The organism is Nannocystis exedens, assembly GCF_002343915.1.
Classification (GTDB): Bacteria; Myxococcota_A; Polyangia; order Nannocystales; family Nannocystaceae; genus Nannocystis; species Nannocystis exedens.
Genome location: NZ_NETK01000001.1, coordinates 10019215 through 10076885, shown reverse-complemented (window position 1 = coordinate 10076885; position 57671 = coordinate 10019215). Strand labels below are relative to the sequence as shown.

General features: G+C 72.7%; 49 protein-coding genes (1 of these 49 running past the window's edge). 30 read left to right on the top strand and 19 right to left on the bottom strand.

The annotated features are described in order from the left end of the window. Positions 1-314, bottom strand: the start of a protein-coding gene (locus NAEX_RS39260; RefSeq protein ID WP_143140994.1) for a hypothetical protein. 1162 nt of this gene lie to the left of the window's left edge; the window shows 314 of its 1476 coding nt (coding positions 1-314); its start codon is at positions 312-314; its stop codon lies beyond the left edge, outside the window. A gap of 307 nt (positions 315-621) precedes the next feature. On the opposite strand from NAEX_RS39260, the gene NAEX_RS39255 reads away from it, so the two are divergent. From NAEX_RS39255 to NAEX_RS39240, 4 genes are all read left to right on the top strand, one after another. Then, positions 622-1590, top strand: coding sequence for an STAS domain-containing protein (locus tag NAEX_RS39255; protein WP_170136388.1), 969 nt, complete (start codon positions 622-624; stop codon positions 1588-1590). Between the two features lie 15 nt (positions 1591-1605). Continuing rightward, positions 1606-2106, top strand: coding sequence for a hypothetical protein (locus tag NAEX_RS39250; RefSeq protein ID WP_096332588.1), 501 nt, complete (start codon positions 1606-1608; stop codon positions 2104-2106). Between the two features lie 263 nt (positions 2107-2369). Continuing rightward, positions 2370-6845, top strand: a complete 4476-nt coding sequence (locus tag NAEX_RS39245) for an Lhr family helicase (protein ID WP_096332587.1) — start codon at positions 2370-2372, stop codon at positions 6843-6845. Positions 6846-6848: 3 nt separating this feature from the next. Further along, the gene (locus NAEX_RS39240; protein WP_096332586.1) at positions 6849-7685 is read left to right on the top strand and encodes an Fpg/Nei family DNA glycosylase; all 837 of its coding nucleotides are present in this window, start codon (positions 6849-6851) and stop codon (positions 7683-7685) included. Here NAEX_RS39240 and NAEX_RS39235 read toward each other — a convergent pair. Further along, the gene (locus NAEX_RS39235) at positions 7604-8776 is read right to left on the bottom strand and encodes an alpha/beta fold hydrolase (protein WP_096332585.1); all 1173 of its coding nucleotides are present in this window, start codon (positions 8774-8776) and stop codon (positions 7604-7606) included. The genes NAEX_RS39240 and NAEX_RS39235 overlap by 82 nt on opposite strands. Before the next feature lie 62 nt (positions 8777-8838). Between NAEX_RS39235 and NAEX_RS39230 the strand changes: the two genes are divergently transcribed. Further along, the gene (locus NAEX_RS39230) at positions 8839-9621 is read left to right on the top strand and encodes a TetR/AcrR family transcriptional regulator (RefSeq protein WP_096332584.1); all 783 of its coding nucleotides are present in this window, start codon (positions 8839-8841) and stop codon (positions 9619-9621) included. A 67-nt stretch (positions 9622-9688) separates the two neighbouring features. Here NAEX_RS39230 and maiA read toward each other — a convergent pair whose 3' ends face one another. Then, entirely contained in the window at positions 9689-10321 is a 633-nt protein-coding gene (gene maiA, locus NAEX_RS39225; RefSeq protein ID WP_096333876.1) for a maleylacetoacetate isomerase, read from the bottom strand. A gap of 551 nt (positions 10322-10872) precedes the next feature. Here maiA and NAEX_RS51440 point away from each other — a divergent pair. Together NAEX_RS51440 and NAEX_RS39220 are read left to right on the top strand one after the other, a co-directional pair. Next, the gene (locus tag NAEX_RS51440) at positions 10873-11013 is read left to right on the top strand and encodes a hypothetical protein (protein ID WP_170136387.1); all 141 of its coding nucleotides are present in this window, start codon (positions 10873-10875) and stop codon (positions 11011-11013) included. A gap of 250 nt (positions 11014-11263) precedes the next feature. Continuing rightward, positions 11264-12946 carry a hypothetical protein gene (locus tag NAEX_RS39220; protein ID WP_096332583.1) on the top strand — a complete coding sequence of 561 codons (1683 nt, stop codon included), beginning with the start codon at positions 11264-11266 and terminating at the stop codon, positions 12944-12946. Between the two features lie 269 nt (positions 12947-13215). Here NAEX_RS39220 and NAEX_RS39215 read toward each other — a convergent pair whose 3' ends face one another. Then, a complete protein-coding gene (locus NAEX_RS39215) occupies positions 13216-13569 on the bottom strand; it encodes a hypothetical protein (protein WP_096332582.1) in 354 nt (117 codons plus the stop codon). A 100-nt stretch (positions 13570-13669) separates the two neighbouring features. After that, complete coding sequence (locus NAEX_RS39210; protein ID WP_143140995.1) at positions 13670-14188, bottom strand: hypothetical protein; 519 nt, start codon at positions 14186-14188, stop codon at positions 13670-13672. 787 nt (positions 14189-14975) lie between these two features. Between NAEX_RS39210 and NAEX_RS39205 the strand changes: the two genes are divergently transcribed. From NAEX_RS39205 to NAEX_RS39195, 3 genes are all read left to right on the top strand, one after another. After that, a complete protein-coding gene (locus tag NAEX_RS39205) occupies positions 14976-15794 on the top strand; it encodes a TetR/AcrR family transcriptional regulator (RefSeq protein ID WP_096332580.1) in 819 nt (272 codons plus the stop codon). 2 nt (positions 15795-15796) lie between these two features. Beyond that, positions 15797-16297, top strand: coding sequence for a methyltransferase family protein (locus NAEX_RS39200; protein ID WP_096332579.1), 501 nt, complete (start codon positions 15797-15799; stop codon positions 16295-16297). Positions 16298-16451: 154 nt separating this feature from the next. Continuing rightward, complete coding sequence (locus tag NAEX_RS39195; protein WP_211302552.1) at positions 16452-17255, top strand: SDR family NAD(P)-dependent oxidoreductase; 804 nt, start codon at positions 16452-16454, stop codon at positions 17253-17255. 170 nt (positions 17256-17425) lie between these two features. On the opposite strand, the gene NAEX_RS39190 is transcribed toward NAEX_RS39195, so the two are convergent. Together NAEX_RS39190 and NAEX_RS39185 are read right to left on the bottom strand one after the other, a co-directional pair. Continuing rightward, a complete protein-coding gene (locus NAEX_RS39190) occupies positions 17426-18187 on the bottom strand; it encodes an ATP-dependent Clp protease adaptor ClpS (RefSeq protein WP_177325992.1) in 762 nt (253 codons plus the stop codon). Next, positions 18188-19258, bottom strand: a complete 1071-nt coding sequence (locus NAEX_RS39185; protein ID WP_096332577.1) for a phosphatidylethanolamine N-methyltransferase family domain-containing protein — start codon at positions 19256-19258, stop codon at positions 18188-18190. 83 nt (positions 19259-19341) lie between these two features. Between NAEX_RS39185 and NAEX_RS39180 the strand changes: the two genes are divergently transcribed. Both NAEX_RS39180 and NAEX_RS39175 read left to right on the top strand, forming a co-directional pair. Then, positions 19342-19848: a hypothetical protein gene (locus tag NAEX_RS39180; RefSeq protein WP_096332576.1), complete on the top strand. Its 507-nt coding sequence runs from the start codon at positions 19342-19344 to the stop codon at positions 19846-19848. A 53-nt stretch (positions 19849-19901) separates the two neighbouring features. Further along, entirely contained in the window at positions 19902-21176 is a 1275-nt protein-coding gene (locus tag NAEX_RS39175; protein ID WP_096332575.1) for a site-specific DNA-methyltransferase, read from the top strand. Positions 21177-21210: 34 nt separating this feature from the next. On the opposite strand, the gene NAEX_RS39170 is transcribed toward NAEX_RS39175, so the two are convergent. Continuing rightward, positions 21211-21798, bottom strand: a complete 588-nt coding sequence (locus NAEX_RS39170) for a hypothetical protein (protein WP_143140996.1) — start codon at positions 21796-21798, stop codon at positions 21211-21213. Positions 21799-22031: 233 nt separating this feature from the next. Here NAEX_RS39170 and NAEX_RS39165 point away from each other — a divergent pair, with 233 nt between their 5' ends. From NAEX_RS39165 to NAEX_RS39155, 3 genes are all read left to right on the top strand, one after another. Further along, entirely contained in the window at positions 22032-23972 is a 1941-nt protein-coding gene (locus NAEX_RS39165) for a PQQ-dependent sugar dehydrogenase (RefSeq protein WP_170136386.1), read from the top strand. Between the two features lie 97 nt (positions 23973-24069). Continuing rightward, positions 24070-24450, top strand: coding sequence for a GFA family protein (locus NAEX_RS39160; RefSeq protein ID WP_096332572.1), 381 nt, complete (start codon positions 24070-24072; stop codon positions 24448-24450). Between the two features lie 333 nt (positions 24451-24783). After that, on the top strand, positions 24784-25728 hold the full coding sequence (locus tag NAEX_RS39155) for a hypothetical protein (protein WP_096332571.1): 945 nt from the start codon (positions 24784-24786) through the stop codon (positions 25726-25728). Between the two features lie 66 nt (positions 25729-25794). Here NAEX_RS39155 and rpiA read toward each other — a convergent pair whose 3' ends face one another. Together rpiA and NAEX_RS52485 are read right to left on the bottom strand one after the other, a co-directional pair. Further along, complete coding sequence (gene rpiA / locus NAEX_RS39150; protein ID WP_218163363.1) at positions 25795-26439, bottom strand: ribose-5-phosphate isomerase RpiA; 645 nt, start codon at positions 26437-26439, stop codon at positions 25795-25797. Positions 26440-26443: 4 nt separating this feature from the next. Next, positions 26444-27532: a hypothetical protein gene (locus tag NAEX_RS52485; protein WP_177325993.1), complete on the bottom strand. Its 1089-nt coding sequence runs from the start codon at positions 27530-27532 to the stop codon at positions 26444-26446. Between the two features lie 295 nt (positions 27533-27827). On the opposite strand from NAEX_RS52485, the gene NAEX_RS39135 reads away from it, so the two are divergent. Next, positions 27828-28700 (top strand): acyl-CoA desaturase, encoded by an 873-nt coding sequence (locus NAEX_RS39135; protein WP_211302551.1) that lies wholly within the window; start codon positions 27828-27830, stop codon positions 28698-28700. A 112-nt stretch (positions 28701-28812) separates the two neighbouring features. Further along, complete coding sequence (locus tag NAEX_RS39130) at positions 28813-30915, top strand: TolB family protein (protein ID WP_143140997.1); 2103 nt, start codon at positions 28813-28815, stop codon at positions 30913-30915. A 261-nt stretch (positions 30916-31176) separates the two neighbouring features. Here NAEX_RS39130 and NAEX_RS39125 read toward each other — a convergent pair whose 3' ends face one another. Continuing rightward, entirely contained in the window at positions 31177-34275 is a 3099-nt protein-coding gene (locus tag NAEX_RS39125) for a protein kinase domain-containing protein (RefSeq protein WP_170136385.1), read from the bottom strand. Between the two features lie 407 nt (positions 34276-34682). On the opposite strand from NAEX_RS39125, the gene NAEX_RS39120 reads away from it, so the two are divergent. The 3 genes from NAEX_RS39120 (at position 34683) to NAEX_RS51435 (ending at position 37914) form a co-directional block, all read left to right on the top strand. Next, a complete protein-coding gene (locus NAEX_RS39120; protein ID WP_143140998.1) occupies positions 34683-35690 on the top strand; it encodes an ADYC domain-containing protein in 1008 nt (335 codons plus the stop codon). A gap of 452 nt (positions 35691-36142) precedes the next feature. After that, positions 36143-37468, top strand: coding sequence for an MFS family transporter (locus tag NAEX_RS39115; RefSeq protein ID WP_096332564.1), 1326 nt, complete (start codon positions 36143-36145; stop codon positions 37466-37468). 302 nt (positions 37469-37770) lie between these two features. Beyond that, positions 37771-37914, top strand: a complete 144-nt coding sequence (locus NAEX_RS51435; protein ID WP_170136384.1) for a hypothetical protein — start codon at positions 37771-37773, stop codon at positions 37912-37914. Positions 37915-37923: 9 nt separating this feature from the next. Here NAEX_RS51435 and NAEX_RS39110 read toward each other — a convergent pair whose 3' ends face one another. After that, the gene (locus NAEX_RS39110; RefSeq protein WP_170136383.1) at positions 37924-39060 is read right to left on the bottom strand and encodes a M28 family metallopeptidase; all 1137 of its coding nucleotides are present in this window, start codon (positions 39058-39060) and stop codon (positions 37924-37926) included. Positions 39061-39130: 70 nt separating this feature from the next. On the opposite strand from NAEX_RS39110, the gene NAEX_RS51430 reads away from it, so the two are divergent. Then, a complete protein-coding gene (locus NAEX_RS51430) occupies positions 39131-39580 on the top strand; it encodes a DUF1579 family protein (RefSeq protein WP_170136382.1) in 450 nt (149 codons plus the stop codon). A 159-nt stretch (positions 39581-39739) separates the two neighbouring features. Here NAEX_RS51430 and NAEX_RS39100 read toward each other — a convergent pair whose 3' ends face one another. Next, positions 39740-40504, bottom strand: a complete 765-nt coding sequence (locus tag NAEX_RS39100) for a CAP domain-containing protein (protein WP_143140999.1) — start codon at positions 40502-40504, stop codon at positions 39740-39742. Here NAEX_RS39100 and NAEX_RS48920 point away from each other — a divergent pair. Further along, a complete protein-coding gene (locus tag NAEX_RS48920; RefSeq protein ID WP_143141000.1) occupies positions 40503-40859 on the top strand; it encodes a hypothetical protein in 357 nt (118 codons plus the stop codon). The two genes, NAEX_RS39100 and NAEX_RS48920, sit on opposite strands and share 2 nt — an antisense overlap. 268 nt (positions 40860-41127) lie before the next feature. Here the strand turns inward: NAEX_RS48920 and NAEX_RS39090 are convergent, their stop codons facing one another. Together NAEX_RS39090 and NAEX_RS39085 are read right to left on the bottom strand one after the other, a co-directional pair. After that, positions 41128-43410, bottom strand: coding sequence for a TAXI family TRAP transporter solute-binding subunit (locus tag NAEX_RS39090; protein ID WP_170136381.1), 2283 nt, complete (start codon positions 43408-43410; stop codon positions 41128-41130). A gap of 71 nt (positions 43411-43481) precedes the next feature. After that, complete coding sequence (locus NAEX_RS39085) at positions 43482-44270, bottom strand: potassium channel family protein (RefSeq protein WP_096332559.1); 789 nt, start codon at positions 44268-44270, stop codon at positions 43482-43484. 407 nt (positions 44271-44677) lie between these two features. Here NAEX_RS39085 and NAEX_RS39080 point away from each other — a divergent pair, with 407 nt between their 5' ends. From NAEX_RS39080 to NAEX_RS39055, 6 genes are all read left to right on the top strand, one after another. Next, entirely contained in the window at positions 44678-45469 is a 792-nt protein-coding gene (locus NAEX_RS39080; protein WP_096332558.1) for a TSUP family transporter, read from the top strand. A 43-nt stretch (positions 45470-45512) separates the two neighbouring features. Further along, on the top strand, positions 45513-47318 hold the full coding sequence (locus NAEX_RS39075) for an IucA/IucC family protein (protein WP_096332557.1): 1806 nt from the start codon (positions 45513-45515) through the stop codon (positions 47316-47318). Beyond that, positions 47315-48262, top strand: a complete 948-nt coding sequence (locus NAEX_RS39070) for a ribose-phosphate diphosphokinase (protein ID WP_096332556.1) — start codon at positions 47315-47317, stop codon at positions 48260-48262. Before NAEX_RS39075 ends, NAEX_RS39070 begins: the two co-directional genes overlap by 4 nt. A gap of 22 nt (positions 48263-48284) precedes the next feature. Then, positions 48285-50264: an NAD(+) synthase gene (nadE, locus tag NAEX_RS39065; protein WP_096332555.1), complete on the top strand. Its 1980-nt coding sequence runs from the start codon at positions 48285-48287 to the stop codon at positions 50262-50264. A gap of 495 nt (positions 50265-50759) precedes the next feature. Next, complete coding sequence (locus NAEX_RS39060; protein WP_096332554.1) at positions 50760-51461, top strand: protein-L-isoaspartate(D-aspartate) O-methyltransferase; 702 nt, start codon at positions 50760-50762, stop codon at positions 51459-51461. 156 nt (positions 51462-51617) lie between these two features. Next, the gene (locus tag NAEX_RS39055) at positions 51618-52517 is read left to right on the top strand and encodes a hypothetical protein (protein WP_096332553.1); all 900 of its coding nucleotides are present in this window, start codon (positions 51618-51620) and stop codon (positions 52515-52517) included. 48 nt (positions 52518-52565) lie between these two features. Here the strand turns inward: NAEX_RS39055 and NAEX_RS39050 are convergent, their stop codons facing one another. The 3 genes from NAEX_RS39050 to NAEX_RS39040 all read right to left on the bottom strand — a co-directional run bounded on the left by NAEX_RS39050 (position 52566) and on the right by NAEX_RS39040 (position 54268). Next, on the bottom strand, positions 52566-53042 hold the full coding sequence (locus tag NAEX_RS39050) for an SRPBCC family protein (protein WP_096332552.1): 477 nt from the start codon (positions 53040-53042) through the stop codon (positions 52566-52568). Then, complete coding sequence (locus NAEX_RS39045; protein ID WP_096332551.1) at positions 53020-53355, bottom strand: ArsR/SmtB family transcription factor; 336 nt, start codon at positions 53353-53355, stop codon at positions 53020-53022. Before NAEX_RS39045 ends, NAEX_RS39050 begins: the two co-directional genes overlap by 23 nt. A gap of 268 nt (positions 53356-53623) precedes the next feature. Then, positions 53624-54268: a carbonic anhydrase gene (locus NAEX_RS39040; RefSeq protein WP_096332550.1), complete on the bottom strand. Its 645-nt coding sequence runs from the start codon at positions 54266-54268 to the stop codon at positions 53624-53626. A gap of 317 nt (positions 54269-54585) precedes the next feature. Here NAEX_RS39040 and NAEX_RS39035 point away from each other — a divergent pair, with 317 nt between their 5' ends. After that, on the top strand, positions 54586-55311 hold the full coding sequence (locus NAEX_RS39035; RefSeq protein ID WP_211302550.1) for a bestrophin family protein: 726 nt from the start codon (positions 54586-54588) through the stop codon (positions 55309-55311). On the opposite strand, the gene NAEX_RS39030 is transcribed toward NAEX_RS39035, so the two are convergent. Next, positions 55271-56356: a hypothetical protein gene (locus NAEX_RS39030; RefSeq protein WP_096332548.1), complete on the bottom strand. Its 1086-nt coding sequence runs from the start codon at positions 56354-56356 to the stop codon at positions 55271-55273. The genes NAEX_RS39035 and NAEX_RS39030 overlap by 41 nt on opposite strands. Before the next feature lie 131 nt (positions 56357-56487). On the opposite strand from NAEX_RS39030, the gene gcvT reads away from it, so the two are divergent. Then, positions 56488-57609: a glycine cleavage system aminomethyltransferase GcvT gene (gene gcvT, locus NAEX_RS39025; protein ID WP_096332547.1), complete on the top strand. Its 1122-nt coding sequence runs from the start codon at positions 56488-56490 to the stop codon at positions 57607-57609. Positions 57610-57671 lie beyond the last annotated feature (62 nt).

Below are 57671 nucleotides of genomic sequence, written 5' to 3'. Positions count from 1 at the left end.
CTCGCGGACAGGCCGTCGATGCAGCGCTTCGCGGCGTCGGCGAGTAGCGTCACCCCGTGCTGGAGGTACGTCGCCTCCTGCGCCGCGCAGCCGGAAGCGGCGACGCAAGCGTCGATCTCGGTGGCGGCGTTGTAGACGAAGACCCGGCAGGCCACCTGGCGCTCGCAGCCGGCGCGGACCACATCGCACAGGGAGACGGACCGCGCCGCGGCGGACTCGGGCCGCGGCTCGCAGGCCGCGAGCGCGAGCCCGGTCATGAGGAGGACGAGGCCGCGGAGCGACGGTCGTCCGGCCGTACGGTGAATGCTCGTCATGATGGCGCGAAAATCATGGCACCGCCTGTCCCGACGCCCGGTGACTTCGACGACGAGGGCGTCGGCGGACGCGTCGCCGCGTCGCACGCGCGGCCATGCGGAGATGACGCCTCCGGTCCGAGGCGGCGGATCCTGCGCCGAAAGCAGCGCCCGAGCGCGGACGAGCCTCACCTGCTCGAAGAGCCAGATCGTGGACGTCATCACCGCACGACGTCGACTTCGTCACCTCGGAATGATCCCATGGCGCCCGCCCGCACTCGTCGATCTACTCGCGACGACAGCGCTCGAGTATCGTCGCCCTCCCACCATGGAAGACCCGATGCTCGCCGACCTGCGCGCCGAAAACCAGCGACTCCGCGAGGCGATCGTCCGCCTCGAGCGCGACGCCGCCGAGGCGGAGCGAGCGGTCGAGGACCGGCTCAAGCTAGCGACGGCGCTCGAAAACATCTACCGCGCTGTGCCGGACCTATTCTTCCAGATCCGCGTCGACGGCACGGTCACGAACTACCTCGCCAGTCCGACCAGCCCGCTCTACGTCCCGCCCGATGCGTTCCTCGGCAAGCGCATGCAGGACGTGGTGCCGCCCGACGTCGGCGCACTCACCGTAGAGGCGCTCGCGGAGGCGATGGGCCCGGCCGGCAGAGCCCGGATCGAATACTCGCTCGACATCGGCAGCTCGGTCGAATGGTACGAGGCGCGGCTGATCCGGATCAGCGCCGACGAGATGGTCATCGTCGTCCGCAACATCAGCGAGCAGCGCCGCGACCGCGAGACGGTGCTGCGGCTCAACCGCGAGCTCGAGGCACGGGTGCAGGAGCGGACCGTCGCGCTCGAGGTCGCCGCGGCCGAGAGCGCCGCGCTGCAGCAGCAAGTCATCGAGGCCCAGCGCGCGACGCTGCAGGCGCTGTCGACCCCGCTGGTGCCGATCGCTCGCCACGTCGTCGCCGTCCCGCTGATCGGCGACGTGGACGCCGACCGCGCCGGCCGCTTGCTCGAGGCCATCCTGGCCGGCGTCCAGGCTCGGCGGGCCGCGTTCGTGCTGCTCGACGTCACCGGCGTGCCGCAGGTCGACACCGTTGCGGCGCGGGCGCTCGCCGACGTCGCCCGCGCGGTCAAGCTGCTCGGCGCGGAGCTGGTGCTCACGGGCATCGGCCCCGATGTTGCGCGCACGCTCGTCGATCTCGGGGCCGAGCTCGGCGGCGCGCGCATCTTGCCGAGCCTCGACCAGGGCATCGCTTACGCGATGCGGTCGGCGCCGCCGACCCGCCGCGACTGAGCGCGCGAAAGCCCGATGCACCGCGTCGCCGGCGGCCCCGGCTCGCATTACGGCCTGTCGGTCGCGGTCGACACCGGCGGCCGGATCGCCTTCGGCGGCCTGTTCGGCGAGGAGGTCGACGTCGGTGACGACCACTTCGTCAATCCCAACCCCGAGTCCTGCTCCTTCGATGCCGTCCTCGCCGGCTTCGACGCCGCGGGCGAGAACCTGGGGTCGAAGCAGAACGGGTCCGCGTCCACCGACGCCCACCTCACCGAGCTGCACTTCGATCCGGCCGACGCGCTGTTCGTGACCGTGTACCTCGACGACGCCCTCTCCGTGAGGCTGTACGCCGGCGGGGAGCAGACCTGGGAATGGAAGACCGACCAGCTCGCGCTCGGCCGCGGCGCCCTCGCCGGGGTGGACGCCGTGCTCGTCGGCGCCTGGCCGGGCAAGGACGTGATGATCGACTTCGGCGGCGGTCCTCTCGTCGGTCGCGGCGACGGCGACTTCTTCCTGGCGAAGATCCGCCGCTGAACCGCCCGCGGCCGACCTCGGCGGCGTCTTCGGCGCCGCCCCGGCGTCCAGTCGCGTCGCGCGACTTCACGGCGGCCGCTGCGGGCCGTGATCGCTCACCCCACCGTGTCGCCCGCGTGAGCTGCAGCGCCGGATCGCGCGAGTGAGGAAATCGACGGTTCCGAGCCCGCGCGACGCGACCTCGAGCCGCTCACCCCATTTCTCGCCGCTGGGCTCGCTGGCGACGCTGCTTGCATGTACAGCAACCTCGGCCATCTTCAGGCGTGACCGGCGATCCGCTCGCGTTCCTCCACCCGGCCGCCCGCGCGTGGTTCGAGGCCTGCTTCGACGCGCCGACGTCCGCGCAGGTCGCGGGCTGGCCGGCGATCGAGGCGGGCGAATCGACGCTGCTGCTGGCGCCCACCGGCTCGGGCAAGACGCTGGCGGCGTTCCTCGGCGCCATCAACCGCGTCATGTTCGCGCCGGTGCCGCCGCCGGCCGAGCGCTGCCGCGTCGTCTACGTCTCGCCGATCAAGGCGCTCGGCGTCGACATCGAGCAGAACCTGCGCTCGCCGCTGGCCGGCATCGCCGCGACCGCCGATCGGCTCGGGATGTCGGTCCACACCCCGACGGTGGCGATTCGCAGCGGCGACACCCCGCAAAAGGCGCGCGCGCACATGCAGCGCCACCCGCCCGACATCCTCATCACCACCCCCGAATCGCTGTACATGCTGCTGACCAGCGAATCGCGGGCCATGCTGCGATCGGTCGACACCGTCATCGTCGACGAGATCCACAGCCTCGTCGGCAGCAAGCGCGGCACCCACCTCGCGCTCTCGCTCGAGCGGCTCGAGTGGCTCCGCGCCGGCGCGCGGCCGCTGCAGCGGATCGGCCTGTCCGCGACCCAGCGCCCGCTGACCGAGGTCGCGCGCTTCCTCGGCGGCTCGGTCGTCGACGGCGACGCGGTCACGCCGCGGCCGGTCACGATCGTCGACGCCGGGCAGGTCAAGCAGCTCGACCTGCGGATCGAGCTGCCCGTCGAGGAGCCCGGCGCGAGCATCGAGGACGTCCCGCCGGCCGCGAACGAGGGCCCGACCGCGATCTCGGGCCTCCCGCGCTCCAACCTCACCGCCCTGCATCCGCGCCTCGTCGAGCTGATCCGCGCCCACCGCTCGACCATGCTGTTCGTCAACAGCCGCCGCCTCGCCGAGCGCCTGGCCGCCGCGCTCAACGAGGTCGCCGGCGAGCCGCTGGCGCTCGCGCACCACGGCTCGATGGCCAAGGACGTGCGCGCCGGCGTCGAGGAGCAGCTCAAGCGCGGCACCTTGCCGGCGATCGTCGCCACATCTTCGCTCGAGCTCGGCATCGACATGGGCGCGGTCGACCTCGTGATCCAGCTGGCCTCGCCGCCGTCGATCGCCGCCGGCATGCAACGCGTCGGCCGGGCCAACCACCACGTCGGCGGGCGCTCGCGCGGCGTCATCATCCCCAAGTTCCGCGGCGACCTCTTGCCGTGCGCCGCCGCGGCGCGGGCCATGCTCGCCGGCGAGGTCGAGTCGTCGCGATACCCGCGCAACCCGCTCGACATCCTCGCCCAGCAGGTCGTCGCCGCGGTGGCGATGGACGACTGGGCCGCCGAGGCGCTGTACGACAAGATCCGCGCCGCCGCCCCCTACGCCGAGTTGCCGCGCGACGCCTTCGAGGGCGTGCTCGACATGCTCAGCGGCCGTTACCCGAGCGAGGACTTCGCCGACCTGCGCCCGCGCGTCAACTACGACCGCGTCACCGGCCAGCTGTCGGCGCGTCACGGCGCCCGGCGGGTCGCGATCGGCAACGCCGGCAGCATCCCCGACCGCGGCCTGTTCGGCGTCTTCCTCGCCGGCAGCGGCGAGGGCGGCCGCCGCGTCGGCGAGCTCGACGAGGAGATGGTGTTCGAGTCGCGGATCGGCGACGTGTTCGTGCTCGGCGCCTCGTCGTGGCGGATCGAAGAGATCACCCACGATCGCGTGCTCGTCTCGCCGGCCCCGGGCGAGCCCGGCAAGCTGCCGTTCTGGCGCGGCGACGGCCCTGGGCGCCCGCTCGAGTTCGGCCAGGCGATCGGCGCGCTCGTCCGCGAGCTCGGCGCGTTGTCCGACGCCGACGCCGAGGCCCGGCTCGTCGACCAGCACCGCCTCGATCCGGCCGCCGCCCGCAGCCTCCTGCAATACGTGCGCGAGGAGCAGGAGGCCGCGAAGGCCCTGCCCACCGATCGCACGATCGTCGTCGAGCGCTTCCGCGACGAGATCGGCGACTGGCGGGTCTGCATCCTCTCGCCGTTCGGCGCCGCCGTGCACGCCCCGTGGGCCATGGCGGTGCGCAGCGCCCTGCTCGAGCGCTACGCCGCCGAGCTCGACGTCGTCTGGTCCGACGACGGCATCGTCTTCCGCCTGCCCGAGGCCGAGCGCGCGCCCGACCCGACGCAGTTCTTCCCCCGCGCCGACGAGCTCGAGGACCGCGTGGTCGCGCGATTGGCCGAGACCTCGCTGTTCGCCACCCGCTTCCGCGAGAACGCCGGCCGCGCGCTGCTGCTGGTCAAGCGTCGGCCGGGCCAGCGCAGCCCGCTGTGGGCGATGCGGCGCAAGTCGGCCGACCTGCTGGCCGCCGCCTCGCGCTTCCGCGACTTCCCGGTCGTGCTCGAGACCTACCGCGAATGTCTGCAGGACGTGTTCGACCTGCCGGGCTGCGTCGACCTGCTGCGGCGCGTCGAGCAGCGCGCGATCAAGGTCGTCGACGTCGAGACCCGCACCCCGAGCCCGTTCGCCGCGGCCCTGCTGTTCTCGTACGTCGGCAACTTCATGTACGAGGGCGACGCCCCGCTGGCCGAGCGGCGCGCCCAGGCGCTGACGATCGACCACGCGCGCCTCAAGGCCCTGCTCGGCGAGGCCGCCCTGCGCGACCTGCTCGACGCCGACGCGATCGCCGAGCTCGAGGCGACCCTGCAGCGACGCGCCCGCAAGCTCGGCCATTCCGACGAGGTCCACGACCTCCTGCTCGCGCTCGGCGATCAGGACCGCGACGACATCGTCGCCCGCGCCGGCGTCCCCGAGGACGACGTCGACCGCTGGCTGGCCGAGCTCACGCACACCCGCCGGATCGTCAAGGTCAAGCTCGGCGGCCGCTGGCGCTACATCGCCGCCGAGGACGCCGGCCGCTACCGCGACGCGCTCGGCGTCGTCTCGCCGCCGGGCCTCCCGGCCGTGTTCCTCGAGTCGGTCGAAGATCCGCTGGCCGACCTCGTCGCCCGCCACGCACGCACCCACGGCCCGTTCCGCGCCGAATGGCTGGCCCAGCGCTTCGCCGTCGGCACCGCCCTCGTCGTCGGCGCGTTGCGGCGCCTCGCCGCCCGCGGCAAGGTCGTCGAGGGCGAGTTCATCCCCCGCGGCACGGGCCTCGAGTGGTGCGACGACGAGGTCCTGCGCCGGCTCAAGCGCATGTCGCTGGCGCGCCTGCGCGAGGAGGTCGAGCCGGTCGAGCAGGCGGTGCTGGGCCGCTTCTCGCTCGCGTGGCAGGGCATCGGCGGCGAGCGCGAGGGCCCCGAGGCGGTGCTGCAGGCGATCGAGCAATTGCAAGGAGTCGCGATCCCCGCCTCGGTGCTCGAGAGCGAGGTGTTGCCGGCGCGGGTCGCCAATTATCGTTCGACCGATCTCGACGTATTGTGCGGCGCCGGCGACGTCGTCTGGCGCGGCGTCCGCCCGCTCGGCCAGGCCGACGGCTACGTCGCGCTCTACCTCGCCGACGACGCCCCCTTGCTCGCCCCCGACCCCGCGCCCGCCGAGGGCGAGCTGGCCGGGCGCGTCCGCGAGGCCCTGCAGGCCCGCGGCGCCTCGTTCTTCGCCGAGCTCGTCGCCGTGGTGCGCGCCCCCGCCGACGAATTGCTCGAGGCGCTGTGGGACCTCGTGTGGGCCGGCGAGGTCACCAACGACACCCTCACCTGTCTGCGCAGCCGCCTCGCCGGCGGCGACCGGGGCCCGCGGCCGCTGCTGCGCTTCGGCGTCGACGGCCGCGGCCGGCGCAGCGGCCCGCCGGGCAGCGAGGGTCGCTGGTCGCTCGTCCAGCGCCCCGCCCTCGACGAGACCGAGCGCCGGGCCGCCCGCGCCCGCCAGCTGCTCGCGCGTCACGGCGTGCTCACCCGCGAGGCCGTCGCCGCCGAGGATCACGAGGGCGGCTTCGCGGCCGTCTATCCTGTCCTCAAGGCCATGGAGGAGGCCGGCCGCGTGCGCCGCGGCTACTTCGTCGCCGGCCTCGGCGCGACCCAGTTCGCCCTGCCCGGCGCCGAGGATCGCCTGCGCGACGTCCGGGACATCGACGAGGACGCCCCCTTCACCGTCCTGCTCGCCGCCACCGATCCCGCCAACCCGTACGGCGCCGCGCTGCCGTGGCCGGATGTCCCCGAGGCCAGGTTCGAGCGGGCCGCCGGGGCCCGCGTGGTCCTGCGCGACGGTCGACTGATCGGCTTCCTCGGCCGCGGCGCCCGCACCCTCGTCACCCACCTCCCCGACGCCGAGCCCGAGCGCGGGCGCGCGACCGCGGCGCTGGCCGAAGCCCTCTCGTTGTTGCCCGAGGTCACCGGTCAGCGCTACGTCCTGCTCGAGCAGATCGACAACCACCCGGCCCCCGACTGGCCGCAGGTGGCCACATTCACCGCCGCCGGCTTCCGCCCCACGCACGACGGCCTGATCCTGCGCCGCGACGAGCCGCGCCTCGGCGCGAGGAGGCGCTGATTCATGCCCGAGGGCGACACCCTCCACAAGGTCGCCGCGCGCCTGCAGGGGATGGTCGGCCAGCCGGTCACCCGCTTCGAGTCGGTGATCCCCGGGCTCGCGCTCGTCGGCCGCACGATCACCGCCGTCGAGGCCCGCGGCAAGAATCTCCTGATCTGGTTCGACGGCACCCACGCGCTCTACACCCATTTGCGCATGGAAGGCAGCTGGCACCTCTATCGACCGAACGGCCCGTGGCGCAAACCCGCCACCGCCGCCCGCGCCGTGATCGCCACCGAATCGTGGCTCGCCGTCTGCTTCTACGCCCCCGTCGTGGAGTGGCTGTCGGCCTGGGAGGTCGAGCACCACCCGGTGCTCGCCGCGCTCGGCCCCGACCTGCTCGGCCCCGACACCTCCGACCAGCCGCTCGCGCTCGCCCTGCAGCGCCTGCGCGCCGACCCGCGGCGGCCGATCGGCGAGGCCATCCTCGATCAGCGCCTCGTCGCCGGCCTCGGCAACGTCTACAAGAGCGAGCTGCTGTTCATGGAGCGGCTCGACCCGTTCGAGCCGGTCGGCGAGTACGACGATTCGACCCTCCTCCGCCTCCTGGAGGCCGGCCGCAAGTGGCTGCGCCGCAACCTCGGCGACGGTCCGCGCAAGACCCGGTGGGACGTCGGCCGCGCCAACAACTGGGTCTACAACCGCTCGGGCGAGCCGTGCCCGCGCTGCAACACCCCGCTCGCCATGCGCCGCCAGGGCGCCCTCGGCCGCACCACCTATTACTGCCCGCGCTGCCAGCAGGTCGGCGCGGCCGCCGAGCCCCCGCGCGGCCGCGTCCTCGTGCGCGGCCCGGCCCGCTGAAGCCTTTCGTCGCGCCGACGCGTCGAGGCCGGCAGCACCTGCGGCAGCACCCGCGCGCGCAGCTCCGCGAGGAACTCCTGCGGCCGGGTGAACGCCGCGAAGTGCCCCGCCTCACCGATGCTCGCGAACTCCTTGTGCGGCGCCTCCACCTCGGCGAAGAACGCCTGCGCCGGCCCTGACTGCGTGAAGATGTCGTCCTCGCCCTGGAACAGGAAGAACGGCAGCTCGAAGCGCGTCCCCTCGCGCCGCGCGTCGTAGCGCATGAACTCGGCGAACAGCTGCGCCGCCGAGAATTCCATCCCGCGCTGCAGGTGGTACACGTCGCGCAGCGAGAAGCCCGGCGAAGTCAGGATCGACGGCATCAGCAGCGTCCGTCCGACCTCGCGCATGCGCCGGTCCGTCTGCATGATCCACCGCTGCTTGCGCTGCCACGCCCGCAGGTCCCAGCGCGCCGGATCGGCCCCGATCGCCGCCAGCTCCGCCAGCCCGCGCCGGTCGCCGGCCTCGCGCAGGCGCGCCAGCGTCTGCGCGTACGACCGCGTCTCGTTCTCCGCGCCGACCCCGAAGTCGGTCGCCACATAGGCCGCGAACAGGTCGGGCCGGCGCCGGGCCAGCGGCGCCCCGATCATGTTGCCCATCGAGCCCGCCAGCAGCACCAGCGGGGCCGGCCGCAGGCGCGCGCGCACGTGCTCGGCCACCCGGGTCGCGTCGGCGATCAGCCGCTCGAAGCTCAGCGGAGCGCAGCCCGCCGCGCCGTTGCGTCCGAACGTCTTGCCGGCCCCCGGCTGGTCCCACTGCACGATCGTGAACTCGCGCTCCCACGCCCGCATCACCGGCGTGAACATCGAGAACGGCGCCCCGGGCCCGCCGTGCAGCACCAGCAGCGCCGGGTTCGAGCGGTCCTCCCCGCGGATCCCGATCCACTGATCGATCGCCCCGATCCGCACGAACCCCGCCTCGACGATCGCGTCCGACCGCGCCGTCTCGAGCCCCCTCGCCACCCGCCGCTGCGCCTGCCGCCGCCAGCCCAGCCCGGCCGCCAGCGACGCCGCCGTCACGCCGGCCGCTGCGGCCAAGATGCTCCCGATCATGTCGCCTCCGCATCACTGTGTATCTCGTACACAATTTTGTGTATGCTATACACAGTTCGCCCGTGTCCGTCAACAAGCCCGCTCGCAAGGCCTCCTCCCGTCCGCGCCGCCCGCCCGACCCGTTCGGCGGACAGGCGCGCAGCGTCGACCTCCTGTGGGGCGAGCGAGCGCGCCCGACCCGGGGTCCGCGGCCGGGCCTCAGCGCCGAGAGCATCGCCCGCGCCGCGATCGCCGTCGCCGACGCCGAGGGTCTCGACGCCGCGTCGATGCAGCGGGTCGCCGCCGAGCTCGGCTTCACGACCATGGCGCTGTACCGTCACGTCCCGGGCAAGGACGAGCTCGTCGACCTCATGGTCGACACCTGCCTCGGCCCGCCGCCGGCCCTCGCGGCCGTGCAGGGCTGGCGCGACCGCCTGACCGCCTGGGCCCGCGCCTTGTGGGCCGTGTTTCACCGCCACCCCTGGTCGCTCGCCGCCACGGGCCGCCTGCGCGTCATGGGCCCGCTCGAGCTCGCCTGGGCCGACGCCGCCCTCGCCGCCCTCGCCGACACCGGCCTGCCCGCCCACGAACGCCACCGGGCCTTCCTCGTCGTCCTCGGCCACGTCCGCAGCGCCGCCCAGTTCAGCGTCGGCAGCAGCCGCGCCCGCGGCCTGTCCGGCCCCCAGTGGGCCGCCGCCACCGCCGCCCTCGTCGAACGCGACCCGGCCCGCTTCCCCGCCCTGCACGCCGTCCTGGCCGCCGGCGGAACCGGCACGGGCAGCGGCGACGGCCTCGAGTTCGGCCTCGGCGTCGTCCTCGACGGCATCGCCGCCCTCGTCGCCCGAGGCACCCGCGCCCAGCGCTGAGTTTCGTACATGCCCGATCGGTCATGCCGGCTAGGACATGCCCCTCCCGACATGCCCGAAGCGCCATCTACCGCGGCGCGTCCGGTTGCGCCTCCGCGTGAGCCCTTTTAAAACAATCGAGCTCGGCGCAGTTGGTTTCCACCCGCAGCAGCGTCGGCAATCCCGTAAGGTCGACGCCGAACCGGCGGGCGAACGAAAGCTGGGGCACCAGCGCCAGATCGGCGAACGACAGCGCGTCGCCGACGCTGAACCGCCCGGCCACGGGCAGCGTCATCGCCTCGAGGGCCGCCAGCCCCTTGCCGACGAAACGGTGGATCCACGCCGTCGCGTCGACCCCGAGCGACTGCAGGTGGCGCTGCACCCCGGTGTTCTGCAGCGGCTGGATCCCCGCGTTGATCACCTCCGTCAATTGCCGCACCCGCGCGCGCGCCAGCGGATCGCGCGGCAGCAGCGGCGGCGTCGGCCAGCGCTCCTCGAGGAATTCCAAAATTGCGATCGACTGCGTCAGGTACAGCCCCTCCTCGATCTCGAGCACCGGCACCTGCGCCATCGGGTTGCGGCGGCGGTGCTCGGGCGAGTGCTGCGCGCCCTCCCCCGTCAGCAGATCGACCGCGACGTATTCGTAGGCCAGGCCCTTGTACGCCAGGGCGATCCGCACGCGCCAGGTCGCCGTACTGCGCCAAAATCCGTGGAGCTTCATGTGCCGCACGATAGACCCGGGCCGCGCCCGCCACCAGTCGTCCGGCCGTGCGCCCGCGCCCTCGCTCGCGGGGATCAACACCGCGCCGCCCCCTCGCTCGCGCCACTTCGCGATCCCGGTCAATTGCCTCGCGCCGCTGCATCGCTCCCGGAAACCAGCACGGCCCGTCACCTGCCTGGCGCCCGCTCTCTCGCTCGCGGCCATCTCCTCGCCGTCCCCCTGCCTCGCGTCCGCGCCCTCGCGGGAATCAATCCTCACGCCCGCGGTCCTCCGCGCGATGCCTGTACGTCGCGCCCTCGCCTGCTGCGCATCGCTGTCCTTCGCGTGTTCGCCGTGGGCCGGCGCCGAGCGGCCGTGGCAGCCCGTGCGCGGCGAGATCGCGGGATGGATCGCCGACCACGCCGTCTCGCTGGGCGGCGACGACGGCCGCCTCCCCATGGCCCCCGTGTGCGACGCCGTGCCCGCAGGCGCGATCGTCGGCCTCGGCGAGAGCAGCCACGGCGTCCACGAGGTGCGGCGCGGTCGCGCGGTGGTTCGACTGGGAGCAGCACGTGCGCCAGCTCGGTGTCGCCTGGCGGCCCGCGTTCGCCCGCTGGCCGCTGTCCAGCGTCGCCTGGGCGCGTCTCAGCCCCGCGCAGGCGTTCGACCTCGTGGTCCACTTTTCCACCGTCACTCCCATCATCCCGCTGTGAACGCTCTCGCGGGGAAGAACCGCTCACGCTCGCGTTCGGCCGCACGCGACAAGCCGCTGCGCCCGGGCGACGCGCAACTCGGCGCTCGCCGCGATGCACCATCCCCGCACGCTCACGCTTGCGATCCACGGCATCGTCCGCCCGCCCCGCGCACGTCCGCGCCGGGGGCCCGAGGCCCCGCGCGGCTCGCCGCATGATCGGCTACGGTGCCGTGCGGAGACGAACCGTGCCAGCGTATCGACTACCATCAATGCGTTTCCTCGCCGCCGCCGTGTGCCTGTGCGCCGCCTGCCCCGGCGATTCCGGCGACACCACCGACTCGGCCGCGGGCACCGACACCACCACCGATTCGGGCCCGACCACCGGCGTCGCCACCGACGATCCCGCGCCGACCTCCTCGACCACGAGCCAGCCGCCGGACACCACCGACGGTCCGACCTCGAACCCCACCGACGGGCCCGTCACCACCACGGACACCACGACCACCGTCACCACCGACGAGCCCTCGACCGGCGACACCACCACCGGCGGGCAGGCCACCAGCGTCGTCGTCCACCTGGTCCCGCAGCCGGGCGTCGACGGCCAGCAGCGCGTCAACTTCGCCGTTCCGCTGGCCCCCGGCGTGCTCGCCGACGACACCCGGATCCAGGTCCACCACGCCGGCACCGAGCTGGCGACCGCCCTGCGCGGCCTGGCCCGTCATCCCGACGGCAGCTGGCGCAGCGTGCAGATCCAGGTCGACCTCGCCATCGCCGGCGAGACCGACCTCGACGTCACCCTGAACGCCGCCCCGGCGGCCGGCTCGATCGACCTCGTCCCGGTCGCCGAAACCCTCGCGGGAGACGACGCCGGCCCGCGCGTGTGGGCACTGCTGCCGCCCGAGTGGCTGGCGGCCAGCCGATTCGCCGGCCCGCTCGGCACCGCCGCCGCCGCCGAGGGCACCCCCGGCCAGGCCTGGTCGGACAATTGCGACTACGACGAATGGGACGTCGAGGCCTTCCTCGGCGCGATGGGCTCCGCCGACGTCTGGCTGTACGATCGCGGCACGATCCACTACCGCGGCCACGCCCGCCGCGGCGACCTCTCCACCCTGCGCTCCGCCTATCTCGAGACCACCATCTATCGCAACGGCCTCGGCGGCCAGGGCCCGAACACCGGCATCGGCGTGCCCGGCAAGACCGGCGACGCCAAGTATTATTATACGCAGAACATGGCCCTGCATTACCTCTTCACCGGCGACGACCGCTTCCGCGAGAGCGCCGAGGACGTCGCCGAGGCCTACGCCGACCTGTGGAACCCCGTCTACGACGGCGGCGACGGCTTCTGGACCGAGCGCCACGCCGGCTTCGGCCTCTTGGCCTACGTCTGGGCGATGAACGTCTCCGACGATCAGGCCCAGCAATTCCGCGACCTCGCCGACGAGGCCGTCACCGCCTACCTCGACGTGCAGGACAGCTACCCGCCCGGCTACGACGATCCCGACGCCCGCTGCTTCGCCCACACCGACGTCGCCGCCGACGAGGACTTCGGCTTCTGGGGCTGTTCGCCGTGGCTCAGCGCGATCCTGGCCGACGGCCTCGACCAGTACGCCACCGAGTCGCCCGGCGCCCAGGCCGACGCCGCTCGCGCCTCGATCGTCAAGCTCGGCCGCGTCATCGCCCGCGACGGCCTCGACCCCGACGGCAAGCCCTTCTACTGGATGGGCGTCGGCGACGGCAACGGCGCAGTCGACGACTACGACGAGCACTGGGGCGAGAGCGCCTACGTCGTCGCCATGGCCTATTACCACGACGGCTCCACCGACGCCGAGCTGCGCCAGACCGCCGAGGACCTCGCCGCCGGCTTCGGCGACCTCGGCGAGGTCCCGCACATGCGCAGCTTCAACTGGCAGTGCCGCTCCGCCGTCGCCACCCCGTGGTTTCTGGCCCAATGATGGGACATGTCCGAACGAGCCTATCCGTCCGGACATGGTCCGAGAGCGTCCCCGCCGCCCTCGCGCCGCGGGCGCGCGTCGCCGCCCGACCGCGGTCGCCCCCGCCGGATCCGTCGCAGCACACCCGCCGCGTGCTCGGCTGGTTCGTCCTTCGAGACATGTCCTTCATGACATGTCTCGAACGATGAATCATCGCGCCTTTCGGCGATCGCGCGCAGCTCGTCCGGCAGGCGCCCCGCAGCCCACGCGCCGTCGCCGCGCCCACCGCCTCAGCCGAGGTACACTCCGCCGTTCTCGACCGCCCGCGCCACGCGAATCGCCTCGAGGATGTTGAGCAGGCGGAAGCGCAGCTCGTCGAGCCCGATCTCGGGCCAGCGGACGGTGTTACCGAGCAGCACCTGCACCTCGCGCTCGAGCACGTCGAGGTCCTCCTTTTCCGCGTGGATGTCGTGCGTCGCCAGCGTCGGCAGCAGCGTCAGCCCCAGCGCGCGCGCCGTGTCCGAGCCGTACACCTTCACGCGCCAGCGCTCGGGCCCCGCGAGGTCGTTGCGCGGCGGCTCCGCGGCCAGCGTCCGCAGCTCGCCGTCGGCCGTGCGCACATAGGCGTGAGTGATGAGCGTCATCGGGCCTCCGCCCGCAGTGTCGCGCATTCGCCCGCCGCGTGCACCCCCGCCCTCGGCTCCGCTCGCGGCCCGTGCGAGCGCGCGAGGTTCACATCCCCGGTCACAGACTCGTCGAGCGGCCCGCGACATCCTCGTAGCCGGGCGCCGACACGCCCAGCTCCGGGACCGCTCCCTGCGCGTCGCGGCCGATCCATGGCGACCCGACAGCATCGAACAGCGCCAGGGCGCCGGTCGTCGCCGGCGCGAAGCCGCCGTGATGAGCCACGACCGCGACGCTCTCCCGCGCCGCCGCGTTGTACGACGCCTCCGGCAGGAGGCGCTGCTGCGCCGCGTCGACGGCCGCCTGCGCGCCGATCAGCGTGCGAAACGGAGAGCGCTGCCCCGGGTTCAGCGTCTCGGCGCGTCGTACCTGGCAACCCACGAGGCGGGCGCGCCCCCTGGCGACCGATTCGACGCGACCCATGGCTGCGGCGCCGTACGAGCGGCGCCGATCGACGGCGGCGCGCACGTGATCGCCCGCGAACGCGAACTCGGCCGAGGCGCGAACCGGCGGGGACGCCCGCGCAAAAGCTGCGAGCGACGTGTTTCGCCCGGCCAACGTCGGTCCGGCGTAAATCACGTGTCGCGTCCGCATCGGACCCGACAACGAGGGCAACATCTACACCGCCGACTGCGAGAACGGCCAGGGCACCGATCCGGCCGACATCTTCAAGTTCGCGCCCGACGGCCAGCCGCTCACCTCAACCAACGACCCCGGCCTGTTCGGCCCGTTCGGCCTCGCCATCTCCGGCACCGTCCTCGCCGGCGACCCGCCCGTCGCGTGGTTCTACCCGCTCGTCGCCAGCGACCTCGACGGCGACGACCTCACCTACGCGATCGTGTCCGGCCCGCCCGACATGCTCCTCGACCCCGTCAGCGACCTGCTGTCGTGGTCGGTCACCAGCGAGGACATCGGCGAGCACCCGTCGTCCTCAGCGTCGACGACGGCCACGGCGGCGTCACCGAGCAGATGTTCGTCCTGCTCGTCACCTCCGCCTGGGCTCGCGGCGCCGCGAAGCGTGTGTCCTTCGGAGCATGTCTTTCGAGGCATGACCTCCGAGCCATCCGGCGTTCCGTCGGTTCGTCGAGGTCGGGCCAGCGACCGCCTCGCCCCGTGCGCTCGCCACGACATGTCTTTCGAGACATTTCCCGAGAGCCGGCCGACGCTCCGGTCTCCCCGTCGAGCTCGCGCCTCCTCCCGCGACGGACAGCCTGTTTCATCCGGTTCGAACCCCCGACCGCGTCGATTGGGGTTGCGAGACCACACCTGTCACCGGCCGCGCGTTTTCGCCCATCGACTCGAATAGGCTTCCAGACCCTTCACTATCCGCGTGCATGAGACGCGGCATCATGTATCCTATCCATGGATGTCAGATGTCACCGAGCGCTCGATTTCGCCCTCGCTCGTGCGTGCCGCCGTCGACGCCGCGGAGCAACGCGGTGAAGCCATCGCCGACGTCCCGCTGACGGCGATCGCCGCCGCTGCCGGCATCTCGCGCAGCACCTTGCTGCGGCGACTCGGCGGCTCGCGGCGCGCGCTCGACGAGGCCGTGCGCGCCGCGGGGCTCGACCTCGGGGGTCGTGAGCCCGTGCGCGAGCGAGCCGTCGTCGCCGGGGCGCAGAAGATCAGCGAGGCCGGCATCGCCGCGCTCACCCTCGAGTCCGTCGCCGACGCCGCCGGTTGCTCGGTGCACAGCCTCTACGTCACCTTCGGCGGGCGGGATGGTCTGCTCGCCGCGATCTTCGAGCGCTACAGCCCGCTCCACGCCTTCGAGGAGCTCACCGCCGACGCGTCGACCGACCTGCGGGCCACCGTGCGCGCGATCTATCGCGCCCTGGTCGCCAACCTCGACCGCGAGCCGCGCGTGACGCCTGCGCTGCTGGCCGACGTGTTCAGCCGCCCCGACGGCCCCGCCAGCCGGATCTTCCAGCGCTTCTTCCCGCGCCTGCTGGCCAGCGTGGGAGCCTGGCTTTCCGGCCATGTCCATGCAGGCAGGATCCGTCCCCTGCCGCTGACGATCCTCCTGCAGCAGTTGATCGGCCCGCTGGCGATCCACCTGCTCATTCGTCCCGCGTGGGGCAGCGTCCTCGCCGGGCAGCTCCCCGACGTGGCCACCGCCTGCGAGCTCTTCGCCGACAACTTCCTCCGCGCCGTCGCCGTCCCCAACCCTGAAAGAGAGGCCTGATCATGCGTCGATCCGTCGCCGCCCTCGGCAGCACCCTGTTCTTCTTCGTCGGTCCCGGCACTGTCGCCGGCCTCGTGCCCTGGCTGCTCACCCGCTGGCACATGCGCGACCTGCCGCTGTGGGCGCCCATGCGTCTGCTCGGCGCGGCCATGATCGCAGCCGCGCTCGTCGTCATCATGCAGGCGTTCGTGCGCTTCGTCGTCGAGGGCTTCGGCACGCCGGTGCCGGTCGCCGCGCCCGACCGGCTGGTCGTCGGCGGGATCTACCGTCACGTCCGCAACCCGATGTACGTCGCCCTGCTCACCGCGATCCTCGGCCAGGCGCTGCTGCTCGCCCAGCCCGTGCTGCTGCTGTGGGCCCTCGTCGTCTGGCTGTTCTTCTCGACCTTCGTCCGCCTCTACGAGGAACCTGTCCTTGCGCGCAGGTTCGGCGAGTCCTACGCGACCTACCGCCGCAACGTCCCGGCCTGGTGGCCCCGCCTGTCCCCCTGGCGCGGCCGATAGCCGCCGCGGCGCCGGCACGCCTCGACTGACCCGAGCGCTGCGAAGAGGCGATGGCATGTCTTCCAAGACATGCCCTTCGGGCCAGCCGCCGCCCGGGCCCCGCGCCCGCCTCGCCCCTTGCCTGCGGCGGCCCTCGTGGTCTCCTCGGGCCCGCGTGTCCACCTCCACCGATCGCACCGCGTTCGCCCACAAGTACGGCCCCTGGGCGGTCGTCGCCGGCGCCTCCGAGGGCCTCGGCGCCGCCTTCGCCCGCGGCCTCGCCGACCGCGGCCTCAACCTCCTCTTGCTCGCGCGCCGGCCCGACGCGCTCGAGGCCGTCGCGACGCCCTTGCGCGCCCGCGTCGACGTCCGCACCGCGGCGCTGGACCTCGCCGCCCCCGACCTCGCCGACCAGCTCGCGCGCGTCAGCGACGGCCTCGACGTCGGCCTCTGCGTCTACAACGCCGCGCTGTCGCGGATCGGCTCGTTCCTCGACGTCCCGCTGGCCGACAAGCTCAAGATCGTCGACGTCAATTGTCGCGGCCCGCTGATCGCCGCCCACGTGTTCGGCGAGCGCCTCGTCGAGCGCGGCCGCGGCGGACTGCTGCTGATGTCCTCGCTCACCGCCTTCTGGGGCTCGCCGCTGGTCGCCACCTACGGCGCCACCAAGGCCTTCAACCTCTCGCTCGGCGAGGCGCTGTGGTACGAGCTCGGCCCGCGCGGCGTCGACGTCCTGGTCTGCTGCGCCGGGGCCACGCGCACCCCCGGCTTCGAGCGCTCGAGCGGCCCAGACGGCCCGCGGGCCATGGAGCCCGACGCCGTCGTCGCCGAGGCCCTGCAGGCGTTGGGCGGCCCGCCGAGCGCCGTCCCCGGCGGCCTCAACAAGTTCGCCGCCTTCGTGCTCGGGCGCCTGTTCCCGCGCAAGCGGGCCGTCGCCCTCATGGGCTCGCAGACCGCCCGCCTGCACGCGCGAGACTGACGCCAGCGCGTCGGCGTCGTCTCCGGCGTCGAGCCCATCACGCCCCGCGCGCGCTCCAAGCCGGCGAACTCGCGCCGACGACGATCGGTCGCTCGATTCGTCGTCTCGCCATGGGTCAGCCCGCGATCCGTCGAGGCCGAAGAGCTCGCCTTCACGCCCGGGTTACGGCTTCACGGCTCCGCCCCGATCCACAGCGGTGTCCGCTGCGCGCGCGCGAATCGCCGCGCCGCCCGGATCCGCCGCTGCGCCTCCGCCGGCGAGAACCGCCCGACCATTGCCCGCCCGTCCGCCTCGGCCGCGTGCATGCAGGCCACCGCGTTCTCGCGCGACAGCCCGAAGTTCCGCTCCAGCACCTCGACCACCAGCTCCTGCGGCGTGTAGTCGTCGTCGCGCAGCACCACCGCCACCGACGCCGCCGCCAGGTCGACCTCCGCCTCGACCTCGCCGTGGCAGAGGATCGTCAGCACCGCCGCCGCCTCGACCTCGCCGAGCGCCAGCACCCGCGTCGCCGCCGTCTCCCGGCGCGTCAGCCCGGCCCACAGATCCACGCACGTGATCGCCCGCCCGCGCTGGCGCGCCGCCGCGTCCGCGTAAGCCAGGATCTGCGCCGTCGCCAGCGCGTCCGCCCGAGCAGGCTCCGCGCGGTCGAGCTCCGCCAGCGCCGCCGCCTCGACCGTCCCCGCGCGTTCGGGCCCCAGCGCCGCCGCGATCCGCTCGTCCTGCAGAAGCCCGTACAGCACGTGCGGCGTGCACAAGAATCGGTGATCACGGGTCCGACAGGCGTGCCCCGCCACCGCGATCGCCACCTCGGCGTCCTCGGCGTAGCGCGGCTCCTGCTCGCGGATCTGCCGCGCCACCCCGCGCTGATAGCGGTGCACCAGCCACGCCGACATCCCGGCGAGGGCGACGTAGGCCACCGTCAGCGGATCCATTCAATAGATCCCGGGCACGATGCGCCAGCGCACCCGTCGCTCGTACTCCTGCCACAATGCCCCGTACTTGGCGCGGCAGCGGCGGTCGTCGTCGATCTGCCGCGGCACCAGGAGCACCAGGTAATACAGCGGGTACAGCCACGGCCCCCATTCGCTCGGATAGCCGAGCGACAGCGCCAGCGCCGTCGCCATCGCGATCTCGCCGAGATAATTGATGTGCCGCGACAGCCCCCAGAACCCACTCACGAGGATCTGCTTCTCGCCGTCGGTCAGCACCTCCGGCTTGATGCGCCCGAACGCCAGCTTGTCCGGCCGCGTCTTGAACCAGAACTTCTGCATGTTGGCCCCGCGGGCCAGCATCCAGCCGGTGAAGAACAGCAGCGCGCACAGGCCGAGCAGCGGCGCCGGCGTGTGCGGGTTCGGCAGCGCGGCGGTGGTCCACAGCCCGACCGCGTAGAAGAACGGGTAGAACGTCAGGCAGCCCCACCCGAGCTTGAAGCCGACGCGCTCGGCCACGAAGTCGTAGGTGTAGAGGTGGACCTCCTCGAAGTTGAGGTACTCCCACAGGAAGAACGAGAACAGCGCCACGTGCAGCAGCACCCCCGGCGACGGGTCATGGGGGTACAGCAGCAGGTGGTGGGCCGCGAACGACAGCAGGTTGAGCTGCAGCATCACCGCCCCGATCAAATAGAGGAACATCTTGGCGTCGATGTGCCCCTCCAGCCATTGCGGGTTGGCCAGCCGCCCGAGGTACAGATCGGCCAGGAGCCCGCGCCGGGGCGCCGCCGGCAGCACGATCGCCAGCGTGAACAAGAGCCCCAGCGCGCACGCCGTCGCCAGCGTCTCCGCGCGGTGGACGTACAGCCAGTCCCACGGCACAAGGCCGGTCGCCCCCGCGACGAAGTACAGCCCCACCGTCAGCGCCATCACCCGCACCCCGTTGAGGCGGTAGCGGAGCGGCGCCCCCGTGGCCTCGTCGCGCACGTAGCCGGTCACGCGGCGACCGGGCACGATCAGGTGGAGCACGAACACCAGCCCGTACAGGGCGATCAGCGCGAACGCGGGCGACACGCCCCGGAGGCTACGGGACCGGGGCGGCGCCTGTAAAGCCTCCGCCCGCGTGCGTCGCGCCCCGACCCGTGCCAAGCTCCGGCATGCCCCTGCTCCGCGCCCCCGTCCCCGTCCTCGTCGGCCTGCTCCTCAGCGCATGTTCCAAAGGCCAGGTAGAGCCCACCGACCCCGGCGGCGGCGGCAAGGTCTGCACCGAGATCGGCTGCATCGGCGGCCTGCGGATCGAGCTGCAGCCGAACGCCGGCTGGCCGGCGGGCGACTACACGTTCGCCTTCGCGCTCGACGGCGTCCCCGTCACCTGCAAGGGCGCCCTGCCCCTGCGCGCCTGCGACGCCGGGCCCTCGCTCACCTGCGACGTCCCCGACCGCGTGCAGATCGGCGAATCCGGGTGCGCCCTGCCACCCGAACAACATGGCTTCGCGGACATCCAGATCCCGAGCAGCCCGGCGGCCGTCGAGCTCAAGATCCAGCGCGGCGAGGAGACCATCTACGCCGGCAACATCGCCCCCACCTACGTCGAGACGCGGCCCAACGGCCCCGGGTGCGAGCCGGTCTGCCGCGGCGCCACCGCCCAGGTGGCGATCCCATGACCTGGCCCGAAAGCCAGCTTGTCGCCGCCGCGGGCCTGCGCTAGCGTCAGGCCGTGGACCCGCGCCCCCTGGTCGAGGAGCACGCGCTGTCGCACCGCGCGGCCGGCCCCGAGGTGGCGGGCGAGCATTACGACAACCGCCTGATCCGCGGCGACAACCTCGCCGTCCTGCGCGCGCTCGAGCCCGAGTTCGCCGGCGGGATCCGCTGCGTCTACATCGACCCGCCGTACAACACCGGCCGCGCCTTCGCCCACTACGACGACGGCATCGAGCACGCGCGCTGGCTGGCCGACATGCGCGCGCGGCTCGAGGTTTTGCGCCGCCTGCTCGCCGCCGACGGCACCCTGTTCGTCCACATCGACGACAACGAGCTCGGCTACCTGATCGTCCTGCTCGACGACATCTTCGGCCGGGCCAACCGGGCCTCGGTCGTCACCTTCAAGCAGGGCGCGCCGACCGGCCACAAGGCGATCAACCCCGGCTGCGTCACGACCTCCAACTTCGTCCTCGTGTATTGCAAGGACCGCGCGCGCTGGAGCCCGCAGCGGCTGTACACCGGCCGCGAGCGCGACCCGCGGTACGCCCAGTTCATCGTCAACCGCGACGCCCCGCACGCCGAGTGGCGGCTCGTCACCCTGATGCGCGCCTTCGCCGACGCCTGCGGCCTGGGCGAGCGCGCGGCCCAGCGGCTGGCCAGGGCCGAGCCGGCGCGCCTCGACGAGTTCGTGCTCGCCCACGCCGACGCCGTCGTCCGCCTCGCGCGGCCCGACTACAACGCCGTCAGCGCCGCCGCGCGGGCCATGATCGACCGCTCGAAGGCCGAGCCCGACGTCGTCCTCCGCCTGGAACGCGACGTCCACGACGACTTCTACTTCGTCCGCGGCGAGCGGATCCTCTTCTACGCCGCCAAGCTCAAGCTCATCGACGGCCGGCGGGTCGCCGGCGAGCCGCTCACCACGATCTGGGACGACCTGCTGTCGAACAACCTGCACAACGAGGGCGGCGTCGCCTTCCCCAAGGGCAAGAAGCCCGAGGCGCTGCTGCGCCGGGTGATCGAGCTGTCGACCTGCCCGGGCGACTGGGTCCTCGACGTCTACGCCGGCTCGGGCACCACCGGCGCCGTCGCCCACAAGCTGCGGCGGCGGTGGATCCTCGTCGAGCGCGGCGAGCACTGCGACACCCTGGTCGCCCCGCGCCTGCGCGCGGTCGTCGACGGCCGCGACCCCAGCGGTGTCACCGCGGCGGCCGGCTGGAGCGGCGGCGGCGGGTTCCGCTACTTCCGCGCCGAGGCTGGCGAATCAGACATGTCCTCCGAGTCCTGTCCTTAGCGACAGGACCTGAAGGACATGTCCCTCCAGTCCATCAGCAGGGCGCGGACATCTCCACGCCGGCCCACTGCTGGGCGCACGGGGTGTCGTTCGGGTTGTAGGCGTCGGGGTTCCACGCGCCGCACTCGAGCTCGGACATGCAGGCGCCGAAGTCGTCGAGCGCCGCCTTGCGCGACGGGCAGTCGCCCCAGTAGCCGTAGGTCGCGTCGAGGCACTCCTGCTGGTCGTCGTAGTAGGTCCCGCCGCACTCCTTGTAGCGGCGGCAGAACGCCTGCATCCCGTCCTCGCCGGGCAGCACCCCCGGCCCGTCGGTCGGCGCCGGCTCGGTCGTGCTCGTGGTCTCGGCCGCCGTCGTCTCGATCGCCGTCGTGCCGGTCGTCGGCTCGCCCGTCGTCGGAACGGTCGTCTCGTCGACGCCGGTGTCGGTCGCCTCGCTGGCGGCGGTGCCGTCGGAGTCGTCGGTCGCGTTGCTCGCGTTGCTCGCGTTCGAACCGTCGCTCGGGTTCGTCGTCGTCACCGTCGGGTGGGTCGCCGAGTCGAGCGGGTCCTTCTCGTCGGCGCAGGCCAGGCTCAGGCACGCGGCCAGGGCGATGCATGGGGGGATGAAATCACGGGGGGTCACGCGGCGCGGAACATAGGAAAACGAGGCCGGCATGGCCAGCCGCGCGATCGACGCGACAGCCACCGTCGCCCGGCGTATCCTGGGCCATGCTCCTTACGCTTACGCATCGGTCCCGGCTGTCGCTGTGCCTCGGCGTCGCCCTCACGAGTGGTTGCAGCGCGAGCGGCAGCGACGGTCGCGAGTGTTTGAACCTCCCGCGTCCGCCCTCGCGGGATGTCATCGAACATGTGCGGGTGTTCCCCTCGGTCGCGATCGAGGGTGGCGTCGATCTCCTGCTCGCGCCGACGGGCGATCGCTGGTACCTCGCCACCCAGAGCGGGCAGGTTTACACCTTCCCCAACGTCGCCGATCCGCCCGCGCCGACCCTGTTCGCCGACCTCGCGCCGCAGCTCGTCGGCGGCGGCGAGGCGGGCCTCCTCGGCATGGCCTTTCACCCCGACTACGCCGACAACGGCGAGGTCTTCCTGTCGTACACCGGCCCCGGCGGCCCGGTGTTCGAGTCGCGCCTGTCTCGTTTTCACACGCGCGACGGCCTCACCCTCGACCTCGCCAGCGAGGAGCCGATCCTCGTACTGGAGCAGCCCTACTCCAACCACAACGGCGGCGACATCGGCTTCGGCCGCGACGGCTTCCTCTACTTCGGCCTCGGCGACGGCGGAGCCAGCGGCGATCCGCAGCACCGCGCCCAGGACCCCGACAGTTTGCTCGGCAAGATCCTCCGCCTCGACGTCGACGCCGGCGACCCGTACGCCATCCCAGCCGACAACCCCTATGCGGCCGGCGGCGGCCGCCCCGAGATCTTCGCGCTCGGCCTGCGCAACCCGTGGCGCTTCAACTTCGATCGCGCCACCGGCGAGCTGTGGGCCGGCGACGTCGGCCAGAACGTGTGGGAGGAGGTCGACAAGATCGTCCTCGGCGGCAACTACGGCTGGAACATCAAGGAGGGCCTCGACTGCTTCGGCCAGGACGCCTGCGCCGGCGCCGGCCTCGTCGACCCCGTGGCGCAGTACCGCAACACCGGCGGCGCGTCGGTGATCGCCGGCTTCGTCTACCGCGGCGCCGCCCTGCCCGACGTCGCCGGTTTGTTCCTCTACACCGACTTCTACGGCCAGACCTTGTGGGGCGTCGCCGAGGGCGCGGCCCCGGTCGTGCTCAGCGAGGCCGGCGTGCGCGGCACCGTCGGCTTCGCCGAGGACCAGGACGGCGAGCTGTACGCCCTCGCCTACGCCGGCGGGATCTACCGCCTGCGCGCCGCGACGCCGGCGACGGGCCCTGTCCTTCCCGACATGCTCTCGGAGACAGGCTGCCTCGACGTCGCCGACCCGCGGCGCCCGCCCCCCGGCGCCGTCGCTTACGAGCTCAACGTCCCGTTCTGGTCCGACGGCGCCGACAAGACCCGCTGGATGTTCCTGCCGCCGGGCCGCCCCGCCGAGGTCGCAGAGGACGGCGACCTTTTGCTGCCGGCCGGCAGCGTCGTCGTCAAGACCTTCGAGCTGGGCGGCGCGCCGGTCGAGACGCGCCTGCTGGTCCACCACGGCGACGGCGCGTGGGCCGGCTACAGCTACGCCTGGGACGAGGGCGGCGGCGACGCTCGCCTGCTCGACGCCGGCGAGACGCGGGTCGTCGGCGCGCAGACGTGGATCTTCCCCGACGGCGCCGATTGCATGTACTGCCATTCTCGCGCCGCCGGCCGCACCCTCGGCCTCGAGCTGGCCCAGCTCGCGCGCGAGGTCCCCGGCGACGACGGCGAGCCGATCGATCAGGTGTTCCTGCTCGCCTCGAACGGCGTGCTCCGCGATCCGCCGGAGGTCGCGCCGCTGCCCGCGACCGCCGGCGACGCCCCGCTGGCCGAGCGCGCCCGCGCCTATCTGCACGCCAATTGTTCGCAGTGCCACCGCCCCGACGCCCCCAGCGGCCGCGCCCGCATCGACCTGCGCCGGAGCGTCCCCGCGGCGATGATGAACCTGTGCGAGGCAGCTCCGCGCTCCGGCGACCTCGACCTCGAGGGCGCCGCCCTGCTCACCCCCGGCGACCCCGCGCGATCGATCCTCTCCGCCCGCATGCACACCCTCGGCAGCACGCGCATGCCCGCCGTCGGCTCGGCCGTCGTCGACGCCGAGGGAGCCGCCCTGATCGACGCCTGGATCGCGGCGCTCACCGCCTGCCCCGATTGAACGGCGAGGTCGCAAGCAGCACCTCGGCTGCCGCAGCCGCGAGCCGTGAGGTCGCGACCGCCCCCCTCGTGCTAGCGTCGGCGGAGAGAAAACCGCCATGCCCAAAGGATCTTGCCTGTGCGGCGCCGTGACCTTCGAGGTCGCCGGCCCGCTGCCCCCGCCGAACGCGTGCCATTGCTCGCAGTGCCGCAAGCAGTCGGGCCATTACTGGGCCTCGACCGACGTCCCGCGCGCCGCCCTGACGGTCGCCGGCGAGGACCGCCTCACCTGGTTCCGCTCGTCGGAGAAAGTGCGCCGCGGCTTCTGCTCGACCTGCGGCTCGTGGCTGTTCTGGGACCCGATCTTCGCCCCGAAGATCGCCGTCGCCATGGGCGCCTTCGACGCGCCGACGGGCGCCCGCCTGGCAATGCACATTCACGTCGCCGACAAGGGCGATTACTACGACATCGGCGACGACCTGCCGCAGCACCAGCATTGACGGATCGGCGACGGCCGCAGCATCACCGTGGACGCCGCATGCATCCCGGCGTCCCGCCTGAACCCGAGCTCCGACGTGCGATGTCGATGCCGGAGCGCGAGCGCGGACGGCTCCTCGCGCGCGGTCCCGGCTCGTGTCGCCATGCCGTTGGGCCGTCCGCGCTGACGAGCGACCGACGCGCCGGCAGCTCCGCTCGCGCTCCGCGGCGAACCGCTGTGCCGCGTGCCCCGCCCGGCCGCCGCGACCTTCGCCCGCGCGTGTCCATCCCCGCGCGCTCCCGCGTGGGCCAGCCTCGCGACGTGCAGGCGGGGCCCGTGATACGTTGGCTCGCGCATGCGCCGTCCGCTCCTGCTCCTCGCCCTCGCCTGCCTGTCCGCCTGCAAGACCACGACGACGGGTCGGGCGAAGGCCCCCGCGGCGACCGAGTCGGGCGCCTTCGGCACTCCGATCGCCGGGGCCGACGACTCGCCCCTCGACCCGACCACCACGTCGTCGGGCGCCTTCGCCAACCCTGGGGGCCCGCGCGCCGGCCGGGACGGCCGCACCGAGGACCCGGAGCGGATCGCCGACCTCAAGGCCCAGGGCAGCGCCGCGGCCCCGCCCGGGCCGCCCGGCTCGTCCAAGGACCGCCCGCTGCCGACCTGCGGCACCACCGGCTCCTACGTCGCCGTCGCCGACGCCGAGTGTGAGGACGGCACCCGCCCGTTCGACGGCGACATCCCGAGCGGCATGCGGGCCCGCCGCGGCAACGTCGGCGCCAACAAGGACGGCCACGTCATCGACCTGTACGAAGTGCCATGTCCCGAGGGCCCGCGGAAGATCTTCGTCGACATGTACGCCTGCGACCGCGCCCAGCCGTCGCGCTCCGAGTTCGAGCGCGACACCTACGTGCGCGACGCCTTCCTCGTCGGCGACCACGCCCGCTTCAGCGAGCGCTGCTTCGCCGAGCAGGCCCGCGGCCCCGACCGCGTGTCGCTGATGCTGCAGACCTGCCTGCCGGCCATGCCGACCGCCCTGCGCGAGCAGGGCAAGGTCGCCGAGGCCCACGCCTGGCTCTCCCGCTACTGCGGCGGCACCCCGCCCCCGACCGCCGACGAGCCCAAGCGGTGGGTCTACTTCCGCAACGTCCTCGAGGCCCTCGACGCCCTGCGCGTGCAACAGAACCGCGCCGAGAGCGACCGCGCCTGGGAGCGCAAGAACGTCGCCGCCGAGTACGCCAAGGTCTGCGACGTCGACCTCAAGGCCTTCGAGCGCTGGCTCAAGGACAACCCCGAGTGACCGCTTTGCGGGGCATGTCCTCGAGGTCATGTCCGTTCAGGCATGACCGTGAGAACATGTCCTCGCTCACCACGACCACGGCGGGTCGTCGCCGACGATCACGACGTCGGCCGGGCGGCGGGCGAACAGCCCCACGCTGACGACCCCGGCGATCTGGTTCAGCGCCGCCTCGAGCGCCTCGGGCTCGTCGAGCGCGAGCCCGTGGACGTCGACGATCCAGCCGCCGTTGTCGGTGACCACGCCCTCGCGCCACACGGGCGTGCCGCCGGTCATCGCCGCGATCGTGCGGGCGACCAGCGCGCGCGCCATCGGGATGACCTCGACCGGCAGCGGGACCCCGCCGAGCCGCGGCACCCGCTTGCTCGGGTCGATGATGCAGACGAACCGCTCGGACGCCGCCGCCACGATCTTCTCGCGGGTCAGCGCCGCCCCGCCCCCCTTGATCAGGCGCCGCTGCGGGTCGCAGGCGTCGGCGCCGTCGACGTAGAGCGGCAGCGGCCCGCTCGTGTTGAGGTCGAGCACCGCGATCCCGCGGGCCCGCAGGCGCGCGGCCGTCTGCTCCGAGCTCGCCACCGCCCCGGCGACCCGCGCCTGCGGCAGCGCGTCGATGAAGTGGGCCACGGTCGAGCCGGTGCCCACGCCGACGACTGTCCCTGCGGACACGTGAGCCAGCGCCGCCAGCGCCGCCCGCTGCTTCGCGTCCGTCACCATCGGCTCACATCGGCAGCACCGGCGCGCAGGTCGACACGCCGGCGCCGACCACCAGCAGCGGCGCGTTCTCGGTCAGCACCGTGAGGTCCTGCACCCCGTTCATGTCGCTGTCGTCGTAGTCGAGGTGGGTGACCTCGGAGTTGAACAGGTCGTTGTCGCTGTCGGTGAAGAAGTAGAAGTCGCCGGCGAAGAAGGCGAACGCGAACGCGCCGTTGTTGATCTCGAGCCCGTTCAGCGGCAGCACGTCGAGCGCCGCGCCGGTGTCCTTGTCGGCCTCGACCAGCTTCGAAGGGAACTGCCCGCCGAAGATGAACGCCCGCCCGTCGCCGGTGCCGGTCAGCTCGGCACCGTCGAAGTTGGTCTTGCCGAGCTTGGACAGCGCGAGGTCGTTCGGATCGATGGTGATGAAGTCGCCGGCGTTGGGGCCCTCGGAGTAGCCGCCGAAGCCGCTGTACGTGTTGCCGTAGATCCGGTCGCACTTGTCGCTGTCGCTGTTCGACACGAACGCCATGCCGAAGTTCGTCACCCCGTTCTGGCCGGGGACGAAGCCCGGGTCGCTGCAGTCGGCGACGTTGGTGACGTCGACCTTGCGCAGCTCCCCGGTGCCGTTGAACTGCACCCACGCGTAGCCGAGCCGGTCGACCGCCATCGAGAACGTATTGGTCATGCCGCAGCCGATCGCGCCCAGCATCGTGAAGCTGTTGGTCTCGGGGAAGTACTTCCACAGCTCGGCGTCGTCGGAGAGGACGAAGATCCCGTCGTCGAGCGGCACCTCGATGTCCGGGCAGGCGCACGGCTCGGGCTCGCCGGTGGTCGAGTCGGTCGTCGTCTCGCCCGTCTCGCTCGTCGTGGTCGTCGACGTGGACGTGGTCGTCGTATCGGTCGTGGTCGTGGTCGTGTCGATCGGGTCCGTCGTGCCCGTGCTCGTGCTCGTGCTCGTCTCCGGCTCCGTCGTGCTCGTGCTCGTGCTCGTGCTCGTCGTCGGCGTCGTCGTCGTCGGCGTCCCCGACTCCGACTCGCCCGCCGTGCCGGTGTCCTCCGAGGTCGCACTCGTCGGGCCGGCGCTGGTCGAGGTCGGAGACGGGTCCGTCATATTTGTGTCACTGGCCGACATCGAGACCCCGACGGTCTGGGACGCGCCGTCGTCGCCGCAAGCGAGCAGGCAGGAGAGGGCGATAGCGGACAAAGGCGAAGTTCGCATGAACGGCAGAATAACCCGCCGGCGCGGCCACCTGAACCGATCGGCGGCGGCCCCGGCGGAGGACTCTCATCGCCGGGCGGGCCCGGCCTCGGGTCCACGGGCGGCGGCCCCGGCGTGCGTGGACGCGCGCGCCCGCGGGGGGCGCCTCCTCTGGACCTGCGCTCCCCGCTGGTAGCCTGAACGGGCCTTGTCCACGGCAGTCGAAGTCGAAGAGTTCGTCCCTCCGCCGGCCACCAGCTCGCCCGAAGTCGGCGGGCTCATGTGGAGTCACGTGATCGGCGCTGGGCTGATGCACCTGGTGTGCGTCGCGGCGCCTTTCACCTTCTCGTGGAGCGGCTTCGGCGTCGCCCTCGCGCTCTGGTGGCTCGCCGGCGGCGTCGGCATCTGCCTCGGGTATCACCGCCTGCTGTGTCACCGCAGCTTCACGGTCCCGCGGTTTTTGACGTACGTCATCGTCCTGTTCGGCACCCTGAGCTGGCAGGGCAGCCCGGTGCTGTGGGTCGGCAAGCATCGCCTGCACCACCGCTGGTCCGACCAGGAGCACGACCCGCACTCGCCGCGGCACGGCCTCTTGTGGGCGCACATGCTGTGGGTCTTCATGCGCGCCGACGAGGACGCCGAGCGCGCGTTCGCCCGCGACCTCCTGCGCGACCCGGTGATGCGGTGGTTCGACCGCTGGCACTACGTCCCGCAGTTCGTGCTGGCGGTCCTGCTCTACGTCGTCGGCGAGGCGTGGCTCGGGCAGGGCTGGAGCTGGGTCGTGTGGGGCATCCCGGTGCGCCTGGTCTTCACGTATCACGCGACCTGGCTCGTCAACTCCGCCGCCCACCGCTGGGGTTACCGCAACTACGAGACCCGCGACGACTCGCGCAACAACTGGTGGGTCGCCCTCTTGACCTTCGGCGAGGGCTGGCACAACAACCACCACGCCCACCAGCGCGCCGCGGCCCACGGCCGGCGGTGGTTCGAGCTCGACATCACCTACCTCATGATCCGCGGCCTCGCGCTCGTCGGCCTCGCGCGCGACATCGTCGCCCCGCGCGAGCCGCTGAAGTCCTGAGCCGGCGCGTGCGCGCCTGCAGACGGCGCCGGCCGCCGGGCCTTGCGTGGGCTCGCGTCGCACCGGGGATCTCCGTGTAGCCGCGGCCGGCGAACTTCGCTGTAATCGCGGCATGCGTTGGAACTATGTGGCGCTCCTCTCGGCCGCCGGCCTGCTCGCCTGCGGCGACCCCGATCGTCCGGCTGAAAGCGACAGCTCCGTCATCACCGCCTCGACCGCGCCGAGCACCGGCAACACCGGCAGCGGCAGCGATACCACCGACACCTCGACGCCGACGAGCAGCGAGCCGAGCGGGAGCGGCACGGTCGGCGACCCGACCGACGGCCCGGTCACCGACGGCACCACGAACGGCACCACCGTCGACCCGGCGACCACGGCGACCACCGGCGACGACCCGGGCATGGTCGTGTCGATCGAGATCGACCCGCTCGACGCGATCATCACCGTCGTCGACGGCGTGGTCCCACCGGCGACCCAGTACACCGCCGTCGGCGTCACCGACAAGGGCATCAAGATCCCCGTCACCGGCACCTGGTCGTTCGACAAGCTCGACCTCGCCGGCATCGGCGACCTCTCGGGCATGTTCACCGCCACGGGCTTCGCCGGCGGCGTCGGCACCGTGACCTTCGAGGGCGCCGGCGAGCTGCCCGCGGCCACCACCACCGCCACCGTCAAGCTGCTGTTCAACGCCGAGCCGAACCCGGTCCCGCCGGAGACCAAGGACCTGTTCGGGATGGCCGTCGACCCCGACCCGGCGATGGTCCTGCTCTACCCGTACGACAAGACCGTGTTCCCGCGCGGCCTCATCGGTCCCACCATTCAGTGGGACGGCGGCGGCGCCGGCGACCTCTATTACATCCACGCCTACAGCGAGTTCTTCGAGTACAAGGGCTGGCACAACGTCCCGCCGCCGTCGCGCTTCGACTTCCCGAAGCTGCCGACCGACATCTGGCTCAAGCTGACCGCCTCGACCGAGGGCGACGTCAAGGTCGACATCGCCCGCTTCGACGGCCAGAAGGCCTACCTCGCCAAGACCCAGACCTGGACGATCGCCCCGGCCAACCTGACCGGCACCGTCTATTACTGGGAGGTCAACAACGGCAACGTCGTGCGCCTCAACATCGGCGCCACCGCGCCCGAGCCGTTCATCCAGAAGCCGCAGGGCGTCGGCTGCGTCGCCTGCCACAGCGTCTCGAAGGACGGCTCGCGGATCGCCGCCAGCTTCCACGGCGGCTACAGCCCGTGGAGCACCATCGACGCCGCGTCCGGCCAGGTGCTCTACTTCCCCGACCTCGCCTCCGGCTTCCAGGCGATCTCGCCCAACGGCTCGCACGTGGTGTGGGGCCAGTCCGACGAGACCGGCGCGCTCAAGCTGACCGCCTACGACAGCGCGACGGTGCTCGCGCAGCTCACGGTGCCCGGCGGCAAGCCGCAGCACCCGGTGTGGTCGAGCGACGGCACCAAGCTGGCGTTCGCCCGCAAGACCGACGGCAACTGGCTCGACTTCAACAACAGCGAGCTGTGGCTGGTCGACGTCGACCTGATGACCAACTCGTTCGCCAACGCCCACCAGATCGTCGACAAGATCCCCGGGCTCACCACCACCACGTTCCCGACCTTCTCGCCCGACTCGCAGTGGATCGCGTTCAACCGCCTCAACCAGGCCCGCACCCGCGCCGCCGTCACCGAGGTCTGGCTGACCAACCTCGACGGCTCCTCGGTGGTCCGCCTCGACAAGGCCAACGGCTTCGGCATCATCGAGCCCGGCCAGGACCAGACCACCTACGAGCCGACGTTCCTGCCGGTGTCGGTCGGCGGCTACTCGTGGCTCATCATCGGCTCCGAGCGCAAGTACGGCAACACGCTCACCGACACCAACCCGATGACCCGCCGCAAGCAGCTGTGGGTGACGGCGATCGACGGCAACATCACCCCCGGCACCGACCCGAGCCACCCGGCGTTCTGGCTCCCGGGCCAGGAGCTGAACAACTCCAACATGCGCGGCGAGTGGGCGCTGTCGCCGTGCAAGCAGCTCGGCGAGGGCTGTAACGCCGGCTTCGACTGCTGCGACGGCTTCTGCTACGGCGACCCTGCCGTCTGCTCCGACAAGCCCGACACCTGCTCGCACATCGGCGACTCCTGCGAGGTCGACGCCGCCTGCTGCGAGGGCGAGGGCACGTGCATCGCCGGCTACTGCTCGATCCAGCCGGGCTGAGCGGCCGTCCCCCGGGACAGCGTGGAACGTGTCCCCGCGGCGCCGTCACGGCTCCGCCGGGGATCCGTCGCTTCCTGCTGCAGGCTGGGCGCCCGGACGCGAGCACCGCGGTGGCGGGGCCGGCGGCCCTCGCCGGGGAGTGACGTGTCCAGTGGCGCGAACGCCTCGGCGCCTTCTCCACGGGGCATGCTCTTGGGGGCATGCCCTTTCGCGCATGCACCCAAGGGCATGTCCGAAACAGCATGCCCTTTCGTTCACCCCCTACCTCGGGTGCGCGGCCAGCCAGCCGCGCACGCTCGCCTGCTCGGGCTGGTAGGCGGGGCCGAGGTTCTGCAGGGCGCCCAGGGCCTGCTCGGCCAGGCTCCGGTCCTCGGGCGCGACGGCGCCGGACTCCGCGGCGCGGGCGCGGGCGAGGCCGAAGCGCGCCAGGGCGAGCTCGGCGATCTCGGCCTCGCTCACGGCGCTGTAGATGGCGATGGCGCGCTCGTAGTGGCCACGGGCCTCGCCGGGGTTGTTGCGATCGAGGGCGAGGTCGCCGAGGCGGAGGCGGATCAGCGCCGCCTCGGCGCTCTCGACCTCGGGGTCGCGCTCGCGCAGCCGCTGGGCCTCTTGCAGCAGCTTCGCCGCCTCGTCGAGGCGCCCCGCGACCCGGTGCGCCTTGGCGATCCGGCGCAGCGAGTCGGCCAGCAGCGGGGCGTCGGCCGGCAAGCGGGCCCTGCGGACCTCCAGACCCCGCTGGTACTGCACGAGCGCGCCGTCGATATCGCCGGCGCGCAGCAGCATGTCGCCGTGCTGGTCGTTGACGTCGGCCCCGCGCAGCTCGTCGGCGCCGAAGCTCTGCTCGGCGAGCCGGTGCGCGTGTTGGAAGTGGCGTTCGGCGGCGACGAAGTCGCCGCGACAGCTGGCGGCCTTGCCGAGGCCGAGCAAGGGCATGAAAGCGGTCGGGTCGAGCGAGGTCTCGCTCGCGCGCAGCACCTGCAGGGCGCGGCGATAGCTGGCCTCCGCGTCGTTGCAGCGGCGTTGATCCACCTCGAGGTCGCCGATGCCGGTCAGCACCCAGTGCAGGTCGGCCGCGTCGGGCCCGAGCAGCTCGCTCTGCAGGGTCAGCGCGCGCTGGAAGTAACCAGCCGCCTCGGCGAAGCGGTGCAGCCCGGTGAGGCCGACGCCGAGGTTGATCGCCAGCAGGGCGACGTGCGGGTGCTTGGGGCCGAGGCTCGACTCGGCGGCGGTGAAGGCGGCGCGAAGCTGTCGGACCCCCTCGAGGGCGTTGTCGCCGGTGATCAGCGCCAGGCCGAGGTTGCCGAGCGCGTAGACGACCTGCGGGTGTTCTTCGCCCAGGACGGCCTGGCGCGCCTCGATCGAGGCGACGAAGTACTCGCGCGCCGCTTGTGACTCGCCGAGCACCGCGTGGGCGATGCCGAGGTTGTTGAGGTGGTCGCCACGCAGCTCGCGGCCCTCGCGGGTCGACCCGACCCGGGCGACGAGGCCGTCGATCAACGGGGCGTCGTTCAGGACCTCGCGGCTCTGCTGCAAGCGGGCGGCGCGGACGAAGTCGCGGCGGGTGGCCAGCGCCGCGGCGACGCCGTCGTGGCCGCTGGCGAGCGCGACCTGCAGGGCCTGGGTGAGCTCCTGGAGGGCCTCGGTGTGACGGCCGGCCTCGCTGAGCAGGCTGCCGCGCCGCAGCCCGATCTCGGCGACGAGCGGCGGATAGGCCAGATCGCCGAGCTCGAGGCCCTCGACGAGCGCGAGGCCCTGGTTGAACTGGCCGGCGAGCTCGTGCGCCTGGGCCTCGGCCAGCACGCCGCGCAGGCCGGCGACCCGGGCGGCGCTGGCGGGATCGTCGGGCGGAGGCACCGCCTCGGTGAGGGCCCGCGTGTCGTCGCAGGCGGCCAGCGACGGCAGGTTGGCGGCCGCGGCACCGGCGTTGCCGACGACCTCGACGTCGGCGCGCTGCAGGATCGCCACGAACGCGGCCAGGCTCTTGTGCCGCTGATCGAGGCACGCCGTCCGCAGGTCGAACAGGTGCGTCGAGGCCCGGCCCTGCTGATGGGCGCGGCAGGCGTCCTCGCGCATGTCGACGAGCTCGCCGGCGTACGCGTCGAGGCGGGCCTTCACGCGCGTCCAGGTGTCCTCGGCGAACGGAACGCCGGTGCCCAGCAGACCCTGGTGCGCAGCGGCGGCTGCGGGCGCGTCCCACAGCCCGACGAGCTCGTCGCGGGCGCCCTCGCAGGGGTCGCCGGTCGGGTAATACGCGGCGGCGGCGAAGCCGGCGGCCGCCAGCACGCCGGCGAGGCCGGCCGTCGCCAGCCACGGCGCGCGGCGACGCTCGAGCGTGCGCTCGAGCGCCGCCAGCAGCGCGGGCATCGACGGGAACCGGCGCTTCGGATCGACCGAGAGGCCGCGCGTGATGATCTGCAGCAGGGCGGCGGGGACGTGGCTGCCCGACGGCGGCTGGCGGATGGCCCCGCGGGTCACCGCGTCGGTGAGCGCCAGCAAGCTGCTGGTGTCGAACGGCGAGGCGTCGTAGAGCGCCTCGTAGAGGCTGACGCAGAAGCTGAACTGATCGCTCTTCTCGGTCGCCGGCTGGCCCAGGAGCAGCTCGGGGGCCATGTACGCGGGGGTTCCGACGACCGTGCCGGTGTGCGTGATCTGGTGATCGAGCGAGCTCGTCAACGTGCTGCGCAGCGTCGGCGGGTCCTCCTCGACCTCGCGGTCGACGGCGCGGGCGAGGCCGAAGTCGAGGACCTTGACCACGCCGTCGCTGCCGACGATCACGTTGGCGGGCTTGAAGTCGCGGTGGACCAGGCCGGCGGCGTGCGCCACCGCGAGGCCGCGGCCGGCCTGCAGCAACGTCTCCACGCGGGCGCGCCACGGCCGGGCCGCCTTGAGCCAGGTTGCGAGGCTCTGCCCGCGCACGAACTCCATGGCGATGAACACCTCGCCGTCGTGGTAGCCCACCTCGTGGACCGCGACGATGTTGGGATGCGACACCCGGGCCATCGCCTGGGCCTCGCGCAGCATGCGTTCGCGGGCCTGCGGCTCGCGCTGGCTCGAGTCGCTGCGCAGGACCTTGACCGCGACCTTGCGATCGAGCTGGTCGTCGTACGCGGCGTAGACGATGCCCATCGCGCCCTCGCCGAGCCGCTCGAGGATGGTGAAGCGGCCGATGTGGGCCAGGAGCGAGGGGATCGGGGGTACGGCCGTCGGCGTGGGTCGCTCGCGGGCCGGCGCGTCGGCTCGCTGGGTGACGAGCTGCTCGCGCGCCGGCGCGTCGACTCGCTGCGTGACGAGCTGCTCGCGCGCCGGCGCGTCGACCCGCTGCGTGACGAGTAAGTCGCGTCCCTCAAGACCGGTCGGCACGACCCGGGTGGCAGGGGCCGCGATGTCGGTTCGATCGAGTGCGTTCTTCGGCGTCGCCATGGAGGGCAGGCGCCGGCGGGCGCGCCTCGATGTATAGGAGACATGGCACGGTTCGCCAGGTGCGTCTTCTCGATCGTCGCTACGATCGGGAACGAATTTGTCGGCATTTCACGAGGTAATCTTCGAGCGCGATCCTGCACTGATCAAAAAACAACAAAACAAACGTTATTTTCCGAAGCTAAACCGAAAATAGTCTTGAAAATAAAGTACCATTTCTCGTAAATCTGAATAAAAAATGTCAGCTAAAGCAGGTTGAAAAAAAGTAGCTACGGGCCATCGAATTTCGCTGGCCGAGCTTGGGGGACGCCACATGCACAGGTCACGAGCCCGAGCTGGAGACCTCCGCCATGAACGTCCGCAACCTTGTTCCCTTCGTGATCTTGAGCGCCGCTTTCGCCGTCGGGTGTGACGAGATGGACGAGTTCGACGCCGTCGATGAGGACCTCGGCGCGGTCATGCTGCGCCCCGGCAGCGGGACCGCGGGCGGCGTGTGGCTGAACACCAGCTCGATCGGCGCGACCCCGTTCTCCGAGCTCGACCTCTCCGGCCAGGTGCACAAGGGGGCGCAATTCACGGGCGCCCAGCTGCTGCGGCCGGGCAACGTCTGGGTGAACGTCACCAGCGGCGCGGTCAAGGACGGGATCCTCGAGGCGAAGGTCGGCACCACGATCTACAGAGGCGCCGACCTGGTCGGCTCGCGCTGGCAGCTCACCCTCTTCAACCCCGACACCGACGGTGACGGCGACCACGACGCCAACGACGAGCCCGAGGTGGACGTCGAGCTCCGGATCGCCTCGTTCCAGCAGATCTCGGCGCGCGAGGCCCACTACACCTTCGAGACCGTCGACGACGAGGGCAACGTCGTCCCGGTGTGCGACGCCGACACCGCCGGCCGCCACACGATGGTGCCGATCAAGGACGTGACGGTGAACGAGGTCACCGGCAAGATGGCCAAGCGCAGCAACACGCTCTACCTCGCGTGTACCTCGGGGGCGATCGGCAAGGCCGTGCAGTGGGGCTACAAGCCGTGGGAGCGGCAGCTCGACGAGTTCGAGGTGGCCACCCGCATGATCCGCGCCGACTACTGCTACACCGGCCAGTCGTTCACGCAGAACGGCACCCACCTGCAGGTCCAGGACCGGTACCACATCAACACCTTCCTCCGCTCCGAAGACCCGAACGAGGCGGTGTGGACCACGACCGGCGTACGCTGCCTCAACACGCCCCGCAACGCCACGTACACGGCGCCGCAGGTGCAGTGTGGCGGCCAGACCCTGCCGACCTGCCCGGCCGACACCAGCATGAGCACCTACCCGGACGCCCTGTTCTGGACCAAGCTCGACGCGGCGATCTGAACCCTCGCGCGAGGCCGCCGCGGCCGTACGCGGCGAGCAGGCACGAGAAGCACAGGGATCGTCCCCTCCCCACTCGCGGCGCCGCTGCGCCTGCCGGACCTCGGGTCTCTCGCGGGCCGAGTCTGCCAGCGAGACGGGAGATGTCGCAGAAACCACGCGCTCGCGCGATCGCCCGACGGCATCGAGCAGGCGCGTCATGAACGTGGGAGCAACGGCCTCGCCTGCGCGCCCGCTGCGATATGGCTCCGGCGCCGCGCGACCCCCCTTGCGTCGTCGAGCCGGCTCGTCGTCGTCGGCGCTCCGCTCGCCGCGCCGGCGAGGTCGCCGATGGCGCCGGGCCGCGGCGCTGCCGGCGGCGTGCGTCGTGGCATGACCGCGATTACTGTCCCGGTCCCGGGCATGTGGCACCCTCAGCCGCCGCAGCGTCGCTCGCCCTGGACGCCTCGAGGACCATGAACGCAATCACGTCGCCCCGTGCAGGCCAGCCGGCCGCCTCTTCGCCGCCGGACGCCGCAGAGCGACGGCACCGGATCTTCGCCATCATGGCGGCGTCGTCCGGCAACCTGGTCGAATGGTTCGACTTCTACGTGTACGCCTTCTCGGCGCTGTACTTCGCGCCGGCGTTCTTTCCTCAGTCGGATCCGACCGCGCAGCTGCTCAACACCGCGGGCGTGTTCGCGGCCGGCTTCTTGATGCGGCCGATCGGCGGGTGGTTGTTCGGCCGGATCGCCGATCGGCTCGGGCGCAAGACCTCGATGCTGCTGTCGGTCATGATGATGTGCGCCGGCTCGCTGGTGATCGCCTGCCTGCCGACGTACGCGCAGATCGGCGCCTGGGCCCCGTTCTTGCTGCTGGTGTGCCGGCTGTTCCAGGGCCTCTCGGTCGGCGGCGAGTACGGGACCACCGCCACGTACATGAGCGAGGTCGCGCTCAAGGGTCGGCGCGGCTTCTTCTCCTCGTTCCAGTACGTGACGCTGATCGGCGGGCAGCTGCTCGCGGTGCTCACGCTCGTGGTGCTCGAGCACCTGCTGAGCGAGGCCGAGCTCAAGGCCTGGGGCTGGCGGATCCCGTTCGTGCTCGGCGCCGTGGCGGCCGTGGTCGCCCTGCTGCTCCGCCGCACGCTGCACGAGACCCAGAGCGACGAGGCCCGGGCCGACGCCGACGCCGGCAGCGTGATCGGCCTGCTCCGCCACCACCGCGCCGCGTTCGTGACGGTGCTCGGCTACACCGCCGGCGGCTCGCTGTTCTTCTACACCTTCACCACGTACATGCAGAAGTACCTGGTCAACACGGTCCACCTGCCGATCCGGACCGCCAGCTACGTGATGACCGGCGCGCTGTTCCTCTACATGTGTCTGCAGCCGGTCTTCGGCGCGCTGTCGGACCGGATCGGCCGGCGCACCTGCATGCTGCTGTTCGGCAGCCTCGGCGCCGTGGCGACCGTGCCGATCCTGACGGCCTTGCAGCACACGACCAACCCGGTCGCGGCCTTCGTCCTGATCATGGCCGCGCTGACGATCGTGAGCCTCTACACCTCGATCAGCGGCATCGTCAAGGCGGAGATGTTCCCGCCGGAGGTACGCGCGCTCGGGGTCGGTCTGGCCTACGCGGTGGCGAACGCGATCTTCGGCGGCTCGGCCGAATACGTGGCGCTGGCGCTCAAGTCGCTCGGCCACGAGGAGGCGTACTTCTGGTACGTGACCGCGATGATGGTGATCGTGGTCCTCGTCAGCCTGCGGCTGCCGCGGCAGGCGAACTACCTCCACCACGATCCGTGACGCGCGCGCAGCCGGCCGCGGAGCGCGGATGTCCCTCGGGACATCCGCCCGCGCCGGCGGAGCGCGCCTGTCCCTCGGGGCATCCGCTCACGCCGCTGCAGGGGCCCGAGTCCCCGAGTTCAGGTTGATTCTCTCGCGGTCGCGTCTTTCTTGGCAGCGGCCGGGCGACCGCCTGCGCCGGCCCGGCGAACTGCGGCCGCACCAGACCCACCGACCGGCGCGCGTCTTCTACACTCGTCGAGCGAGGCCAGGCCCTCGTTGAACCAGGCGGGGCAGGCGGGGAAGTTGGCGATCATGAACGGGTGGACGAGCTCGTGGACGAGGGCGCCGGCGCCGACCTCGATCCCGGCGGTGACGGCACCCTGCAGAAGGTCCTCGGTCACCGCGACATGCCCCGCTTCGAGCGCGAGTGGCGGCGCTTCGTCCTCGATTTGCAGTGGAGCTGAGCCGCGCCGCTACAGCCCCGCGGCCGCGGCCACCGCCGCCGTCGTCGCCTTGAGCACGTCGGTGGCGAACGCGTGGTCGAGCTTGTCCGCGGTGTCGAGCCCGACCGTGCAGTGATAGGCCGGGTTGCGGAACACCCCGGTGTCGAACACGTGCAGCGCCGGCAGCCCGAGCTCCCAGAAGCTGCGGTGGTCCGACAGGCTCAGCACCCCGAACGCGTCCTCGTCGAGCTTCTCCGCGTCGGTCAGCGTCATCACGCCCGTCAGCCGACCGAGGCTCTCCGCCTGCGCCTCGAGCTCGAGCGCGAACGGCTCGGCCGACGGGTCGGCGACCACCGCGATGAAGTCGGCGCGCCCCTTGTTGGCCGCGAGCTCGTCGGCCAGCCCGGGGAACCGTTCCGCCAGCGGCACCGGGAAGATCTGCGACTGCTCCGCCGCGCTCGCGTAGCCGATCATGTCGAAGTTGAACGCCACCGCCAGCTTCGCCCCCGTGAACGCCTGCGCGAACGCCCGCGAGCCGCGCAGCCCCAGCTCCTCCTCGTCCCAGCAGGCCACGATCAGCGTCCGCGGCAGCGTCGCCTGCCCGAGCGCGCGCGCCACCTCGAGCGCCCCCGCCACCCCGCTCGCGTTGTCGTCGGCGCCGGGGCAGCCGCTGATGTGGTCGTAGTGGGCCGCCAGCAGCACCACCTCGGACGGCGCCGCCGTGCCCTCGCGCGTCCCGATCACGTTGACCCCCGAGCCGTAGTCCTGGCGCTCCACCACGAAGCCCGCCCCCTCGAGCTCCGCCGCGCAGCGGTCCTGCACCTTCTGCCAGTGGATCGATCCGGGCGGGCGCGACGCGGCCATGAACGCGACGTCCTCGGCCCACCGCGCCGGATCGATGCAGTCCATCAGCGCCTCCGGGCTGTCGTGCCCGCAGCGCGAGCCGGCGCCGACGTCGGGTACGGAGCCCGTCGTCGTGGGCACCACGCTCGTCCCGCCCGTCCCGCTCGAGCTGCTCGAGCTGCTCGAGCTGCTCGCCTCGCCGGGCGCGCTCGTCTCCGCCGAACCACTCGCCGCAGTCCCGTCGCTCTCGCCGAGCCCCGGCGGCGAGGGGCACGCGCCGAGCCCGAGCCACACCACCCCGACCACCCCGCGGACCGCTCGCATCGCCGTCACTATAGCACCCGCCCCCGCGCGCCAGTGGATCGGTCGCCGTCGCTGGTCTATGACGGGCCTCATGGCGCACCCCCTCACCGAACTCACAGGCTCATGGACCGGCCCCGCGCGCACCTGGCTCGACCCCTCGGGCGAGCCGGACGTCGGCACCTGGCGCGTCGAGATCGAGTCGCTGCTCGACGGCCGCTACGCGCGCCTCCGCTACGACGGCGTGTGCACCGGCAAGCCGCACCGCGGCGAGATGACCCTCGGCCTCGACGACCACGAGCACACCATGTACTGGATCGACAGCTTCCACACCGGCGCCTCCGCCATGTGGTCGACCGGGCCCGCGGGCCCCGCCGTCGGGGTCCTCGGCAGCTACCGCGCCGGCCCCGACCGCTGGGGCTGGCGCACCGCCTTCCGCCGCGACGGTGACCTGCTCGTGATCGAGGCCACCAACATCTCGCCGAGCGGCAGCGAGGACCGCGCCGTCGAGGTGCGCCTCGGCCGCGTCGCCGAGACTGCCTGATCGAGCATGTCCGGGCGGGCATGCCCCATCGGACATGCTCCCTTGCACATGCCGTCCCGGCCATGTCTCCGGGGACAGAAGCCACGCAGCCCGGAGCTCCGTCGGCGCCCCCGACCGCCGCGCGTCGCTCGCGTGGGCCAGCCCGGCCGCGCCGTCATCTCACGGGCACGCCACCACCTGCACGTCGTAGCTGAACGGCTGCGGCACCCCGTTCACCTGCACCGTGTAGGTCTTGCCGGCCTCCGAGGCCCAGCCCTGCGGCGTCACGGCGATCGCGCTGGCCGAGCCGAACCCGCCGACCAGCGGCGTCGACTTCACCGGCCGGTCGACCCCGCCCTCGCGGATCGTCACCTGCGCCGCGTCGAGGTCGATCGCGTCGCTCTGGATCGTCCAGCCCGTCTTGTCGACGTCGGACCACGGCACCTCGGGCACGCGGATCGCGTCGATGGGCACCACCCCGGGCGGCGGCCAGGCCGTCCACGCCGCGTCCCCGCCGCCCTGCCCGCCGATCACCCACATGCACGAGTTGGCGGCCGTCGACCCGAGCCCGACCGGCCCGAGCCCGTTGGCGAGGATCCAGCGCCGGTGGCCGAACGTCGTCGCGTTGCCGGGGTCGACCATGTAGAGGTCGACCGCGACCACGCCCGGCGTCGACGAGATGTTGCTGTTCATCGCCGCCTGCGCCCCGTCGGCGGAGTAGCACGCCCAGTTCATGTCCGGATCGTGCGACAGCTTCCCGTTGGCGTGCATCATCAGCGCGCACTGCTGGGCCTTGGCGTCGAGCCCCGCGTCGTGCCCGACCGCCGGCTGCCCGGCCAACCAGCGGTACAGGTTGATCAGCTTGAGCGCGTTGTCGCGGCCGGGCGCCCCGGTGTCGCCCGCCTGGCAGCCGGCGACGGCGCCGCTCCATGTCCCTTCGGACATGTCCTTTCGGTCCGCCGTCCAGCGCGCGCACACCTCCGCGGCCGGATCGATCGGCTCCCCGGTGGTGCCGCCGGTGGTCGACGCCTCGCCGGACGTCCCGGTGTCGGTCGGACCTGGCCCCGAGGACACCTCGTCCGGCCCCGTCGACGTCGCGCCCGCGCCGCTCGTGCTCGTCGGCTCCGCCGCCGTCGACACCTCCGCCGTCGGCCCCTCCGCCGTCGACCCCTCCGCCGTGGCCGACGCGCCCGGCTCGCTCGTCGCCGGTCCGGAGCTCGCCGCGCTGGTGCCGGCCGTCGTCGCTTCGCTCGTCTCGGGTGCGCCGATGCTCTCGGTCACCTCCGAGACGCCCGAATAGCAGCCGACGACGAGCACGGACACCCATGCGAGGACGACTCGAGGAGACAGCATCTCGCCCCGAATACGACCCGCTCGCGCCGCCGTCAACCGGGCGGCCGCGCCGCCGCCAGCGAGCGCCGCCGCGACGCGTGAGCGTCGACGGCGGTGCCGCGAGCGGGAGCTCGACGACGCGATGGATGTCGCAGGAGCCGAACCGATGGCAGCCGGCGAACGCGTCGAGCCGGTCGCCGTCGACTTGCTCCGTCGTCGCGCGCGCTTGCAGCCCGTCAGCTCGCCGGCGTGACCTTGCGGCTCTCGGCCACGATCCGCACCAGGTCGGCCTCGTCCTCGCACAGCGCGACGATCAGGTCACCCGGCACCACGGTCTCGTCCGGCCGCGGGTTGACGATCAGCCGCCGCCGCAGCTCCGCGTGCGACGTCCCGCCGACGGGGGCCTTCCCGCCCGGATCGGCCGGGCGATACAGCCCCAGCGGCACCGCGCCGCCGCGACCCTGGACCTCGAGCAGCGCGCGCCGGACCTTGCGCCACGGCTGTCCGATCAGCCAGGTGGGAGCCGGCGCCGTGTAGACCTCGGCGTTGTCGTCGGCGAACGCGACCACGCGGTTGAACAGCTCGGCGAACGCCCGGTCGCGGCAAGCCATCACCAGCCAGCGGTGCGCGAGCGCCTGGCAGTCGACCGGCACCAGCCAGCCCGCGAACGGCGAGAACACCTCCTCGCGCTCCGCGTCCGACGTCTCGACCAGCGTCACCGGCAGCGCCGGCGCGGTGCGGGCGATCTCCACCGACGTCGCCGCCACCCCGAGCGGCCGCGCCCGTTGCCCGCCCCCGATCGGGTCGCGCGCGCACGCCTGGTGGACCGCGCGGGCGATCCGCAGCGGATCGTAGCTCGCCCCGTTCGTCTCGCCGTCGCCGAGCACGATCACCCGCGACGCCCGCGGCAGCCGCAGCCCGGCCAGGTCCTCCGGCACCTCCGGGTTCGCGCTGTGGATCGTCAGCGCCTTGACCCGCGCCAGCTGCAGCCGCACCCGCCGCGGCAGCGCGTCGGACACCACCACGTGCAGCGCCCGGTGGCGCGTCGGCCCCGGGCTGCGCAGCAGCCGGATCAGCGGCAGCATGTCTTCGCGGAAGTTCAGCACCACCAGGTGCTTGCTCAGCCGCCGCCACAGCCGCGTCTGCTCCTGCGCGAAGATGTTGGTCAGCGTCGCCGTGAACCACGCCAGCAGGCCGAGCCCGAGGATCGTCGCCGCCGCCCCGACCAGCCGCGCCGTCGGCGTCTTCAGCGTGTCGGTCGTGAAGTTGCCGGTCGCGAACGTGTTCATCTCCCAGAACGAGTCGTTGAGCGTCCTGAGCCTGGCGTTCGAGTCATGTTCCAAAGACCAGACGATGAACGTCGACAGCGCCACCACGCAGGCGAACGCGGCGAACGGCACCAGCGGGTTCGAGAGCTGGCTCTCGAGCCCCGCGCCGGGGACCCGCCGCCGCCGCAGCGCCCGGCGCGCCAGGTACAGCGCGCCCCCCAGCGCCGCCGCGGACGCCCCGGCCTCGAGCCACGCCCGCCGGCGCTCGCTGGTCTCGTGGAGCTCGGCCACCGGGTGGAGCGGGATCGGCTCGCGCTCGGCGAACCCGCGCCACTCGACGCGGACCCCGAGGCGCTTGTACTGCTCGTCGCGCGCGAGCTTCTTGAGCCCGTGGATCATCGCCTCGACCGCCAGCCGGCGGTCGGCGAGGAAGCCCTCGTCTTCGAGCCGCTCGCGCGGCGTCGCCACCAGCACCACCGAGCTCACGCACACCGTCGGCAGGCTGTACTCGAGGCCCGGGTAGGTCCCGGTCTCGATCGGGCAGATCCGGTAGTACGGGTAGCCGTCGATCAGGCGGTTCAGCACCGCCTCGGGCAGCGGGTTCAGGGTCGCCAGGCCCGACGCCAGCACGTCGCGGATGTCCGTGTGCCCGCGCTCGGTGGTCCGCAGCATCGCCAGCAGCTCGCGCCGGCTCATCGCCGCCAGCGCCTCGTCGGCGGTGCCCGTGAACAGCGGCAGCTGCTCCGCCGTGTGGCCGGCCGCGCCGAGGATCACCTTCGCCGTCTCGTAGCTGCCCGAGCCGTCCTTGCCCATGAACAGCGGCTCGCGGCCGATCTCGGCGAAGTCGTCGAGGCGCACCGGCCGGCGCACCAGCACGTGGACCGCCGCGTCGGACACCGCCGCGATCACCCGCAGCTCGGCCTTGTCGGCCTCCTCGGGCGACAGCTTGCACATCCACCCGCCCTTGGGGATCGCGCTGTCGCCCGCGTCCGCGTCGGCGAGCCCGGCCTTGAACGCCTCGGCCGCCACGTCGTACTGCACCAGCGCCGCGTCGAGCTCGCCCGACAGCAGCTTGTGGACGTTCTCGCACGAGCCCTTGGTCGACTCCGGCGCGATGACGACGCGCCCCTCGCCGCGCACCGCCTCGGCCAGCGCCTGGGCGGTGTTGTCGAACCCGCCCTTCTTCGCCCCCGAGCCGAAGCGGACCACGATCGCGTCCCCGGCCCGGGCCGCGCCTGTCTGCAGGAACATGCCCAGGAGCACAGGCGCGATCGGCCATGTCCGCAAGAACATGCCCCGAGAGCCAGGCCGCTCGGCGCGCCTCACTCGGCCTCCCCCGTCAGCACCAGCAGCGCGCTCGCGTCGCGCAGCGGTCGGGCGAGCGGCGGGCTCAGCAGCATCGCCTCCTGCCCGCCGTCGCCCGGCGCGAACAGCCCGATCAGCGTCACCGGGCGGCCGCGGCGGTCGACCTCCACGCTCAGGCAGGCCTCGCGGAACGTCGCCGCGCGCAGCTCCGGCGGCACCGGCCAGGTCTCGACGCGCAGCCGCCCGCCGAGCAGCGCCAGCATGAAGCGGAACGCCCCGAGGTCGACGCACGCGTGGGCCAGCAGGGCCGCGCGCAGGAAGCCCGGGTAGAAGATCGTCGCCACCCCGAGGCCCTCGAACTCGTGGGTCGCCTCCGGGTCCTCGACCGCCACCACCACGTGCGGCGGCTTGCCCTTGCAGGCCCGCTGGATCGCCGTGCACACCAGGCGCGAGAACGCGTCGGTCTCGCCGTGGCCGCGCAGCGGCAGCACGATGATCGCGTCGGCCGCCGGCAGCCCGGCGGTGTCGGCGAAGAAGCGCGCCAGCGCCTCGACCCCGCCGCTCGCGGATCCCTGCCAGTACTTTTGGACATGTCCTGCGGGCAACTCGGCCAGCGCCGGCGCCACCTCGTCGGCCGGCGCCGGCCCGATCAGCGTCAGCTCCGGCGCCGGCTCGGCCGCCGCGATCGCGCGCACCAGCCCGAGCGCCTCCGGCGTCCAGTGGATCACCACCCAGCGCGGCCTCGTCGGCCCCGGCAGCCCCGTTGCGAGCTCCTCCGCCGCCGCCGTGTCGCCGCGCTCCGTCACCCCGCCGCAGCGTCCGCCCCGGCGCGCCCGCCTGTCAAGCCGGCCGACCCCCTTTCATCACCGACACGATCGCCCGCGCCGGCGCCGATGAACGCGGCCTCATGCCGGCCTCGCCTCCACCGTCGTGCCGGGCTGTGGGTGCGCGCTCGCTGCGAGAGCGCACCACGCCGCTCGCTCCTCCTTTGCCTCGTCCTCGCCGCGCGCGACCCTTCGGCCGCAGCCGCGCTCGCGAGGCGACCTCACGCGACGCGCCCTCCCGTCTCAGCGCCTCCGCGGCCCTCGCATCGATCCCCGCCGAGGCTGCGAGCCGAGCGAGCCTCCGGGTCCTCGCCGCGCGTGAACGCGGCCGCCTGCGGGTGCGCCCGCGCGGCGGCCCGGACTCGGCGCGCGCGTGTTAGCGTCGGCGCCTGCGCTCCACCGAGATCCTCGCGCTGGCGCTCATCGCGCTGGTCTCTTTCGGCCTCAGCTACATCGGCGCCACGGTCGGGCTCGTGCTCGGGCAGCTGCGCGTGGCCCTGCTCGTCTACGTCCTCGGCAGCCCGGTGGCAGGGGCCGCCACCAGCCTCGCAATCTCGACCGCCGGCACCCTCACCGGCACCTGGCGGCACGCTCGCGACGGCCGCGTCAGCCTCTGGCTGCTGGCCACCGTCGGCGCGCCCTCGGCCGCCGCCGCCTTCGTCGCCGCGCGCTGGGCCGGCCACGTCGACGCGCGCGCGCTCAAGGCCGCGATCGCCGTCGTCCTGCTGCTCACCGGCGCCGGCATGTTGCGGCGCCGGCCCGAGCCTACCGGTCCTTCCGCACATGTCCCTTCGCGCACCTTCGCCGTCCTCGCCGAGGTCGTCGTCGGCGCCGTCCTCGGCGCGATCTCGGGCCTCGTCGGCCTCCTCCTCGGCAGCCTGCGCCTGCCGGCGATGATCCGCTACGCCGGCGTCCCGCCGCCGGTGGCCGTCGGCACCAACATGGCGATCGGCGCCGTCACCGGGCTGTCGGCCGGCGTCGCCACCTTCCTCGAAGGACAGGTCGACCTGACCGCCTTCGCCGTCGTCACCCCGCTCACCCTGCTCGGCGCCAACCTCGGCGCCCGCCGCACCGGCAGCCTCGACCCCGCCAGCCTGCGCCGCTGGATCGCCGCCGTCCTCCTCCTGTCCGCCGCCCTCATGCTCGGCGAACTCGGCCTCGAGCTGTACGGCCAGGGCTGATCGTCGGCTTTCGCCGCCCCGGCACCCGCGTTACCTTTCGCCCGTGTCCGAGCGCGACCGCTTCCTCGCCTTCGCCGCCCGGGCCGTGCCGGCCGCGTTCGGCGCCCGGCCGGCGCCGGGCGAGCTCGCCGCCCACTGGCGGGCCGCCACGCAGGCGATCGGCGCCCGCCTCGTCCTCGCCTGCGCGCGCGAGCGGCTCGTCGAATTCGACCTTCAGGACATGTCCCTTCGCACATGTTCCTTGAACCTCCCGCTGCGGCGCCGCCGGGCCTTCGAGCTGCACGCCGCCGACCTCGACGCCGCCGACCTGCCCGACCTGCCCGACCTCCTGCCGCGCCTCTTGCCCGCGCTGGCCCCCGCCACGCGTGCCCGGCTCGCGCGCGAGCTCGACGACAGCCGGTGGAACCTCGCGCTCGCCCGGCTCGCCGCCGACCTGCGCCATCGGACATGCGCCGAGGGACAGCCGTGGCCCGCCCCGCTCGACCCCGAGAACCTGGTCGTCGACGGCCACCCGTGGCACCCGATGAGCAAGACCCGGCTCGGCCTGCGCGCCTGGGAGAACCTGCGCCACGGCCCCGACCTGCTGGCCCAGGCGGGCGTCCACGCCGTCGACATCGCCGCCGACGAGGCCCAGCTCGCCGAGCCAGAGCGCTACGCCGAGCTCGCGCGCGCCCTGTTCCCGGCCCCGCCGCCTGGGCTGGTCCGCCTGCCCGTCCACGCCCTCCAGCTGCGCCGCCTGCCGCGCCTGCTCGGCCCGCTGTGGGGCCGCGAGGTCCGCCCGGCCGGCCTGCCGCCGCTGCCCGCGCGCGCCCTGCTCAGCCTGCGCACCGTCGCCCTCGCCGCGCCCGCGCTGCACCTCAAGCTCGCCGTCGACATCCACACCACCAGCGCGCGCCGCCAGGTCTCGCCCGCCTCGGTCCACAACGGCCCGCAGATCGCCGCCCTCCTGGCCGCGATCCAGGCCGCCGACCCGCTGACCCGCCGCGGCCTGCAGATCCAGCCCGACCTCGCCGCCGCCGGCCTCCACCCGCGCCACGGCGCGTGCGCCGGCCAGCTCGGCGTCGTCCTCCGCCCCGACCCGGCCGCCCTCGCCCGCGACCTGTCTTCGGAGACATTCCCGAACGCACATGCCCCGGAGGACCTGTCCCATGCGGCATTCCCCTTGAAACATGTCCCTTCGCGCACCCCGCAGCTCGTCGTCTGCGCCGCCCTCGGCGCGCGCCGGCCCGGCGGCGACCTGATCCTGCGCGAGCTCGCCGCCGACTACCCCGGCGACCTGCGCGCGCGCCTGGCGGCCTTCTTCGCCGACTACCTCGACCTGCTCGTCCCTGCGGCCCTGCGCCTGCTCACCGCCCACGGCGTCGCCCTCGAGGCGCACCTGCAGAACACCCTCTTGGTCCACGCCGGGCGCCCGCGCGGCTTCGTCGTCCGCGACCTCGGCGGCGTGCGGCTCCACCGCGGGCGGCTCGCCGCCGCCGGTCACGGCCCCGCGCTCGCGTCCGACTCGTTCACCCTGACCTCCGACCTCGCCGAGGCCCAGGGCAAGCTGCTGCACACCCTCGTCCACGCCCACCTCGCCGCCGTGATCGGCTGGGTCGACGACGCCGGCGGCCCCGACCCGGCCGCGCTGTGGCCCGCGGTGCGGCGGATCTGCCAGGTCCAGTGGGACCGCTGGGCCGCCGATCCGGGGCTCGCGCGCGCGTGCGCCGACGATCGCGCGTGCTTCTTCGCGGCCACCTGCCGCAGCAAGGCGCTGCTGCGCATGCGCATCGACGAACGCGTCAGCGATTACGCCTATACCGAGGTCGCCAACGCGCTCGCCGAGGGGTACTCTTTCCCCCCCGCATGACGACCCGCCCGCTCGTCTTCGCCACCCCGGAGTACGGCTATCTGCAGGCCGCCCTGTGCGGCTCGGCCGCGCTGGAGGCCGGCGACATCGACACCTTCGCCTTCCCCGACGGCGAGCGCTACCTCCGCCTCGTCACCCCGGTCGACGGCCGCGACGTCGTGCTGATCGGCGGCACCGTCGACGACGCCGCCGCGCTCACCCTGTTCGACCTCGCCTGCGGCGCCGTCCACTACGGCGCGCGCCGCCTCACCCTCGTCGTCCCGTACTACGGCTACGCGACCATGGAGCGGTCGACCAAGCCCGGCGAGGTCGTCACCGCCAAGACCCGCGCCGCGCTGTTCTCGGCCATCCCGCCGGCCTCCTACGGCAACCGCGTGATCCTCCTCGACCTCCACGCCGAGGGCATCCCGCACTACTTCGAGGCCGGCCTGGTCGCCACCCACGTCTACGCCAAGCCGGTGATCCGCGACATGATCCTCGACATCGCCGGCGGCCGGCCGTTCGTGCTCGCGTGCACCGACGCCGGCCGCGCCAAGTGGGTCGAGTCGCTCGCCAACGACCTCGGGGTCACCGCCGCCTTCGTGTTCAAGCGCCGCCACGACGGCGAGCGCACCGAGATCACCGCCATCGACGCCCAGGTCGCCGGCAAGCCGGTCATCCTCTACGACGACATGATCCGCACCGGCGGCTCGCTGATCGGCGCCGCCCGGGCCTACCAGCGCGCCGGCGCCGTCAGCCTGGCCGCCGTCGCCACCCACGGCGTGTTCCCCGGCGACGCCCTGCACAAGCTGCAGGCCACCGGCCTGTTCTCGGCCATCGCCTGCACCGACAGCCACCCGCGCGCCCGCGCCCTCGCCGGCGCGAGCGCCGGCGACCCGACCCCGCTGCGGGTCGCCTCGATCGCCCCGCTCATCGCGCCCCACCTCGCAGGACATGTCCTGTAGAACCTGTCCCCGGAGACATTGAATGCACCTCGTCCGCGTCGCCGCCGCCGCCCTCAACCAGACGCCGCTCGACTGGGACGGCAACCAGGCCAGGATCCTCGAGGCGATCCGCCTGGCCCGCCGGCAGGGCGTCGCCGTCCTGTGCCTGCCCGAGCTGTGCATCCCCGGCTACGGCTGCGAGGACGCGTTCTTCAGCCGCGGCACGATCCTCGAGTCGTGGCGGGTGCTGCAGGAGCTCCTGCCCGAGACGAAGGGCATCGTCGTCGCGCTCGGCCTGCCGATCATGCACCGCGCCGCCAACTACAACGCGGTCTGCCTGGTCGCCGACGGCCACATCGTCGGCCTGGTCGGCAAGCGCTTCCTCGCCGGCGACGGCATCCACTACGAGCCGCGGTGGTTCAAGGGCTGGCCGGCCGGCAAGTTCGTGCAGTGGGAGCACGACGGCCACAGCTACCCGCTGGGCGACCAGATCTTCGAGGTCGGCGGCCTGCGGATCGGCTTCGAGATCTGCGAGGACGCGTGGGTCCCGAACCGACCCGGGGTCGAGCTCGCCAGCCAGGGCGTCGACGTGATCTGCAACCCCAGCGCCAGCCACTTCGCGTTCGGCAAGCACGAGGTGCGCAAGCAGATCGTCCTCAACGCCTCGCGCAGCTTCCGGGCCACGTACGTCTACTCCAACTTCATCGGCAACGAGGCCGGCCGCGTCATCTACGACGGCGAGTGCATGATCGCCTCGTCCGGCCACCTGGTCGCCGAGGGCCCGCGGCTCGGCTACGGCGACGTCTACCTCACCAGCGCGGTGGTCGACGTCGACCTCGCGCGCATGGTCCACGCGCGCACCACCTACGCCCCCACCGTCGACGACAACGTCCGCCGGATCACCCGCTTCGACATGAAGCTGCCGACCGCCGACCTGCCGCCGCACACCGTCGCCCCCGACGACGCGCTGCGCAACGACAAGCGCGAGGAGTTCTCGCGGGCCGTCGCCCTCGGCCTGTTCGACTACCTGCGCAAGAGCCGATCGCGCGGCTTCGTCGTCTCGCTCAGCGGCGGCGCCGACTCGGCCGCCGTCGCCTACCTCGTCCACCTCATGGTCACGCTGGCCACCCAGGAGCTCGGCGTCGAGGCGACCTGCGCCCGCCTCGGCCTGCCCGAGGGCGCCTGCACCACCCCGCGGGCGATCGTGCGGGCGCTCCTGACCTGCGTCTACCAGGCGACCGCCAACAGCTCCGACACCACCCGCAACGCCGCCCGCGCGGTCGCCGAGGCCGTCGGCGCCGAGTTCCTCGAGTTCGACGTCGAGCCGCTCGTGCGCGCCTACGTGCGCACGGTCGAGGGCGCGATCGGCCGCGAGCTCGGCTGGAAGAGCGACGACATCGCCCTGCAGAACATCCAGGCCCGCGCCCGCGCCCCCGGCGTGTGGCTGCTCGCCAACCTGCGCGGCGCCCTCCTGCTGGCCACCAGCAACCGCAGCGAGGCCGCCGTCGGCTACGCCACCATGGACGGCGACACCTGCGGCGGCCTGTCGCCGATCGCCGGCATCGACAAGGCCTTCCTGCGCCAGTGGCTGCGGTGGGTCGAGCACGAGGGCCCCGCCGGCGTCGGCCCGACCCCGGCCCTGCGCGCCGTCAACGTCCAGGCCCCGACCGCCGAGCTGCGGCCCGCCGGCGCCAAGCAGACCGACGAGGACGACCTGATGCCGTACCCGATCCTCGACGTCATCGAACGCGCCGCCATCCGCGACAAGCTCGCGCCGAAGGAGGTCTACCGGGTCCTCGCCAGCCGCTTCCCCGAGCACGGCCGCGCCCAGCTGCTCCTGTGGATCAAGCGGTTCTTCCGCCTGTGGAGCCAGAACCAGTGGAAGCGCGAGCGCTACGCCCCGAGCTTCCACCTCGACGACGAGAACCTCGACCCGAAGACGTGGTGCCGCTTCCCGATCCTCTCGGGCGGCTTCGCCCGCGAGCTCGCCGAGCTCGAGAACGTGGTACCGCGGGAGGGCTGATCCTGGCCTTCGGGGCATGTCCGCAAGGACAGGCCTCTCGTTGAACCGCCGCGACCACCGGCGCCCCGGGGCGACGCAGCTCGCGGACGACCTCGGCCTCGTACCGGCGCGCGGCGGCAGCGGCGGCACAGCTCGCCGCGACCGACATGTCCCCCGGGACATCTCATTCCCTCCGCGTCCGGAGCACGCCGCCGCCCCGCCGCGGCCGACATGTCCCCCGGGACATCTCCTCGCGGCCACGCCCGAGCTCGCCGCCCGCCCCGGCGGCACGGCCCCCGACGCACCTTCCGCGAGCACGCCCGAGCCCGCCCACGCGGTCCGATACGCGCGCCCGCCGCGAGTCCGTCCGAGCCTGTCCGGAAGGTTCGCCCTGTCTCGAAAGCCAGCCGCAGACAGCCGCCCGACCGCCGCCCGACCGCTGTCCCTCGCCGCCTGAGGCCGGCGCCGCGCAGCGCCTGCGCGGGCGTGCGGCCGATCGCGCGCTAGCCTGCCTTCATGCGTCGATCCAGCCTCCTGCTGTGCCTGGTCGTCGCGTGCGCCGCCGCCATGGACGAACCGTCACAAGCCCGCAGCCGGATGGTCGAGCAGCAGCTCGTCGCGCGCGACATCACCGACGAAGCCGTCCTCGCCGCCATGCGCCGGGTCCCGCGCGAGCGGTTCGTCCCGCCGGAGGATCAGCGCTACGCCTTCGGCGATCACCCGCTGCCGATCGGCCACGGCGCCACCATCAGCCAGCCGTACATCGTCGCGCTCATGACCCAGCTCGCGCGCGTCAAGAAGGGCGACCGGGTCCTCGACGTCGGCACCGGCTCCGGCTACCAGGCCGCCGTCCTCGCCGAGATGGGCGCCGAGGTCTACAGCATCGAGGTCGTCACCGCCCTCGCCGAGCAGGCCGCGACGCTGCTCGACGAGCTCGGCTACGACGACGTCCACGTGCGCGCCGGCGACGGCTACCGCGGCTGGCCGGAGGCCGCGCCGTTCAACGCCATCATCGTCGCCGCCGCCGCGCCGACCCTCCCGCGCCCGCTCACCGAGCAGCTCGCCGTCGGCGGTCGCCTGGTGATCCCCGTCGGCCGGTTCGTGCAGGACCTGCAGGTCCTGGAAAAACGCCCGCGCGGCGACCTCAAGGTCGAGACCGTCCTGCCGGTGCGCTTCGTGCCGATGGTCGGCGAGGTCGAGTCGCAGCCGCGCTACTGACGGGCGACACGCCTCGCCTTCACCCGCGCGCGGCCGACCCGCCCGAGCTCGCGCACGCGCACAAACGCGCGACCCTGATTTCGAAGCCAGGACAGAAATTTCGAGCCTGGTGACGGAAAGGAAGACGGGTAGGCACGAGCCGCCGTGGAGGTAGCCTTGCCCTTCGCTCCCCGCACCGCGCTCATCACCTTCTGCACGCTCGTCCTGCCCGCCTGCGTCCCCTCGATCGTCGTCGGCGACAATCCCCAGGACAGCGACCCCGCTCCCGGCACCAGCGAGACTCCCCCGAGCACCGGCACTGCGACCACCTCGACCCCGACCACCAGCGCCGGGCCCACCACCACCACCAGCGCGACCGATCCGTCGAGCACGAGCGACCCCGACACCAGCACCGCGAGCACGGCCATCACCGCCACGACGGCCGACACCGCGGACACGACCGTCACGAGCACGACCACCGACGCCGCGAGCACCGCCGCCACCGCCACGAACACCGACAGCACGCCGAGCACGAGCGACGTGAGCACCACCACCGACTCGAGCGAGGGCACCACCATGGGTCCGAGGCCGCTCCCGGGGCTCGAAGGGTTCGCCGGCTGCCCCCTCGACGCTCCGCCCGGCACCATGGTCCAGGGGCCCTCCGTGTTTGGGCAGTTCACCGCCCAGCGCGCATACTTCGCCTGGTTGGCGGCCACCACGCCCTACAGTCCGCGCCTGGTCTTGCTCTCGCCGGAGGCGGACGCGGCGACCGAGCTCGCCGATTCCGACCCCACGGGCAACTCCGGCCTGGTCATGGCCCACTGGGTCGACTCCGAGTCGATCCTGGAGGAGGGCTGGATCGGCACCTGGGAGACGACGGCCACGATCCACGACAAGGGAATGACCGGCTTCCCCCCGGAGCCGGACGCCGTCAAGATCACCGAGCTCGCGGGCAACTGGGACGCGTTCGACCCCGCCGATCCGCCGCGGATCGTCGGTACGGTCGAGGGCGCCATCTCGGGCCCCTTCGACGCGGTGTTCTGCGACAAGCTCATCGCCATCATCATCCCCGAGTGACTTGCAGGGACGCGCCGGCGCGTGCGCGGCGGGGCGATAGCCTCGCCGTCAGGCCGCCGTCGCCTTGTCCCAGTTGCCGAACGGCATCGGCTTGCCCGTCTCGAGGAACGTCTTGAGGTTCGACAGGATGCCCGGCCACCCGCGCGTCACGCCCGGCAGCACCTTGCTGTTCGGCACGAACTGGTCGTGCGTCAGCGTCAGCCGGACCATCGGCCCGAGCGGCTTGAGCTCGAACGTCACCCGCGACGCCGGCTCGGTCGCCTCGCCGTGGTCGACCCCGAACGTATACGACAGCACCGTCGGCGGCTCGCAGCGCAGCACCTCGCCGGTGATGTCGGTCTTGCGGCCCTCGTCGTAGCGGTACACGATCGGCGCCCCCGGCTCCCACGTCGATTCGACCCGGCGCCCGCCCCAGTACTTCTCGGTGAAATCGCCCTGCGTCAGCGCCTCCCACAGCTTCTCCGCCGTGGTGGCGATGAACGTGACATACACGAAGCTGGGCTTATCCGTCGTCGTCGTCGTCATGATCGCGGTTCTCCTCGAGGCTCGTCTTGAGGGCGGACAGGGCCGCCAGGTGGTGCTGTTGGTACTTGCCGATCCACCGCTCGTAGATCTCGTGGATCGGCACCGGGTTGAGGTAATGCAGCTTCTCCCGCCCGCTGCGGACCACGACCACCAGGTTGGCAGCCTCGAGCACCGCCAGGTGCTTGGCCACCGCCTGGCGCGTCATGTCGAGGTGCTCGCACAGCGCGTGCAACGTCTGCCCGTTCTCGCAGTAGAGCCGGTCGAGCAATTGCCGCCGCGTCGCGTCGGCCAGCGCCTTGAACACCTCGTCCATGGTGCGGATGGGACGGTGCCATCATGCAACCTTTTGGTTGCATGTCAAGAGCGATCGTTTCGTCCCCCCGAAACCCACCCCGCCCCGTCGAGCAGAGCGGGTCCTCCGTTCGGGTCGAGGGACGATGGGGACCGGGAGACGAGCGCTCCGACCCTCACGGCAATCGCCGCGCTCGCCCTTGCGAGTGCGGCGATGCATCGGCCTGCCTGGCATCGCGTCGAGGCGCGCCCGCGACCGCTCGGGGTCGGCTCGCGGCGGGCCCGGCGGCTCAGACGCCGTCGAAGAACTCGACCTCGCCGGTCTCGAGCGAGTACTGGGCGCCGACCACCCGCAGGCCCTCGTCGCGGATCATCCGCTCGAGCAGGCGGCTGCCGTGGCGCAGGTGATCGCAGGAGTTGCGGACGTTGGCCCGCACCGAGAGCGCGAGCAGGCGCTCCTCGGCGGCGCCGGGGCCGGCGGCCTCGACGACGGTCCGGACCGGATCGCAGCAGCGCTCGAGGATGTCGTGGATGTTGTCGGAGCCGGGGCTGCGGCCGTGACACACGTAGTCGAGCGTGGCCTTGATCGCGCCGCAGTGGGAGTGGCCCATGACGACGACGAGACGGGTGCCGAATGCGCTGGCGGCGAACTCGACGCTGCCGACGAGCGAGGGCGCGACGATGTTGCCGGCGACGCGAATCACGAACAGGTCGCCGAGCCCCTGGTCGAACACGAGCTCGGCGGGGACGCGGGAGTCGGAGCAGGAGAGGATGATGGCGAAGGGCCGTTGACCGGCCACGAGGGCGCTGCGCGCCGACCCGCCGAGGGCGACGTCGAGGCTGCGAACGTTGCGGACAAAGCGTTTGTTGCCCTCGCGGAGCTGGGCGAGGGCGTCGTCGGCAGAGGGGATGGTCGGGTCCGGAGCGTCGGTCATGGATCCTTTTGAAACAAGCGTTGAGCATAAGACGTCCAGCCCACGGACCGGCGATCCGCCGGGCGCAATCCGTCCGTGCGACCGCGCGTATTCCTTCGCGCGCAGCCATGAGGATTCCGCCAGCGCGGGCCCGCACGACACCTCCAATCGGCATTTTTGGCGAGACGTGCTCGCGTGGCGCGGGTCGGTCTCGCCGAAGGTGATCCCCCGGGCCATGGTTTTCTGGCTTTATGGTTCATTGATTGGACTCGTCCACGAGACCTTCGGGTGGGATCAGCCCGGCGCGGTGCCGGCGCAATACACAGGGGGTGCTCCTCGTGCTGTTCCTCGTGCTGCGCACGAACGCGGGCTACGAGCGCTGGTGGGAGGCGCGAAAGCTCTGGGGCGGGATCGTGAACCAGTCGCGCTCGCGCGGCTCGGCTACGGGCCGGACGACCCGGGCTGGCGGGCGTCGTTCGTCCGCTGGTCGGCGGCGTTCTGCCACGCGGCCCGGTACAGCCCCGCGCGGCGAGCGGCGGCTGCCGGCGCTCGCGCGGCTGCTCGGCGAGGAGGAGAGCGGACACGTGCGGACGGCGCGGCACATGCCGACCGCGGTCGCCCTGCGCCTGGCGGCGCACCTCCGCGAGGCGGTCGACCGCGGCGCGCTCGACCGGGTCGCGTTCCTGGCGGTCGACCGCGAGCGGGCGCAGCTCATCGACCCCGTGGGCGGCTGCGAGCGGATCTTGAAGACGCCGCTGCCGCCGATCCACGCGATCAAGCTGCGACGCCTCATCGTGCTCTACCTGGTCTGGCTGCCGCCGGCGGCCGAGCCGTGGTGGCGGCCGGGGCTGGTGACGGCGCGGGTGGCGTTCTCGGCGCCACCTGCCGCTCGACGACATCTGCGCGACGCTCGAGGGCAATTTGCTGGCGCTGCCGGCCGACAGAAACGAGCCGCGCGCGGGAGCATCCCGGCGCGATGGCTCGGGAGCAGCCGGGTGAGGGCTTCGCCTCGCGCTTCGACCCTCACTGCGGCGCTTCGGCGCGCCGGTGTCCGCCGAGCTTGAGCTTCATCCCCGCCTGTCCCGGGTCCTGCGCCGGCGGCGGCTCGCTCGCGGGCGTCGTCGTCTCCTCGCTCGCGCTCGCCGACGCCTCCGCGTCCTCGCTGCTCGGCGGCGCCGCCTCTTCGCTCGCCCGCGGCGCCGCGATCCCGAGCCCGCGGTCGACCTCGGCCAGGCGTTCTTCGCGGGCCGCCTTCTCTTCCATCAGGATCAGGTTGATCCAGCGCTCGTCGGCGAACGACACCGTCCCGTCGGTCGCGACCGTGTACTCGACGCGCGGCGAGATCGGGCGGACGAACGAGTTGGGCGCGCGCGGCATCTGGATGTCGCGGAGCACCACCGACAGGCACTCCTGCACCTTCTGCGGCAGCGAGTTGGGCTCGATGCGGCTGACCAGCGTGTTGCCGTCGCGGTCGACCAGGTTGAGGCCTTCGACCGGGTACGTGCCGGCGCCGACGCGGCGCTCGAGGCAGCCCTTGCCGCGGATCGCGGCGATCGCCTGTTGCCGCCGCAGCTCGGCCTTGGCCTCGGGCGACTTGTCCTCGGAGCCGTCGCCGAGGCTCACCCAGTAGATCACGTCGAGGTACTGCACCACCCCGCTGCGGTTCTTGATCCACTTGCGGCTCTGGATCGCCTCCATGATGCACGGCTCGATCTCGGGGTCCTTGAAGCCCGTGTCGAGCACCTCCGTGCGCAGCACCTCGCCGTCGGGCGACAGGCGGGTGCGGATCTTGACCTGGCCCTCGGGCACGTCGACGTACGCCTCTTCGCCGTCGCGCTTGCCCCGCTTCATCGTCTCGATCGCCCGGTTGACGAAGCACGCCGCGGCGGGCGGCCGGAGGGCCTGGGCGATCTCGTTGAGCCGCTGCAGGTCGAACAGGTTCTCGGCGCGCTTCGACGGCAGGATGATCACGCCCTCGCTGCTGCTGCGGACCGCCTTTTGGATGTAGCGCGTACCCTGTCCGAACGTGTTATGGCCGGTCGGCGGCGCGTTCTTGCGGGCCGCGCAAGCCGGGGCCAAGAGCGCGAGGCACGACGCCAGCGCGGCCACCGGCGCGAAATGCGCCGCACGCCCACGCGGTTTGCTTCCGGGTTCCCTCTCGGAGCGCATCGCCCCGGGGTGTAGCACGCCGCGGCCCTTCCCGCGGCGGCCGAAGTTGGCTATGGGAACGGGGCAGCACCATGGCCGAAACGTCTTCGCTCCAGCACACACCGCTTCACGACGCTCACGTCGCCCGTGGGGCCAAGATGGTCGACTTCGGGGGCTGGCACATGCCTCTGCAGTACGAGGGCATCTTGGCCGAGCACCGCGCCGTGCGCACCGCGGTCGGGATCTTCGACGTCTCTCACATGGGCGAGGTCGACTTCACCGGCCCGGGCGCTCTGGCCGCCATCCAGCGCCTGATCACCAACGACGCCGCCAAGCTGACCGACGGCAAGGCCATGTACACCGCCGTCTGTTACCCCGACGGCGGCATCGTCGACGACTGCATCGTCTACCGCCACGGCCCCGAGTGGTTCCGGATCGTCGTCAACGCCGCCAACATCGCCAAGGACTTCGCCCACTTCCAGGAGCACGCGGGCAGCCTGTGCGCGATCGACAATCACTCCGACGACGTCGCGCTGATCGCCGTCCAGGGCCCGCAGGCCCGCGGCCTGGTCGCGCGCCTCGCCGGCGGTGACGCGCTCTTGCAGGTGCCCTCCTTCGGCTTCGCCGCGGCCACCGTCGCCGGCGCCCCGATCGTCGCCGCGCGCACCGGCTACACCGGCGAGGACGGCTTCGAGCTGTTCGTCGAACCGGCTCGCGCCGTCGCGGTGTGGGACGCCCTGCTGGCCGGCGGCGCCGCCCCGATCGGCCTCGGCGCGCGCGACACCCTGCGGCTCGAGGCCAAGCTGTGCCTCTACGGCAACGACATCGACGCCACCACCAACCCGCTCGAGGCCGGGCTCGGGTGGGTCGTCAAGCTCGACAAGCGGGCCCGCGGCGACGACTTCGTCGGCGGCGAGGCGCTGGCGCAGATCAAGGCCCGCGGCAACACCCGCTCGCTCGTCGGCTTCCGCGTCACCGAGGGCAAGAACATCGCCCGCCCCGGCGCCGACATCGTCGACGCCGGCGGCGCCGTGATCGGCAAGGTCACCAGCGGCGGCCCGGCGCCCACGGTCGGCGGCGCGGTCGGCATCGCCTACGTCCCGGTCGCCTTGTCGGCCCCCGGCACCGCCCTCACGATCTCGCAGCGCGGCAAGACCTTCGCCGCCGAGGTCGTCAAGGGCCCGTTCTATCGCCGCCCCGAGCCGTCCGCCTGAGCCTGCCTGCTGTCCTTCGGTACCTGTCCTGAAGCACCTGTCCCCGACACCTGCCCGAAAGT

Bases quoted from the DNA above. Each gene is read 5' to 3' on its own strand.
- NAEX_RS39255 (WP_170136388.1), top strand. From the start codon at position 622: ATGGAAGACCCGATGCTCGCCGACCTGCGCGCCGAAAACCAGCGACTC.
- NAEX_RS39250 (WP_096332588.1), top strand. From the start codon at position 1,606: ATGCACCGCGTCGCCGGCGGCCCCGGCTCGCATTACGGCCTGTCGGTC.
- NAEX_RS39240 (WP_096332586.1), top strand. From the start codon at position 6,849: ATGCCCGAGGGCGACACCCTCCACAAGGTCGCCGCGCGCCTGCAGGGG.
- NAEX_RS39235 (WP_096332585.1), bottom strand. From the start codon at position 8,776: ATGATCGGGAGCATCTTGGCCGCAGCGGCCGGCGTGACGGCGGCGTCG.
- maiA (WP_096333876.1), bottom strand. From the start codon at position 10,321: ATGAAGCTCCACGGATTTTGGCGCAGTACGGCGACCTGGCGCGTGCGG.
- NAEX_RS39220 (WP_096332583.1), top strand. From the start codon at position 11,264: ATGCGTTTCCTCGCCGCCGCCGTGTGCCTGTGCGCCGCCTGCCCCGGC.
- NAEX_RS39215 (WP_096332582.1), bottom strand. From the start codon at position 13,569: ATGACGCTCATCACTCACGCCTATGTGCGCACGGCCGACGGCGAGCTG.
- NAEX_RS39205 (WP_096332580.1), top strand. From the start codon at position 14,976: ATGTCAGATGTCACCGAGCGCTCGATTTCGCCCTCGCTCGTGCGTGCC.
- NAEX_RS39200 (WP_096332579.1), top strand. From the start codon at position 15,797: ATGCGTCGATCCGTCGCCGCCCTCGGCAGCACCCTGTTCTTCTTCGTC.
- NAEX_RS39190 (WP_177325992.1), bottom strand. From the start codon at position 18,187: ATGGATCCGCTGACGGTGGCCTACGTCGCCCTCGCCGGGATGTCGGCG.
- NAEX_RS39180 (WP_096332576.1), top strand. From the start codon at position 19,342: ATGCCCCTGCTCCGCGCCCCCGTCCCCGTCCTCGTCGGCCTGCTCCTC.
- NAEX_RS39160 (WP_096332572.1), top strand. From the start codon at position 24,070: ATGCCCAAAGGATCTTGCCTGTGCGGCGCCGTGACCTTCGAGGTCGCC.
- NAEX_RS39155 (WP_096332571.1), top strand. From the start codon at position 24,784: ATGCGCCGTCCGCTCCTGCTCCTCGCCCTCGCCTGCCTGTCCGCCTGC.
- rpiA (WP_218163363.1), bottom strand. From the start codon at position 26,439: ATGGTGACGGACGCGAAGCAGCGGGCGGCGCTGGCGGCGCTGGCTCAC.
- NAEX_RS52485 (WP_177325993.1), bottom strand. From the start codon at position 27,532: ATGACGGACCCGTCTCCGACCTCGACCAGCGCCGGCCCGACGAGTGCG.
- NAEX_RS39130 (WP_143140997.1), top strand. From the start codon at position 28,813: ATGCGTTGGAACTATGTGGCGCTCCTCTCGGCCGCCGGCCTGCTCGCC.
- NAEX_RS39120 (WP_143140998.1), top strand. From the start codon at position 34,683: ATGAACGTCCGCAACCTTGTTCCCTTCGTGATCTTGAGCGCCGCTTTC.
- NAEX_RS39115 (WP_096332564.1), top strand. From the start codon at position 36,143: ATGAACGCAATCACGTCGCCCCGTGCAGGCCAGCCGGCCGCCTCTTCG.
- NAEX_RS39110 (WP_170136383.1), bottom strand. From the start codon at position 39,060: ATGCGAGCGGTCCGCGGGGTGGTCGGGGTGGTGTGGCTCGGGCTCGGC.
- NAEX_RS51430 (WP_170136382.1), top strand. From the start codon at position 39,131: ATGGCGCACCCCCTCACCGAACTCACAGGCTCATGGACCGGCCCCGCG.
- NAEX_RS48920 (WP_143141000.1), top strand. From the start codon at position 40,503: ATGTCCTTTCGGTCCGCCGTCCAGCGCGCGCACACCTCCGCGGCCGGA.
- NAEX_RS39100 (WP_143140999.1), bottom strand. From the start codon at position 40,504: ATGTCCGAAGGGACATGGAGCGGCGCCGTCGCCGGCTGCCAGGCGGGC.
- NAEX_RS39090 (WP_170136381.1), bottom strand. From the start codon at position 43,410: ATGTTCCTGCAGACAGGCGCGGCCCGGGCCGGGGACGCGATCGTGGTC.
- NAEX_RS39070 (WP_096332556.1), top strand. From the start codon at position 47,315: ATGACGACCCGCCCGCTCGTCTTCGCCACCCCGGAGTACGGCTATCTG.
- nadE (WP_096332555.1), top strand. From the start codon at position 48,285: ATGCACCTCGTCCGCGTCGCCGCCGCCGCCCTCAACCAGACGCCGCTC.
- NAEX_RS39060 (WP_096332554.1), top strand. From the start codon at position 50,760: ATGCGTCGATCCAGCCTCCTGCTGTGCCTGGTCGTCGCGTGCGCCGCC.
- NAEX_RS39050 (WP_096332552.1), bottom strand. From the start codon at position 53,042: ATGACGACGACGACGACGGATAAGCCCAGCTTCGTGTATGTCACGTTC.
- NAEX_RS39045 (WP_096332551.1), bottom strand. From the start codon at position 53,355: ATGGACGAGGTGTTCAAGGCGCTGGCCGACGCGACGCGGCGGCAATTG.
- NAEX_RS39040 (WP_096332550.1), bottom strand. From the start codon at position 54,268: ATGACCGACGCTCCGGACCCGACCATCCCCTCTGCCGACGACGCCCTC.
- gcvT (WP_096332547.1), top strand. From the start codon at position 56,488: ATGGCCGAAACGTCTTCGCTCCAGCACACACCGCTTCACGACGCTCAC.